Origin of the sequence: Sphingomonas sp., assembly GCF_025362505.1 — a bacterium.
GTDB lineage: Bacteria > Pseudomonadota > Alphaproteobacteria > Sphingomonadales > Sphingomonadaceae > Sphingomicrobium.
In genome coordinates this window covers 1-45,413 of the sequence record NZ_JANYGG010000080.1, presented here as the reverse complement: position 1 = coordinate 45,413, position 45,413 = coordinate 1, and the positions used below count along the sequence as shown (strand labels likewise).

Annotated in this window: 51 protein-coding genes and 4 pseudogenes; 29 read left to right on the top strand and 26 right to left on the bottom strand. The window is 64.4% G+C overall.

From position 1 onward, the window contains the following. Positions 1–154 precede the first annotated feature (154 nt). The 4 genes from Q0R27_RS08195 (at position 155) to Q0R27_RS08180 (ending at position 1,972) form a co-directional block, all read left to right on the top strand. Positions 155–616, top strand: a complete 462-nt coding sequence (locus Q0R27_RS08195) for a hypothetical protein (protein WP_293943215.1) — start codon at positions 155–157, stop codon at positions 614–616. A gap of 29 nt (positions 617–645) precedes the next feature. Next, the gene (locus tag Q0R27_RS08190; protein ID WP_293943213.1) at positions 646–924 is read left to right on the top strand and encodes a hypothetical protein; all 279 of its coding nucleotides are present in this window, start codon (positions 646–648) and stop codon (positions 922–924) included. Between the two features lie 162 nt (positions 925–1,086). Continuing rightward, on the top strand, positions 1,087–1,302 hold the full coding sequence (locus Q0R27_RS08185; RefSeq protein WP_293943211.1) for a hypothetical protein: 216 nt from the start codon (positions 1,087–1,089) through the stop codon (positions 1,300–1,302). 124 nt (positions 1,303–1,426) lie between these two features. Next, entirely contained in the window at positions 1,427–1,972 is a 546-nt protein-coding gene (locus Q0R27_RS08180) for a hypothetical protein (protein WP_293943209.1), read from the top strand. Positions 1,973–2,388: 416 nt separating this feature from the next. On the opposite strand, the pseudogene Q0R27_RS08175 reads toward Q0R27_RS08180, so the two are convergent. From Q0R27_RS08175 to Q0R27_RS08160, 4 genes and pseudogenes are all read right to left on the bottom strand, one after another. Continuing rightward, a pseudogene (locus tag Q0R27_RS08175) lies at positions 2,389–2,481 on the bottom strand (cell wall hydrolase); the annotation flags it as partial. Between the two features lie 157 nt (positions 2,482–2,638). Next, positions 2,639–4,924, bottom strand: coding sequence for a TonB-dependent receptor (locus tag Q0R27_RS08170; RefSeq protein ID WP_293943207.1), 2,286 nt, complete (start codon positions 4,922–4,924; stop codon positions 2,639–2,641). Positions 4,925–5,017: 93 nt separating this feature from the next. Next, positions 5,018–5,860 (bottom strand): hypothetical protein, encoded by an 843-nt coding sequence (locus Q0R27_RS08165; protein WP_293943205.1) that lies wholly within the window; start codon positions 5,858–5,860, stop codon positions 5,018–5,020. Next, positions 5,857–6,810 carry a LysR family transcriptional regulator gene (locus Q0R27_RS08160; protein WP_293943202.1) on the bottom strand — a complete coding sequence of 318 codons (954 nt, stop codon included), beginning with the start codon at positions 6,808–6,810 and terminating at the stop codon, positions 5,857–5,859. Before Q0R27_RS08160 ends, Q0R27_RS08165 begins: the two co-directional genes overlap by 4 nt. Before the next feature lie 118 nt (positions 6,811–6,928). Here Q0R27_RS08160 and Q0R27_RS08155 point away from each other — a divergent pair, with 118 nt between their 5' ends. Genes Q0R27_RS08155 through Q0R27_RS08135 form a run of 5 tightly spaced genes read left to right on the top strand, consistent with a single transcriptional unit; the run spans position 6,929 to position 10,820 of the window. Continuing rightward, on the top strand, positions 6,929–8,125 hold the full coding sequence (locus Q0R27_RS08155) for a class I SAM-dependent methyltransferase (RefSeq protein ID WP_293943200.1): 1,197 nt from the start codon (positions 6,929–6,931) through the stop codon (positions 8,123–8,125). Continuing rightward, positions 8,122–8,436 (top strand): hypothetical protein, encoded by a 315-nt coding sequence (locus tag Q0R27_RS08150; RefSeq protein WP_293943198.1) that lies wholly within the window; start codon positions 8,122–8,124, stop codon positions 8,434–8,436. The genes Q0R27_RS08155 and Q0R27_RS08150 overlap by 4 nt, the downstream gene beginning before the upstream one ends. Positions 8,437–8,489: 53 nt before the next feature. Continuing rightward, the gene (locus tag Q0R27_RS08145) at positions 8,490–9,689 is read left to right on the top strand and encodes an MFS transporter (protein ID WP_293943196.1); all 1,200 of its coding nucleotides are present in this window, start codon (positions 8,490–8,492) and stop codon (positions 9,687–9,689) included. Between the two features lies 1 nt (position 9,690). Beyond that, on the top strand, positions 9,691–9,990 hold the full coding sequence (locus Q0R27_RS08140; RefSeq protein WP_293943194.1) for an REDY-like protein HapK: 300 nt from the start codon (positions 9,691–9,693) through the stop codon (positions 9,988–9,990). Continuing rightward, a complete protein-coding gene (locus Q0R27_RS08135; protein WP_293943192.1) occupies positions 9,987–10,820 on the top strand; it encodes an SDR family NAD(P)-dependent oxidoreductase in 834 nt (277 codons plus the stop codon). Before Q0R27_RS08140 ends, Q0R27_RS08135 begins: the two co-directional genes overlap by 4 nt. Here the strand turns inward: Q0R27_RS08135 and Q0R27_RS08130 are convergent. Next, positions 10,789–12,150 (bottom strand): MmgE/PrpD family protein, encoded by a 1,362-nt coding sequence (locus tag Q0R27_RS08130; protein ID WP_293943190.1) that lies wholly within the window; start codon positions 12,148–12,150, stop codon positions 10,789–10,791. The genes Q0R27_RS08135 and Q0R27_RS08130 overlap by 32 nt on opposite strands. Positions 12,151–12,230: 80 nt before the next feature. Between Q0R27_RS08130 and Q0R27_RS08125 the strand changes: the two genes are divergently transcribed. The 3 genes and pseudogenes from Q0R27_RS08125 to Q0R27_RS08115 all read left to right on the top strand — a co-directional run. Next, positions 12,231–13,622 (top strand): FAD-binding protein, encoded by a 1,392-nt coding sequence (locus tag Q0R27_RS08125; RefSeq protein ID WP_293943188.1) that lies wholly within the window; start codon positions 12,231–12,233, stop codon positions 13,620–13,622. A 52-nt stretch (positions 13,623–13,674) separates the two neighbouring features. Further along, a pseudogene (locus Q0R27_RS08120) lies at positions 13,675–14,031 on the top strand (transposase); the annotation flags it as partial. Further along, a pseudogene (locus Q0R27_RS08115) lies at positions 14,025–14,414 on the top strand (IS3 family transposase); the annotation flags it as partial. The pseudogenes Q0R27_RS08120 and Q0R27_RS08115, both read left to right, overlap by 7 nt. A 103-nt stretch (positions 14,415–14,517) precedes the next feature. Here Q0R27_RS08115 and Q0R27_RS08110 read toward each other — a convergent pair. The 8 genes from Q0R27_RS08110 to Q0R27_RS08075 all read right to left on the bottom strand — a co-directional run bounded on the left by Q0R27_RS08110 (position 14,518) and on the right by Q0R27_RS08075 (position 20,540). After that, positions 14,518–14,718 (bottom strand): hypothetical protein, encoded by a 201-nt coding sequence (locus tag Q0R27_RS08110; protein ID WP_293943186.1) that lies wholly within the window; start codon positions 14,716–14,718, stop codon positions 14,518–14,520. Next, positions 14,715–15,143 (bottom strand): hypothetical protein, encoded by a 429-nt coding sequence (locus tag Q0R27_RS08105; protein WP_293943184.1) that lies wholly within the window; start codon positions 15,141–15,143, stop codon positions 14,715–14,717. The genes Q0R27_RS08110 and Q0R27_RS08105 overlap by 4 nt, the downstream gene beginning before the upstream one ends. Continuing rightward, positions 15,140–15,400: a hypothetical protein gene (locus Q0R27_RS08100; RefSeq protein WP_293943182.1), complete on the bottom strand. Its 261-nt coding sequence runs from the start codon at positions 15,398–15,400 to the stop codon at positions 15,140–15,142. Before Q0R27_RS08100 ends, Q0R27_RS08105 begins: the two co-directional genes overlap by 4 nt. Before the next feature lie 215 nt (positions 15,401–15,615). Next, on the bottom strand, positions 15,616–17,139 hold the full coding sequence (locus Q0R27_RS08095) for a DUF3987 domain-containing protein (protein ID WP_293943180.1): 1,524 nt from the start codon (positions 17,137–17,139) through the stop codon (positions 15,616–15,618). Next, the gene (locus Q0R27_RS08090) at positions 17,129–17,686 is read right to left on the bottom strand and encodes a hypothetical protein (protein WP_293943178.1); all 558 of its coding nucleotides are present in this window, start codon (positions 17,684–17,686) and stop codon (positions 17,129–17,131) included. Before Q0R27_RS08090 ends, Q0R27_RS08095 begins: the two co-directional genes overlap by 11 nt. Then, positions 17,683–18,033, bottom strand: coding sequence for a hypothetical protein (locus Q0R27_RS08085; protein WP_293943176.1), 351 nt, complete (start codon positions 18,031–18,033; stop codon positions 17,683–17,685). Before Q0R27_RS08085 ends, Q0R27_RS08090 begins: the two co-directional genes overlap by 4 nt. Before the next feature lie 501 nt (positions 18,034–18,534). After that, complete coding sequence (locus Q0R27_RS08080; RefSeq protein WP_293943174.1) at positions 18,535–19,197, bottom strand: hypothetical protein; 663 nt, start codon at positions 19,195–19,197, stop codon at positions 18,535–18,537. After that, on the bottom strand, positions 19,194–20,540 hold the full coding sequence (locus Q0R27_RS08075; protein WP_293943171.1) for a site-specific integrase: 1,347 nt from the start codon (positions 20,538–20,540) through the stop codon (positions 19,194–19,196). The genes Q0R27_RS08080 and Q0R27_RS08075 overlap by 4 nt, the downstream gene beginning before the upstream one ends. Positions 20,541–20,771: 231 nt before the next feature. Here Q0R27_RS08075 and folE point away from each other — a divergent pair, with 231 nt between their 5' ends. Continuing rightward, a complete protein-coding gene (gene folE / locus Q0R27_RS08070; protein ID WP_293943169.1) occupies positions 20,772–21,383 on the top strand; it encodes a GTP cyclohydrolase I FolE in 612 nt (203 codons plus the stop codon). Here the strand turns inward: folE and Q0R27_RS08065 are convergent. After that, positions 21,377–22,120, bottom strand: a complete 744-nt coding sequence (locus Q0R27_RS08065; RefSeq protein ID WP_293943167.1) for a hypothetical protein — start codon at positions 22,118–22,120, stop codon at positions 21,377–21,379. The two genes, folE and Q0R27_RS08065, sit on opposite strands and share 7 nt — an antisense overlap. A gap of 4 nt (positions 22,121–22,124) precedes the next feature. Next, positions 22,125–23,336 carry a toxic anion resistance protein gene (locus Q0R27_RS08060; protein ID WP_293943165.1) on the bottom strand — a complete coding sequence of 404 codons (1,212 nt, stop codon included), beginning with the start codon at positions 23,334–23,336 and terminating at the stop codon, positions 22,125–22,127. Positions 23,337–23,550: 214 nt separating this feature from the next. Between Q0R27_RS08060 and Q0R27_RS08055 the strand changes: the two genes are divergently transcribed. The 3 genes from Q0R27_RS08055 to Q0R27_RS08045 are packed head-to-tail and all read left to right on the top strand — an operon-like array spanning position 23,551 to position 25,636. Further along, the gene (locus Q0R27_RS08055) at positions 23,551–24,777 is read left to right on the top strand and encodes a Tad domain-containing protein (protein ID WP_293943163.1); all 1,227 of its coding nucleotides are present in this window, start codon (positions 23,551–23,553) and stop codon (positions 24,775–24,777) included. Beyond that, on the top strand, positions 24,774–25,250 hold the full coding sequence (locus Q0R27_RS08050; protein ID WP_293943161.1) for a TadE/TadG family type IV pilus assembly protein: 477 nt from the start codon (positions 24,774–24,776) through the stop codon (positions 25,248–25,250). Before Q0R27_RS08055 ends, Q0R27_RS08050 begins: the two co-directional genes overlap by 4 nt. After that, entirely contained in the window at positions 25,247–25,636 is a 390-nt protein-coding gene (locus Q0R27_RS08045) for a TadE/TadG family type IV pilus assembly protein (RefSeq protein ID WP_293943159.1), read from the top strand. The genes Q0R27_RS08050 and Q0R27_RS08045 overlap by 4 nt, the downstream gene beginning before the upstream one ends. Here the strand turns inward: Q0R27_RS08045 and Q0R27_RS08040 are convergent. Beyond that, positions 25,633–26,394, bottom strand: a complete 762-nt coding sequence (locus tag Q0R27_RS08040; protein ID WP_293943157.1) for an enoyl-CoA hydratase-related protein — start codon at positions 26,392–26,394, stop codon at positions 25,633–25,635. The two genes, Q0R27_RS08045 and Q0R27_RS08040, sit on opposite strands and share 4 nt — an antisense overlap. An 80-nt stretch (positions 26,395–26,474) precedes the next feature. Between Q0R27_RS08040 and fsa the strand changes: the two genes are divergently transcribed. From fsa to Q0R27_RS08020, 4 genes are all read left to right on the top strand, one after another. Beyond that, on the top strand, positions 26,475–27,128 hold the full coding sequence (gene fsa / locus Q0R27_RS08035) for a fructose-6-phosphate aldolase (protein ID WP_293943155.1): 654 nt from the start codon (positions 26,475–26,477) through the stop codon (positions 27,126–27,128). A 74-nt stretch (positions 27,129–27,202) separates the two neighbouring features. Continuing rightward, positions 27,203–27,763 carry a DUF484 family protein gene (locus tag Q0R27_RS08030; protein WP_293943153.1) on the top strand — a complete coding sequence of 187 codons (561 nt, stop codon included), beginning with the start codon at positions 27,203–27,205 and terminating at the stop codon, positions 27,761–27,763. Continuing rightward, positions 27,748–28,686, top strand: a complete 939-nt coding sequence (locus tag Q0R27_RS08025) for a tyrosine-type recombinase/integrase (protein ID WP_293943151.1) — start codon at positions 27,748–27,750, stop codon at positions 28,684–28,686. Before Q0R27_RS08030 ends, Q0R27_RS08025 begins: the two co-directional genes overlap by 16 nt. After that, positions 28,683–29,054 (top strand): YraN family protein, encoded by a 372-nt coding sequence (locus tag Q0R27_RS08020; protein WP_293943149.1) that lies wholly within the window; start codon positions 28,683–28,685, stop codon positions 29,052–29,054. Before Q0R27_RS08025 ends, Q0R27_RS08020 begins: the two co-directional genes overlap by 4 nt. 159 nt (positions 29,055–29,213) lie before the next feature. On the opposite strand, the gene Q0R27_RS08015 is transcribed toward Q0R27_RS08020, so the two are convergent. From Q0R27_RS08015 to rsmI, 3 genes are read right to left on the bottom strand one after another with little or no spacing between them, the layout of a single operon-like run. After that, complete coding sequence (locus Q0R27_RS08015) at positions 29,214–29,843, bottom strand: DedA family protein (RefSeq protein ID WP_293943147.1); 630 nt, start codon at positions 29,841–29,843, stop codon at positions 29,214–29,216. A 5-nt stretch (positions 29,844–29,848) separates the two neighbouring features. Further along, positions 29,849–30,808: a glutathione synthase gene (gene gshB / locus Q0R27_RS08010; protein WP_293943145.1), complete on the bottom strand. Its 960-nt coding sequence runs from the start codon at positions 30,806–30,808 to the stop codon at positions 29,849–29,851. Between the two features lie 37 nt (positions 30,809–30,845). Further along, entirely contained in the window at positions 30,846–31,685 is an 840-nt protein-coding gene (rsmI, locus tag Q0R27_RS08005; protein ID WP_293943142.1) for a 16S rRNA (cytidine(1402)-2'-O)-methyltransferase, read from the bottom strand. Positions 31,686–31,700: 15 nt separating this feature from the next. Between rsmI and Q0R27_RS08000 the strand changes: the two genes are divergently transcribed. Next, entirely contained in the window at positions 31,701–32,867 is a 1,167-nt protein-coding gene (locus Q0R27_RS08000; protein ID WP_293943140.1) for a penicillin-binding protein activator, read from the top strand. Positions 32,868–32,932: 65 nt separating this feature from the next. Further along, complete coding sequence (locus tag Q0R27_RS07995) at positions 32,933–33,256, top strand: hypothetical protein (RefSeq protein ID WP_293943138.1); 324 nt, start codon at positions 32,933–32,935, stop codon at positions 33,254–33,256. A 16-nt stretch (positions 33,257–33,272) separates the two neighbouring features. On the opposite strand, the gene hemW is transcribed toward Q0R27_RS07995, so the two are convergent. Further along, positions 33,273–34,448 (bottom strand): radical SAM family heme chaperone HemW, encoded by a 1,176-nt coding sequence (hemW, locus tag Q0R27_RS07990; protein ID WP_293943136.1) that lies wholly within the window; start codon positions 34,446–34,448, stop codon positions 33,273–33,275. A gap of 67 nt (positions 34,449–34,515) precedes the next feature. On the opposite strand from hemW, the gene Q0R27_RS07985 reads away from it, so the two are divergent. Further along, positions 34,516–35,028, top strand: coding sequence for a CAP domain-containing protein (locus Q0R27_RS07985; RefSeq protein ID WP_293943134.1), 513 nt, complete (start codon positions 34,516–34,518; stop codon positions 35,026–35,028). Here the strand turns inward: Q0R27_RS07985 and rdgB are convergent. Continuing rightward, complete coding sequence (rdgB, locus tag Q0R27_RS07980; RefSeq protein ID WP_293943132.1) at positions 35,002–35,610, bottom strand: RdgB/HAM1 family non-canonical purine NTP pyrophosphatase; 609 nt, start codon at positions 35,608–35,610, stop codon at positions 35,002–35,004. The two genes, Q0R27_RS07985 and rdgB, sit on opposite strands and share 27 nt — an antisense overlap. Further along, complete coding sequence (gene rph, locus Q0R27_RS07975) at positions 35,607–36,311, bottom strand: ribonuclease PH (RefSeq protein WP_293943130.1); 705 nt, start codon at positions 36,309–36,311, stop codon at positions 35,607–35,609. The genes rdgB and rph overlap by 4 nt, the downstream gene beginning before the upstream one ends. A gap of 141 nt (positions 36,312–36,452) precedes the next feature. Here rph and hrcA point away from each other — a divergent pair, with 141 nt between their 5' ends. Further along, complete coding sequence (gene hrcA, locus Q0R27_RS07970) at positions 36,453–37,487, top strand: heat-inducible transcriptional repressor HrcA (protein ID WP_293943128.1); 1,035 nt, start codon at positions 36,453–36,455, stop codon at positions 37,485–37,487. Then, on the top strand, positions 37,484–38,026 hold the full coding sequence (locus tag Q0R27_RS07965; RefSeq protein WP_293943126.1) for a nucleotide exchange factor GrpE: 543 nt from the start codon (positions 37,484–37,486) through the stop codon (positions 38,024–38,026). The genes hrcA and Q0R27_RS07965 overlap by 4 nt, the downstream gene beginning before the upstream one ends. A 472-nt stretch (positions 38,027–38,498) precedes the next feature. Here the strand turns inward: Q0R27_RS07965 and Q0R27_RS07960 are convergent, their stop codons facing one another. Together Q0R27_RS07960 and Q0R27_RS07955 are read right to left on the bottom strand one after the other, a co-directional pair. Then, on the bottom strand, positions 38,499–39,122 hold the full coding sequence (locus tag Q0R27_RS07960; protein WP_293943124.1) for a hypothetical protein: 624 nt from the start codon (positions 39,120–39,122) through the stop codon (positions 38,499–38,501). Positions 39,123–39,280: 158 nt separating this feature from the next. Then, positions 39,281–40,189, bottom strand: a complete 909-nt coding sequence (locus Q0R27_RS07955; RefSeq protein WP_293943122.1) for an IS1595 family transposase — start codon at positions 40,187–40,189, stop codon at positions 39,281–39,283. A 236-nt stretch (positions 40,190–40,425) separates the two neighbouring features. Here Q0R27_RS07955 and Q0R27_RS07950 point away from each other — a divergent pair, with 236 nt between their 5' ends. The 3 genes from Q0R27_RS07950 (at position 40,426) to Q0R27_RS07940 (ending at position 43,078) form a co-directional block, all read left to right on the top strand. Continuing rightward, positions 40,426–41,043: a LuxR C-terminal-related transcriptional regulator gene (locus Q0R27_RS07950; RefSeq protein ID WP_293943120.1), complete on the top strand. Its 618-nt coding sequence runs from the start codon at positions 40,426–40,428 to the stop codon at positions 41,041–41,043. 227 nt (positions 41,044–41,270) lie between these two features. Beyond that, positions 41,271–42,041: a bacteriorhodopsin-like gene (locus Q0R27_RS07945; protein WP_293943118.1), complete on the top strand. Its 771-nt coding sequence runs from the start codon at positions 41,271–41,273 to the stop codon at positions 42,039–42,041. A 134-nt stretch (positions 42,042–42,175) separates the two neighbouring features. Then, complete coding sequence (locus tag Q0R27_RS07940) at positions 42,176–43,078, top strand: Brp/Blh family beta-carotene 15,15'-dioxygenase (protein ID WP_293943116.1); 903 nt, start codon at positions 42,176–42,178, stop codon at positions 43,076–43,078. Position 43,079: 1 nt separating this feature from the next. Here the strand turns inward: Q0R27_RS07940 and Q0R27_RS07935 are convergent, their stop codons facing one another. Next, positions 43,080–44,612: a hypothetical protein gene (locus tag Q0R27_RS07935; RefSeq protein WP_293943114.1), complete on the bottom strand. Its 1,533-nt coding sequence runs from the start codon at positions 44,610–44,612 to the stop codon at positions 43,080–43,082. An 88-nt stretch (positions 44,613–44,700) separates the two neighbouring features. On the opposite strand from Q0R27_RS07935, the gene Q0R27_RS07930 reads away from it, so the two are divergent. Next, a complete protein-coding gene (locus tag Q0R27_RS07930) occupies positions 44,701–44,853 on the top strand; it encodes a DUF2256 domain-containing protein (protein WP_293943112.1) in 153 nt (50 codons plus the stop codon). 440 nt (positions 44,854–45,293) lie between these two features. Here the strand turns inward: Q0R27_RS07930 and Q0R27_RS07925 are convergent. Beyond that, a pseudogene (locus Q0R27_RS07925) lies at positions 45,294–45,413 on the bottom strand (IS5/IS1182 family transposase); the annotation flags it as partial.

Here is a 45,413-nt window from a genome sequence, read left to right as displayed (position 1 = left end):
ATGGATTTGCGCACGCGGCTTTTGGCCGCGATTGATGCGGGAATGAGTTGCCGGTCGGCGGCGGTTCGGTTTGGCGTGGCCCGCACCGGCAATCGCTAGGGGCCTGCCCACGAGCCGCACGGCTTGGGACAAGTCTTTTGCCAACTGGAGCGCGGTGCAGGGCAAATATGATGCCCTCTGCGATCGCTTCGATACGGCTGAAGAAGCGTATGGCGATGCCAGCGGCCCGAGACCCGGTCGATACTTCGACGATTACAATCTCAACATGTCGATGGAACGGGGCCACGTTGAGGGCGCGCTGGCCATTTACAACACTCGTCAACGCATCACTGGCGGCGTCCAGATCGACGTCAAGCAGATCGGCGACGAGTTCGAGGCATACCGGAGACGCAATGCCGACCTTCGCAAGCACTTCCGTGTCGACGAATATTGGGAGCAGGCGAAGGCTTACCAGCCGACCTATTACGAGGCGCGCGACCGCATCATGATGGTCGCGGCACCGGACGTTGCGGCATTGCTCGTCAAGATCGAGATTGCCGCTGTATCGCTGGACGATGAGCATGCCGACTCGATGCTGGCCGATGCGCGCCGCCTACTCTCGAACGGGAGGGCATAATGGGCGCTCAGCACATAGGCTTCGTCCCGATGCCCGCCGTTGCGCTGATCCTGTCTCGGTTCGATCGGGCGCAGCTTGGCAGCTTCGTCGAGATCGCCATCGAGTTGATGGATGTCGCGCAAGGCGACACCGACCTTGAGCTCGAGATCACCGAACAGGACGACGAGCCGGAGATCGACGACGAGCCCGAACTAGACGACCATGGCGGCGGCAACGTCGAGGACGAAGGCGAGCCCGAAAACGGAATACTGCATCATGCCTACGGGATCGATCAGTCAACTGGACCGTTACCAATTCAGATCCACTGAGCGGCTCCCTCGGCTCTTGGATAACCTAGCCCCGCCCGGCTTCGGCTCGGCGGGGCTTTTTTGCCGAAAAATCTTGCGCGCACGACATTTCTTCAGCCATCCAGTGCGGCGCGTTCAGAGTTGGCGGCCTTCCCAGTCGCCCTGAGCGTCGGAGGGATAATTATGCATTACGCGATCAAGGCGCTGGCACTTGCCACAGTCTGTTTCGGAATGGCCGGCTGCAAAGTGAATAAAACTCAAGAGGGTAAGCTGCCGGACGTGAACGTCACGGCCAAGGGCGGTCAGCTGCCGGAGTACAATGTGCAGGGCCCGAAGGTGGAAGTTGGCTCGAAGAATACGACCGTCGAGGTCCCAACCGTCAAGGTCAAAACGCCCTAGTCCGCTTCAACCGATGCGAGGAGGCCGGCCATTCAGTTGGCCGGCCTTTTCTGTTGGGAATCGGTTCGCTTGCACTGGCCATCCGTCCGTGCTCATCTCGGCATCGATCAGTAAGGGGGAAATGATGAAAGTTCTTGCTCTGCTTTTTGGCACTGTTGCGTCAGCAGCACTGTCGCAGGCCACACCCGCTACCCACGTAGCTGCGCCGATGCCCGTGGCTACTATCGCACCCGCGATTGGCGGTGACACCCTCCGCGCAGGGGCCGAGGTTCAGCTCACGATGGCTGAGGACCTAACTACTCAGCACAAAGATCTGCACGACGGTCAGCGTGTTCGACTTCAGGTCGCCGAAAATGTCACGCTCAACGGACGTGTCGTAATCCCAGCCGGTAGCCCGGCTACGGGCGAACTGACCGACATCCGCAACAAGGGCATGTGGGGCAAGTCAGGGCACATCAACGGCCGAGTGCTTTACACTCGTGTCGGTGACCGTCAAATTCGGTTGTCGGGCACGTTCAACGAACACGGTTCGACTGGAACCGCAGCCGTAGTGGGAGCCGTGTTACTGATCCCCATCGCCGGCTTCTTCATGACGGGGACGAGTGCGAGGATGCCAATCGGCACCCCCGTGAAAGCATTTCTTGATGAGGACCTGAAGCTCGCCAACTAAGTGGGGCTAAGGCCAATTTCCCTTTAGTACGTCCAACGACGTCGTCCGCTCGTTTTTCGGCCGTTATTTAACGGTGCTGAGGTCATCGACCGAGATCCCACAGAGGCACGGCGCCGCGAAGTTCTCGTCGATGATAATACGACCAGCCGCCCGCATCCGGTACGACCGCACATTTCTCGTCCATTGCAAGAAGCCTGCGACCATTGAGCCAGACAGCGAGGCCAATTTCGTACGGATCGCCTTCAGGGTCTCCCGTTGCTCCGAACAAATCGATGACTGACCACGTGGGTGTCATAGCCAGTGCCTTCGCGGCCCATCCGCTTTCGGCCAAGTACGATGCGTCGCTGACAGCAATCGGCCACGCATCTGGCGTCCGGAGTCGAGGGGTGCGCATCTTTTTCAATCGGGCACCCTGCCCGCTCCGGGCGCCGGCTCTGCGATCCATCGCAGGAGAAGGAGAACTGGCAACCGGTGGCTCTGGAGGCGCCCTGGTAAACGACCCCGCAGACCGGGTCGCGGCTGCAAATCCGTTGCGACCAGTCGCTCCGTCGACCATCGCCCAAGTAGAGCGAACTCTCGTGTCACATCGAGATCAGCAATTCGAATTGACCAGTTAAGGTGCGTGGGTCGAGCACCGGAGGGGCAAACGCAAAACTTGGACTCTCATCAGAAGGTAAGGCCAGCCGTGACGCGGACCGTCCGCGGCATGCTGTAGAATTTAAAGACTGGCGGAAAATCGGCAACGACGAAATGCTTATTGAAGCAATTCGCGCATTCCAGCGACGCTTTCCAGCGACCGGCATCGGGGCGAAGCGCGAGGCTTGCACCGACCAGCCACTGCGGCGAGACGAAGTCCTGCGGCACGCTCGCGGTGCCGACCGTCAGCCGCGACTGATAGCTCGCATTCGCCGACGGGCTGAGGACCAGCGCGCCGACATGCGCGTCATAGCTACCGCCGAACGACGCAGTCAGCTTGGGTGCGCGCTGCGGAACGGCGAGGTTGCCCTGCGGGTCGACGATGCCCTGTCCACAACTCGCGGCCGTTCCCGCGCGGCACGAAGCCTGTTGCGCGGAGATGACCGCATTGGGGTTGCGGTATTTTGCGCTCTGCAGACCGAGGTTGGCGAACAGCGAGAGGCCCGTCGTCGGCACCCAGAGCACGTCCGTCTCGAGACCATAATTACGGAAATCCGATCCGTTCTGTGTGACGAAGTTGATCGCCCCGGTGCCGTCGATGAACCCAAGCGGGACCTGGAAACCCTTCACGTCAGTGTAGAACGCGGTGGCGTTGACGCGCACGCTATGGTTCGCGAATTCGCTGCGGAAACCAGCTTCGTACGACCAGACCTTTTCAGGACCGAACTGCTGGAACGTAGCGGCGCTTAGTGCACGCGCATTCCATCCGCCCGAGCGAAAGCCCTTCGTGGCGGACGCGAACAGCATGACGTCCTTCATTGGCTTGTACTGGATCGCCACGCGCGGCGTGACGAGCTTGGTCCGGTTGCTGAGCGGGATGCCGACGGCGAGGATGTCGGCCGAACCGTAGGGCGGCAGGATGCGTGCCGGATTGGCGTTCGCGACGACATCGACGCTCTTCTTCTCGTCGGTATAGCGTGCGCCGACGGTGACACTCAGCAGGTCGGTCACCTGGTAATCGAGCTGGGCATAGACCGCGGGCGCCGTGGTCTTATTGCGCAAGACGCGATCGGCCAGCACGAGCGGCACGCCAAAGGTGCCGAAGTCGAGGGTGAAAACATCGGCGAAATCGGTCGAATTATTCTCACGAATGTAGAAGATGCCGGCGGTGTAGGTGAGACGCCCCACCTTGCCGTTGAGCTTCACTTCCTGGCTGAACTGCTTGAAGTGACCGGCATTGGCGAGCGCGAAGCCGCCTGTTGAATATTTGCCGTCGAACACGTCCGTGAGATAATCCTGCTTGAGATCGCGATAGCCGGTGATGAGCGCCAGTGTCGCCTCGCCGAGCTTGATCTGTATGTTGGACGTGAACGACGCGCTCTTGGTCACGTTTTGGAAATGGAACCCCGCCTTGCGTCCCGCGACCAGCCCCGCCAGTCCAGCGGTCCGTGTGGAAAGGCCGGTGAAGCTGACCAACTCGCCGTTGATCAACGTCGATGGGACGTTGACACTGTTGTCGTGGATATAGTCGCCCGACACGTCCCAGGTGATCGACTCCGTCGGCAAGAAGCGGACCGCGGCGCGCAGGCCATAGCCCTTGTCGCCATTATTGGCTTCGCCGGTCGTGCGGTTGTGAACGAAGCCTTTGGTCGAGATGCCGAAGCCCGAGAATTTGGTGAGGACCGTGCTGCTGACCGGAATGTCGATCGAGGCGCGCCCAGTGTAACCATTGTAGTTTCCGTAGCTCGCTTCGGCATAGCCACCCAGCCGCGTCGACGGCTTCTTGAGGATGACGTTGATCGCGCCGCCCGTTGTGTTGCGCCCGAACAAGGTGCCCTGCGGACCGCGCAGCACTTCGATCCGATCAATGTCGAAGAAAGAGAAGTTGTTCGCGTTCTGACGGCTGATGTAGATATCGTCGACATAGGTGCCGACTGGCGGATCGAAGGTCGCGATCGACTCGGTGTTGCCGAGCCCGCGAATGAAATAAGTGTTGGCCGACCCGATGCCGACGTTTGATGCGCCGACCATGTTGGGGACGAGGCGCGGGATATCGAGTGTTGTGCGGATCTGCTTGGTGGTGAGATCCCGCGGACTAAAAGCGGAGATCGCGATCGGGACGTCCTGCAGGCGTTGCGTGCGGCGTTGCGCGGTGACGACAATGTCCTGGAGCTTGCCATCGGCTCCGGCGACTGGCGGCGAGGTAGCGTCGACCGCAGGCAGCCGAATGACAGTGGCGTCTTGGGCGATCGCCGGGCTAGCAACCAGGGCCGCAATCGCGACGGAAGCGTTCAGGAACGTTCGAGTGCAATTCATTGCCGAGACCCCTTTGCTAAGTCGGAATGCTCCGTTCCTCAGGCATACAAGCTGACAGGGTTCTTTTCGCAGGTCCTACAGTTTTTTGTTGTTCTATCTAACCGGCGGATTTGCAATTATTTCAAACCACTCTCCGGCCGTGCCTGTCATGCGCGACTGCGGGCTGACCCCTAAAAAGCTGACCACGGCGATGCCGCTAGGCATTCCCACTGTTGAGAGGGCGCGGATCGGCGCGTGCGGCGGGAAGGCGTCAATTTCGATCAAGGTCGATTCGCCAAAGGCCACGGTGGCAAGACGGTAACGGTGCGATGTCGGCATATCGAAGGCTGTCGACAGAACTTCGATTCGCGCTTCGAACACGGGCCCGAGCGGATGGCGGGGCGAGGCATAGTGGGTGGCGGCGTCCGCAATGTCGCGCGCGCCCAAAACCATGATAAACAGCGCTCCGACGAAGCTTTCTGCCGCCGGCAAGTCGAACCCCGGGATCGGCGCGCCGACTTCGGTCAGGTAGAGGGTCTCGCCACCAGGTCCGACAACCTGCATCGCCTTGATCTGGTCCGTGAATTCGAAATCGAGCACCGCGGGCGGGCCGATGATCTTGAACGGACAGGCTTCGGCGCCAAGCCGTTCGGCCAATGCATCGACATCCTGGACGATGATCTCGGCCGCGATCCAGCCGAGGCTCGTGAGCGGTTGGTAGCCCGGGTCGGCCTGCCCTTCGACCAGCCTGATGAACCGCGTCTCCCCACTCTCCGGGCAAAGGGTCACGGTGCGCGCCGCGGCAGCACCCGGTGCGCCCCACTGCGCGGCCAACGCGTCGCCGACGACTGCCACTCGTCCCGGGACATAGCCGAGCCAGTCGCGATAGGCGGCGATCGCGGCTTGGAGATCGGGCACCACAATCGTCACGCCGGCGAGTGCTTCGATCCTGCTCATGCGTAAGCCCGCCGAGTCGGCGCCGGATTGATGCCATAGGTGCGCTCCGCCTCGAAGATGATTTCCTCGGTCATACGGTGCGCGGCGGGCGACAACCTTATGTCGCGCCGCGTGATCAGGCACGCATGGCGCAGGATGGTCGTCTCGCTGAGATCGAGCGTGACCAGCCCGCCAAGGTGGATCAGCGGACTGACCATGTCCGGTGACACCGTCAGAATGTAATCATCGTCGAGGCACAGCCATGACCCGACGACGACCGCATCGCTGCGGATGATGCGTTTGGGCGGCGGCAACTTGGCGCGCATGTGAGCGACCTGGATCGCCTCGTAAATGTCGCCGCGAAAGGCAGGCATCATCCAGGTGAAGTCCTGCAAGTCGCGCAACGCAAGTTCGCGCGCACCGGCCAGCGGATGCGACCCGCGCACGACCAGGACGTCGCTGATTTCGAACAAGTGATGGAAATCGAGCAGTTCCGCATGCTCGGGATCATGGCTCGGCCCGCCGACAATGAAGTCGAACTCTCCCGCGATCAACAGGTCGATCATCGATTCAGTATAGCCTTCTGCAATGCGGATCTGCACGTCGGGCTGCTGGCGATGGTACCGCCGGATCGCAGTTGCGACATGGCGCCCGGTCATGGTCTCTCCGATACCGATAGTGATCGATCCGCCACGCGCGTCTCGCAGCAACTCGATTTCGGATATCATCCGCTCGGCGAGCCCGATCTGAGTCCGCGCTCGCGCCAAGAGCAGCCGACCGAAGACCGTCAGGCTCTGCTTGCCGCCGCGCTTGCGATCGAGGAAGCGAACCCCTGCCATCTCCTCCATTCGCGCGATCGAACTGCTGAGCGCCTGCTGGGTCAGGTTGAGCTTTGCGGCGGCCTCGATGAAGCTACCCTGCTCGACCACCGCGACGAAGCGGCGAAGCTGGGTCAGTTCAATGTCGTGCAAGACATATCCAGCATATTTGTTTCTTCCGCGATAGAAGCGAGGTTAGTCTGTTTTTGTCGCTCAAATCCCCGGTCGTCAAGCGGGGCAATCGACGCCAAGTACGGAAAGGAAGTCGCTCATGCTTCACCTCCAACACGCGATGCGCCCACGTCATCAGGCCGGAGATATTGCGCGTGGGCGGTTCGTCTCGGGGTTTCGCTCATTCATCCTCAACGACCTCGCCGGCGACTTGCGCGCCGCCTACGACACGCGCGTCGCGCCGGAGTTCCAAAAGAAACATGGCCGCGCGCCTGCCTCGAGCAGTGAAGTCCACAAGGCAATGCGCGCCGACCCTGCCTTCAAGGTCTACAGTGCTTGCCGCGTCCGCGCGCAGACGATGGTGTGGGACAGCGTCACTCCAGTCGTGAACCGCGAGCGCGCCGCGTTGGAGTACGTCGCGGCGGCCACCGGCGCACTAGACGCGGTTCGGCTCGACCCTGACCTTGTCACCCCGAAGAATGTCGCTGGGCTCGACGTCCACCTGATGCCAGGCGGCTATCTTGCTGCGGATGACTTTCCGCTCGCCGCCGGCGCGGTGTACGACCAGGGCCTGACGGTCTTTTCGATGGGGCTGATGGGCCAGAACCTCGACGACATCGGCCAGTCCATGGCGGCCTATGTACGCGGCGCCTTCCCGGATTTCGCGCCCGCTGCAATCCTTGATGTGGGCTGCACCGTCGGCCACAATACGCTGCCGTGGAAGACGGCCTATCCCGACGCCGATGTCCATGCCACCGACGTTGCCGCATCAGGACTGCTCTACGGTGCAGCGCGCGCCAAGCTGCAGGGCAAGGACGTCGCCTTCCACCAGATGAACGCCGAGGCGCTGGCCTTTCCCGACGCCAACTTCGACCTCGTCTTCACCTCGATGTTCCTCCACGAACTGTCGGCAAAGACCCGCGCGGCCTTCTTCAAGGAAGCGCATCGCCTGCTTCGCCCGGGTGGCCTGCTGCTCAACATGGAGCTTCCGCCGAACAGCCAGGTCGCGCCGTTCGACGGGTTCTACCTCGACTGGGACTGCTTCTATAACGAGGAGCCCTTCTACAAGGGCTTCCGCGACCAGGAACCGCGAGACCTGTGCCGCGCGGGCGGGTTCGCCGAGGCCGACTATCTCCAGTTCGTCGTTCCCAGCATCGGCATCTACGGCGCCGACGCGGTCGCCGCCGCCGCCGCCGCCGCCGCCGCGCGCGGTCCGGGTGCAATCGAGGACGGCAAGACCGGTCGCCTTGCCGAGGGTGTGCAATGGTTCGGCTTTGGAGCGTGGAAAGCGGCATGAGCGAGCCGCCGCGCCCGTCCGAGGAATTGCCGTCGATCTACGGTCCCGACGGGCGGCCCGTATTCTTCAGCGACCCGGCGATGGACCGCTTCGTGCCCGTGGTGCTCAACCTGGCGTCTGAACTGTGGGTTCAAACCGAACTGGTCGCCGACCTGATCAGCCTGATCGAGCGCAAGGGGATCGCCTCCCGCGCCGAGCTCGACGAACTGTCCGGCGACCCCGCGGTCGATGGGGAGCGCGAGGCGGCACTGACCGACTATATCAATCGAGTCCTGACGCCGCTTCGCGAACAGCGGGCGACCCCCGCGTGACCGCTGGCGCGCTGACCGCGGGATCGCCTTCGTCCCCGGCCCGGCGCGCGGCTTTGACCCTTTTCCTGATCGGCCTTGCCGCCTGGACGCTCAGCAATCTCGACCAGTCGCTGTTCGGCTATGCGCTCCCCGGGCTCCTCGGGGAGTTCCAGCGCGGACCCGAAACCGCCGGCATTATCCTGTCACTGTCGTTCGTCGCGGCGGCGGTGGCGGTGGTCCCGGCGGGGCTGGCCGCCGATCGCTATGGGCCACGCCTGATCCTGCCGGTGCTGCTCGGGCTATCGGCGCTGTTCGTCGGACTGATGGGCTTTGCGACCAGCATTGCGATGGTCACGCTGCTGCGCGTGCTTGGCTTCAGTTTCGGGGCAGCGCTATCGCCGGTGATCAACGCAATGGTCCTGACAGCTGCCCCGGCGCGGCTGCGCGGGATGGCGATGGGCGCGCTGCAATGCGGCTATCCGCTGGGGTGGCTGCTCGCTTCGCTGATGGTCGCGCCCTTGCTGGCGTCGAGCGGATGGCGCGCGGCCTGTTTCGCGGCCTTCATCGTCCCGCCGATGGCACTGGTCGTGTGGCTGTTCCTCCGTCGCGTTCCAGATGCCCAACCCGTCGCAGCCGTTTCGCGGACCGCGACGGAGGCCTCCGCATCCGGCGGACTGCGCACGTTGCTCGGGCCTAAGCACCGGCTTCATTTCTGGGCCAGCTTCGTCGTATTCTTCCTGTTTGGCGGCGCCTATGCGGGCTCGGCCTTCTTCTTCCCGACCTTCTTCACTACCGAGCGTGGCTATAGCCAGGCCGACGCGGCGACGCTGGTCGGCCTGTCGAACGGGGTCGCGGTGATCGGCTATCTGTTGGCAGCTGCGCTTGGCGAATATGTCTTCACCCGGCGCAACGTCTTCGCCTTGTGGTGCTTGCTCGGCGCGGCGGCGTTGCTCGCGCTGCTGTGGGTTTCGCACGGCCGCACCAGCGACTTCGCCTGGTTCGCGGTGATGGCAATGTTCTTCTATGGCGCGATGGCGGTGCTGCCCGTGCTAGTCGCCGAGGTCTTTCCGATCGAGCTTCGTGCAACCGCGCTCGGGGCCTGCGCCTCAGCCCCGCTCAGCCTCGGGTTCGCGCTGTTCCCGCTGATCGTCCCGTTCGTGGTCGCGAAAGCCGGCTGGGCGTGGGCATTCAGCGCCGTCGTCACTCCCGCGCTGGTCGGCGCCGCGCTGTTCGCGCTCCTGCTCCCATCGCTTCGCTCTTCGGAGGTTCACTGACATGCGGATCATCGTGCTGTTCAATCTGAAGCCCGGCGTCACGGCCGCCGACTATGAGCAATGGGCGCATGACAGCGACCTGCCGACGGTGCGGGCGCTGCCCTCGATCGCGGGCTTCGACGTGTATCGCTCGACCGGGCTGCTCGGCGGCGGCGACCCGCCCTATGCCTATATCGAGATCATCGACGTCGCCGACATGGACCGCTTTCAGGCAGACGTCGCGACGCCCGAGATGCAGGCCATCGCCGCCGAGTTCGGCAAGATCGCCGACGCGACCTTCGTGACCACCGAAGCACTGTGACCCGCCTCGCCGGCAAGATTGCGGTCGTCACGGGGGCCGGGCGCAGCAGCGGTCTCGGCGCGGCGATCGCGCATCGGCTGGCGCAGGACGGCGCGCACGTCGTCATCTCCGATATCGGTCGCGCCGTCGACGAGCTCACCCCGAGCGCGATGATCGGCGCCGAGGAGGGCATGGCTGAGGTCGTCGCTGCGATCATTGCCGATGGTGGGTCGGCGTCTGCTTACCCATGTGACGTCCGCCAGTGGAAGGAGGTTCAGGCGCTCGCCGCCTTTGCCGCCGACACCCACGGCGGGCTCGACATCTGGGTCAACAATGCCGGCATCGGCTACATCATGAAGCCGTTGCTCGAAGTGTCACCCGAGGAATGGAGCGCGGTGATCGACGTCAATTTGACGGGCAGCTTCCACGGGCTGAAGGCTGCGGCCGCCAAGATGGTCGCGCGCGGGAAGGGCGGCCGGATCATCAACATCGCCAGCCAGGCGGCCAAATCGGGATTTCCCTTCGCACAGGCCTATTGCTCGTCAAAGCACGGCCTCGTCGGGCTCGTCCGCTCGGCGGCGATCGAACTTGGCGCGCACGACATCACCGTCAACAACGTTTGTCCCAACCATGTCACGACCGGGCTTGGCGCGTGGCAGAATGACTATTTCGCGGCCAAGACCGGGCGTTCGCTCGATCAATATCTGGCCGACATGGTCGCCAAGATCCCGATGGGGCGAGCTGGCCTCCCCGAAGATACTGCCAACGCGGTCGCCTTCCTCGCGTCGGAAGAAGCGCGCTATATCACCGGAGAGAGCCTCAACGTTTCGGGCGGCGAAGAACCGCATTGAGGGGGCCTGCGACATCGGCGGTGTCGGGGAGCGCATCGACCAGCGCCGCTAGCGCGTCATGATGATCCTCCATCCCAGCGAACGCGAGGCAGCCGCGTGCCTTGGCGAGATGCTGTTCATAGCTGAGTGGCCAGGCGGGCGAGCCGAGCTGGGCATCGACGACCTCCCGAACCTCACGGCCGTCGATGCAGATCGCCACGGCAGTAGCGGGGACGAAGGCAGCGGGATCGGGATTGTCGTCAACCTCGACGCGCACCTTGGTGGCAATGGCGAGCAGCACCGGATCGGCAAGCTTTTCGGGTGTAAAATCGTCAAGATTCACCGCCCCGTGGGTCACCGTGACCGCCGCCAGCCACGCGAAACACAGCCGCGCGTAAGCGGGGGTCATGTCGGGCATGGCGGGCCGTCCGACCAGCCGCTCGATCAGCGACGGCGCTCGATACGTCAGTGTTTTCAGTTCACTAGCCACAAGCCCCTGTGCGAGAAGACCCTGCACCGCAACGATCCCGCCATGCGAAGCGCGGCCGCTCGGGAAGGGCTTCCAGCTAACTTCGGCGACGCGATACCCGTCCCGCAACCCCGCCCGCAATCGCGCCGGATCATGGCCTTCCTCGAACAGCGAAAGATAGCCGAACGGCCCCTCGATTGCGCTCATCGGCCCCGGGAAGCCGGCGGCAGCAAGGTCGACCGCCTGCACCGCCGACCGCGCCGCCTGCGCAATCTGGAGCGGCAGCGTTGGCTTGCCCTCGACATGCGCCTGCATCGTCCCCGAGGTGAAGGCGAGCGCGATGCCGAGCGCGTTGCGGATCGTCGCCGCGTCGAGCCTGCGCAGCGCGCCGATTGCGGCGACCGAACCAAAAATCCCCGCGGTCGCCGGCCGGAAGAAGCGCAGCGGAGTCGTCGCCGCCAGCCCGAGCGCCACCGCGACCTGGACCCCGACGGTCAGCGCGGTCAGCAACTCTTCGCCGGACCGCTCCTCGCCGCGTCCCAGGTCGCTGAGCAAAGCGGCCAACACCGTCGCCAGTGGATGAACCACCGCCGGCTCATGAACGCAGTCATATTCCTGCGCGTGGATCTGGAATGCGTTGACGAAAGCGGCTTCGGCCGGGGGAAGCCTCTGCTCTCGCCCCAGCACGATACACGCCCCGCCATTCCCGCTCCAGCCTTGCGCGGCGCCCAGCACGCTGTCGGCCAGCGGCGCCTTGGCTCCCGCAATGCCGACACACAGGCTGTCATGGAAGAACAACGCCGCCGATCGTCGCGCGCCTGCGTCGATCGCGGCCCAGCGAAGCGATGCGGCAAAGTCGGCGATATCGTTCGATGCATCCACGGCCGCGCGCTCCTCGATCCTGCCCATCGCTACGCGCGCAATCGCGCCCCACCCAACAATTTCCGCTTGTGGAGCGCCCGATGACCATCCTCTCCGCCGCCAAGTCGACCTTCGGCTATTCGGTCCCAACCCTCGTCGCCGGCGGCGGTGCATGCGGCCTCGTCGCTGCCCTCGCCGCGCACGATGCGGGGCAGGAAGTCGTCGTGATCGAGCGCGACCCGCTGCCGCGCGGAAGCACCAGCATGTCGCTCGGCGCGCTCTGTGCTGCGGGCTCGGCCGATCAGGCGAGGCACGGCGTCGAGGACAATGCCGACATCTTCCTCGCCGACGTCATGGCCAAGACGAAAGGCACCGCCGATCCCGTCGTCGCGCGGGCGGTGGGCGCGATGTCGGGTCCAATGATCGACTGGCTGCGCGAGCGTCACGACGTGCTGATCGCGCTCGACACCAACTGGCCGCCGGCCTTCGGGCATAGCCGGATGCGGATGCACGTCACCCCCGGACGAAGCGGAGCCGACCTGATCGATCAGCTGCTGGCGGCGTGCGACCGGGCAGAAATCCCGATCGTTACCAACGCCCGGCTGACCGGCCTGTTCGCCGATGACCGGACCGTGGCGGGCATTCGCACCGAGCGGCCCGATGGTTCGGTCGAGGACATTGGCTGCGACCGATTGATCCTCGCCACCTGCGGGTTCGGCGGCAATCATGCCATGATCGAGCGCTTCATCCCCGCCATGGCCGAGGCACGCTATTTCGGGTGGGAGGGCAATCAGGGCGACGGCATCCGGCTCGGCGCCGAGCTGGGCGGCGCGCTCGCCGACATGGATGCTTACCAGGGGCTTGGCCTGCTCGCCGATCCCGCGGGAATCGACCTCAACCCGCGCTTCCTGATCGAAGGCGGGATCCAGGTGAACCGCGACGGCTTGCGCTTTTCGAATGAGCTCGACGATGTGTCGGGCCAGGGTGCGCGGGTCATTGCCCAGCCGGGATCGCGCTCGTGGGTGATCTACGACCAGCGCATTCACGCGAACTGCTTCGACCTTCCGCAATATGTCCAGCTGTGTGAGGTCGGCGGGGTGATTCATGCGGAGAGTTTGGCTGAACTCGCAGACCGGGCGGGGATCAACCCCGTCGGTCTCGCGGTGACTCTGGCCTCGATCCCCATCGGCGAGACCGACTCATGGGGTCGTTCCTTCACCGGTCTCGCGCTTGCGCCTCCCTTTTATGCCGCGCGGGTCGCTGGCGCGATCTTCCACACTCAAGGCGGCCTGACGATCGATGCGGCCGCTCGAGTTGTCGATGCGCACGGGCAGCCCTTCCCCAATCTGTTCGCCGGTGGCGGCGCTGCGCGCGGGATCAGCGGTCGTGGAGCATCGGGTTATTTGCCCGGTGCGGGCCTCGCATCTGCAATGACGCTGGGCCATATCGCAGGGAAATTCACTCAGAGCCTGACCGAAAAAGAAGTTGGGTGATATCAGCATGATGTGATTCAATCGGTGTTGCGAGACATCGAAGGAGGATCACATGTGGACTGACACCACCCGGAGGCAGTTTGCCCGAAGCGGCCTGCGTTTGCCAAGCGATTTGACCGACGCGGAATGGGAGGTTTTGGAGCCGCTGTTTCCGGCTCGTTCGCACCGGGGACGGCCGCCGGTGTGGAGCTATCGGCAGATCGTCGAAGCCCTGCTCTATCTGCTGCGCGGCGGGTTGCCGTGGCGGATGCCGCCACCCGATCTTTTCCCGCCGATGACGACGGTGCAGCATTACTTCTACCGCTGGCGCGACATCGGGCTGTGGCGCTCGATCAACCACACGCTGCTGATGGCGGTGCGTGAGGCGGCGGGGCGCGAGGCATCGCCGTCGGCCGGGCTGTTGCCGAGCGCAAAACGATGATCGACCGTGTCCACGCACTGCCGATTGCCCGGCAGGCGCGGGAGCTGGGGATCAGCCGCGGCAGCGTCTATTATCTGCCAAGGCCGGTCTCGGCTTCCGATCTCGCCATCATGCGGCGGATCGACGAGCTGCACATGGACTTTCCGTTCGCAGGCAGCCGGATGTTGCGTGATCTGCTTGCCGCCGAAGGCATCAAGGTCGGCCGCCTGCATGTTGCTACGCTGATGAAGAAGATGGGTGTGGCGGCGATCTACCGGCGGCCGAACACGTCGAAGCCGGAGCCGGGCCACAAGATTTATCCATATCTGCTGCGCAAGCTGGCGGTGACACGGCTCAACCAGGTCTGGGCCACGGACATAACTTATAGCCCCGGCTCGGAATGGCGACTAAACCCTGCACGGGCTCGATCATCCGGGCCACTTGCTCGCTTCACTGATCTCGCGGAGCAGGCGCTCCAATGAGGCAACTTTACAATCAGGCGGACGACGGCAAATCCTTGGGAAATACATCCCAGCTCAACACCATATCATCCTCGCCGATTGGCCCATTGGTTGCCTCGTAAGCAGCGGTAGCCTGAGCAAGGGTCTGACCGGGTTCGATTGCCGAGATCCAGTGCGCGCGACCTATTTTGCGGCTGGACATCTCCATCTGCTTTACACGGTTCAACATGGTCATTTCCGTTCCTCCAGTGCGGCCACTCTTGCGGCCAAGTCTGCGGTTTCTATGATTTGCTTGTGGGCGGTCAGAAGAGCCATTACGCGGCCCGCTTCGTCCGGTGTGCAATCTCCATTTGCAACCGCATCGAGCAATGCTGACGAGGCTGTGACCGTGTCGGCGGCTGTCGCGATGGGTGGCAAGGTGATCGAGATCGGGGCATCTCGGCGAGGCGGCGCCAGCCTGTCGAGACATAGTCGAAGCGCGACCACGTCGCCGGTCAACGCCTTCTCGATTGCGGTCCGGGTCAGTGCTTCGTGCTCGCCTTCGAGCAGCTCCTCGATGGCGCGAGTGACCCGGTGTCGAGTGCCTTTGGCCTTACCCGGATTGCCAGCAGCAAAAGGCTTGCCGCGCGCATTGGCCGCGCTTTTACGCGGGCTGGTCACGCGCCCAACTCCCACAGCAGCTTGGCTCCGACCTGATCGCGTCGATTGAAATAAGCGCGGCCGTTACCGTCCTCGGCAATTGCGAACGTCGAGCAGATCGCCAGAAGCTTGCGGCCACCGAGCCACGCGGCAAGGCCGTCGCTGTAAGGGTCTCCACCGGCGTTACTAACGGCGCCGAATACGTCCAAGTCCGACCAACCAAGCGCCAGAGCCTTCGCCGCCCAGCCGTCATTGGCCAATGAAAGGGCATCGGACACGACGCCGGGCCACGCCTCCGGGCGACGCAACCGGGGAGCCGCCATGGACCTGAGCGTTTTTATCCCTGTGGAGACGGTAGGCGGCAGGCCCCTGACAGAACTGACATTAGGGACAAAACCCCTATGCCCGAGCCCTTCGGACGACCTTTTGTCCCTATTGTCACTATTGTCACAGGTCGGGCCGCCCGCCCCATAGTCTCGCCAACTTCGCGCCATCACGCCCTCCAGACCGCAGGATTGACCGAATAATCACGGGATGGACGACCCGTCGTCGCGCCGGTTCGCCGTGGCTCTGCCCGCAGCCATCCCGCATCGACGAGCGCCTCAATCGCGGGGTCGATGTCGGCGGATTCAGCCAAGCCGGGCAGCCGATCCTTGCGCTGCAGGTTGCGAGTATTGATCGAGACCAGTTTGTGCCGCTTGATATGCCGGGCGAGGGTCGCGGCGTTGCGTTCGACCGGCGGCAGGGCAGCGTCGCCGTAAACCCGCTCGGCCATCGGGATTGCATAGTCGGCCACGAAGTCCGCTGCCGCTTCCAATGTGCTGCGGCTGATCGACTTTGGTTCGGATCCACCCTCCCATGACCAGCGAGCTAGTTCCGATGCAAGCGCCAGGCGCAGGGTCAGGCCCCGAAGCTTGCCAATGAACGACTTGAGAAGCCCGCCAACTTCCTGTTCCTGATCACCGTAGAGACGGCAGCAGCTATCAAACACATCCGCCGCGTCGGGGTCGAGCGGGACCAGCACCGCCCCCGGCTTGCCATCATCCCGCATAGTCCAGTCGAGAGTGTCGAGACGACGCAGGGCACTTTCGATCCCCCGCAAATCGGCCGTTGCCGTAGGGCGGGAAAACGGCGGACGGTTTGGCCAAATGAACAGGAACCGCGCAGCGAGCCCGTCGTCGGTCACCTTGAGAAGACAATCCGACAGCTTGCCCGGCTGAATGCCGCCGATCACGTTGACCCCATTATATGGGATGCGCACGGGCTTCGCGGCGCCCTTGCGATCGACAGTGAACTGGCGACCTCCGAATGATTCCAGCCACTGCGATCGTCCGCCCGGGTTGTACCGATCGAAGCCCGAGAACCATCCGGCCAACTCATCCCGAACCATGAGGACGCCTTGAGGGTTGCCCTCCAGTATCTCACCAAGGCTTTCCGGCGTTGCGTCTTGAACGAAGTGGCGCCGGCGGCGCGGCTCGTCAGGTTCGATGGCGTGGTCAGGCAGTGCTGGCGTTGGCAGGCCATCCTTCGTGGCTGCCTTCACCAAGTCCTGCCAGTTAACCTTTTCGACTTTCGCCCGCTCCGTGTCGGCACGCCACACGTTGATCGCGTCGAGATGATCGTTTGTCTTTTCATCCTCAAGCAGCCGCAAGACATCCACAAACGGATCGAGCGCCGGGCTCTTGTTGTGACTCGGATCGCCGACCAGGCCGAGCCATAGGATCGACGGCTCTTTCCAGGTCGAGCCGGGATATGGGACGCAACGCCGCTTGCTACCGATCAGCGCCGCCGACACCGTGAGCCAACTCAGCGCGACGTAATCGACGGTGGCACCCTTATCCGCCGCCAGTTTGACCAGTTCAGGCCACGCGTTGCCAAACATCGCGGGCGGCAATTCGGGCGGATGACGACGCCCTTCCTCCAGAACGGACATGTCGGGAATCGCCACGAACGGCGGTGTGATGTCGTACACCTCGGCGGCAACGCCGTCGGCAAGCGCGGAATAGTTACGCGGCAAGACGCGTCTCCTTCACGATAATCGGAGGAAGTGGTTGCGGGCGGGTCAGGGCCTGGCGAAGCTGCGCTGCCGACTCCCGCGTCGGGCAAATGATGCGTGGCAAGCTGGCCAGCATCGAAATGTCGGACGCGTCCCAATCAACGATGCACAGCCCGGCAGCGCCATTGCGGAGCCAGTCGAGCGGCGTCAGGGTGAATTCGACCTCATCTTCCCAATGATGGCGTTCCCAGCCCCGTTCGAGCCCAAGAGCGAGACCGAGGCCAGTCCGCAGTCGCCAGTCCGACGGATCTCCCGAACGGAACACGACGAGGTCGACCAAGTCTTCGCCATCCCACACGGGCAGGAGGAGGTGCAGCGGGCCGTCGCCGGGGCGATAAAGCCCGTCACCGACATCCATCGCGTTCACGACGCCCCAGCCCCAACTATCGACGCGCTGAGCCGCCAGCGTTGCCCGAGGCACGCCCAGTGCAATAAGGTGCTTGAAATGGAGCAGCGTTGTCGCGGCACCGGCGACTGCCAACTCCTTGTCGAGATCGGGGCGCATCATGATGGCACCCGCATCTTCGCAGCGGCGCGCCTGGTTTCGGGCAGCGTGTGGTAACGCGGCGGGGACTTCACCGGCACCGACGCCACCAGATCAGCCCAGCTTGCGCCGACCGCTTCGAGCAGCTTCGTTGCCATCATCGCAGCAGCGGCCCGCTCACCATCGTGCGAAGAGCCAAGCATGCCTGCCAGTTTCGACAGCCGGTCCCGGTCGGCGCGGTTGAAGAAGAAAGGGGCGGTCATGAACGCGCCCCCCAAAACATTTCCGCCACGTCCGCTGCCAATGTCGGCGGCAGACCGAAACCACCGATCAGACATTGAATCTGCAGCACCTTTGATGTAGAAGAACAATCGTTGCCTGCCAGCAAACGAATTGAGGGCCGGGCGTCCGCTAGGATTGCCCGGCCTTTTCGCGTCAGCGGACGCGAAACCGATTCGACGGCCATCGGTCACGCGGCGATCTGCGAAGTGCTGGAGCGCACATCTGCGCTGGCCCATGCGTCGAGATCGGCGACCGCGTAGGTAACGATCTTTGGACCCAGCAGTCGGAACTTGGGGCCCGTGCCGTCAACGCGTTTACGTTCGAGAGTAGATTGGCCGATGCCGAGATAGTGCGCGGCTCTAGGAGTGCGGAGGTATCCTTGGGTCATGTTAATTTCCCGTGAGCATCACCGGATAGCGTCCGGTGGCGCATCATCACTGGTGAAGCCCAACGAAGACGGGAGACTAAATGTCAGCATTTTCGACCTACGTCCCACCCGGCATTGTCGGATGGAGGGGGGACTCTGGCAGTTTGAAGTGTCGGACACTCTTCAATAACCGCTATTTTCTGCGCATGGCGGTGTCGGACAATTAGTGGGGCTGGAAGCCTTTTAGGATGAAGCCGATCCGTTCGGCGGCTTCAGGAGACAGCGTTGATTGCCTGGTCGCGGTCCAAGCGTCTTGAATGTCACTGGTAAGGGAGACTCGCTTCGGAGGCTTGTAGTCGCGATTGAAATTCCACCTCTTGGCGAGGCCAACTGCAAACTGCAGATGATCAGAGTATGTGGATAGGTCGACGGCTGTCACCACGGCACTTGCGTGGAGGAGCCCGGCGATCTCATTCGAGAGGTCTTCCTGGTTCAAAAAAATGTAGGCGAACCTACTCTCGGCGTCGAAACGAGAAAGGGGTGAACCGGGATGGAAGCCACACCGATAAAATCGTCTAGCAGCCGGCCGAATATTCCAGATCGGCGGCGAGTAATCGGAGATCTCAACTTCCCCTGAACGTTGGATCGCTGTCCGAATATCCCCGTCACGACATCGACCGGCAATCCACTCCATCGTCTTTTCGAGAAGGGCGCGCGCGGGGACATTGGACCGATAGGTGGTGACCTCACTTCCCGACCAATCATCACCCGCTAATGCCCTGCCTACGTCGTCGAAAGCGTCACCGAGGAAAGTCCAGCCGCCGTTGCCAATCGGCCATTCCGAACGTTCGAGCCAGAAGTCGCGGTCGAGTAATGGCTCGGTCACGAGGCCGATCCGATCATCACTACGTTTGACGGCGTGGAAGTGGCCAACAATGATGTCACATGGCGGCCCCACTTTTCCAGCGCCGCCCGCTTTTCCTTCTCGAATTTGTAAAGCTGATACCGACCGACGATCCCGGCCTTGCTCCCGCTTTGATGGTTGAGGACGGCCTCGATTACTTCAGTCGGGAATTTCAGCCGTTGCAGCCCAGTCGCAGCCGTGCGCCGGAGGTCATGGATGACCCACGGCTCAACCCGCAATGCATCGATCGTATCGGCATCCGCACCGGCATCGACCGCGTCACGGCGCATCAGGTCGAGCATGGAGGCATCGAGCCGGGCCTTAACCCGCGAGAAGCCCGACACGGGCGTCTCACCCGTCGTCGTGAACAACAGTCCAGCCTTGCCGGGCAGGACAGGGACATCATCAACAATCGAAAGGGCAGGGGGACTCAAGGGCACGAGATTCGGCAGCCCGTTTTTCGAGCGCACGCCCGGCAGTACCCATTGTTTACGGACCTTGTCGATCTCGGGCCAAGCCATGCCCGCAACCTCGTCCCGGCGTTGACCGGTCAGGATGAGAAGGCGAACGATCGGTCCGAACGGCCAGCCCAGTCCTCCCGCGCCGAGCCAAGCGTAGCGTAGCTCTACGTCGGAGAGGATGCGTTCGCGCTTACCCGCAGCAGCGGGCGGCTTGATTCCCAGCATGGGCGACGCGGCGGGTCGAAGGTGCCTGCGTTCCTTGTCGCTGGCAAAACCGAATAGAAGACGAAGAACTTTGTACGCCTTCAGGCTTGGCGTGGCGCCCCGCGCGCGAAGCTGGTCGAGCAGTTCGACGATGTCGGCGTCGGTAATTTGAGTGAGTGGACGGTCACCGAACACGGGCTTGAGATCACGGCGCACGATCGCCTCAATCTCGCGCCAGCTCTTCGGTTGTTTTACCTTGGCGTACTGCTCGACAAATCTGTCGGCGAAAACGGAGAACCCCAGGCGCTCATTTACGTGAGCGGCCGCATGGGCACGCTCCTTGTCCAGCCGTTGCTTCTCAACCTGCGCCTTGACGGCGTCGAACGGATCGACCTTGCAGTCGACCTGATGGAGCAGTTCCTTCGCGCGGGTGCGTGCGGTTTCTGCCGTCCAGGGTGAGCCGTGTTTGCCGATCGTAACCCGCCGCGTCGGGGCGCCGCGACCACCGATTCGGTATTGCACGAGGTAGGAACGTGCCCCACGATCGGTGACCATGACCCCGAAGCCCTTTAGGATGTCGTCCCACAGATGAGCGCGCTTACCCATGGAAGGCGGTTCGATGCTTTCAACGGAGGTCTTGGTGATCTTGCCCGTCGCCATGGCCATTCCTTACGAGATAAGCACCGGAATAACACGCCTGCGGCAACGTGTGAAGGCCAATGAGGGCATTAAGCGAAACGAGACACGAACAACTTGGCAACATGATGCCTATTGAGGCCTTGCGATAGCGCTTGGCGATAGGTAGCAGGGACTTCCTAAACCGAAGGTCGGGGGTTCGAGTCTCTCCGGGGCCACCAACATTCACCAACCGCCACCCAAGGAGCCTGTTCGATGACCGCCTCTCCCGACGATGGCGACCTGGTGCGGCCGTCGCCCAAGCTGCCGGTGCCTGACGAAGTCGCCGACGCGGTGCGCACATTGATCCGCTGGGCCGGTGACGATCCCAATCGCGAAGGGCTGCTCGACACCCCCGTGCGGGTCGCGCGCGCGTGGAAGGAATATGCGAGCGGCTATGGCGAGGATCCGGCGGCCTTCCTGTCGCGGACTTTCGAAGAAGTCGGTGGCTATGACGAGATCGTGCTGCTCAAGGACATTCCGTTCCAGTCGCACTGCGAGCATCACATGGCGCCGATCCACGGCAAGGCGGCGATCGCCTATCTGCCGCGCGACCGGGTGGTGGGAATTTCGAAGCTCGCTCGCGTTCTCCACGGCTTCGCCCGGCGGCTGCAGGTCCAGGAACGGCTCACCGCCGAGGTCGCGGACTGTATCTGGGAGCAGCTAAACCCGCACGGCGTCGTGGTGGTGATCGAAGCGAGCCACGCCTGCATGACCTCGCGCGGGGTCAAGACGCCGGGGGTGATGATGATCACCAGCCGGATCATGGGCTGCTTCCGCGACGACAACCGCTCGCGGCGCGAAGCCTTTTCGCTGATGGGTTACTGAGGCGGAGTTCCAGTCGGCGCGTCGCTCTCGCCGTAACGGGCCTTGATGAAACGTCCTTGGGTTTCGAACGCGGCGACGTCGGATTTCGCCAGATTATCGGCGACTTCTTCCAGCTTGCCGCGGCCGGCGGCGAGGCCGTCGACGAGCCGCTGCTCAAGGCTGACCCCCTCGCCATCGGCCTGGTCGCGATAAGCGGCGGGCACGTGGACGTAGCGGTCGATCAGGCCGGGCAGGTGGAGCGACATCAGCCGGCGCGCGTCCTGTGCCGCAGGATCGAGCGACTCGACCCGGGCGAGGGTTTCCTTCAACCGCGGCAGCATCGCGCTGATCTTGTCGACCTCGGTTTGCGCGGGGGCGGGAAGTGCGCGGCGGCTGCGGAACAAATAGCTGTCGAAGCGCTCGACCATCGGCCCGTTGGGGAGGTCGGCGCCGACGTTGGGCGGGGCAATCGCGTCGCGCACCGGCATTGCGATCAACAGCGCGGCGAGGCCTACCGCCAGCGCCACCGCGGCGAGGAAGCCGAACATCCCGATCGGCATGAACAGGCCGACGAAGATGGTCAGGATGCCGACCGCGGCGATCGCGATGCCGACCCGGCCAGCGGTCCGCCCGAAGCCCGCATTGAGTCGCTGGCGTTCTCGCCGCGCGGCGTCTCTCGAAGTTCCATCACGCGCATCGAGCGACTGGGTGACGCGATCGAACCGCGCGATCGCCCGCTCGACCTTGTCGGTGCTCATCGGCTCAACGCGCCTCGATCGGGGTCAGCGGCGACGAACTGCTCTCGAGCCGGCCCTGGTTCACTCCCTCGGCGCGGGCGATATAGCCCTTCGACTTCTCGACCTCCGATCCGAGCGTGACGACGGTCTGCTTCATGTTAGCCAGCGCCTCGACCTTGAACCGGTCGATCTGGTCCATCGTCTCGTAGATGTTCTGGAACGCGCGCTGGAGCGTTTCGAGCGGGATGGTCGACGACGCCGCCTGGCTGTGAATCGCGGCAGTCTGGGTGCGGAGCAGTTCACCCGTGGAGTCGATCATGTTGGCCGTGGTGGTGTTGAGTGCAGTTACCTGCTCGAGCACCAGCCGCTGGTTGGTCATCGCCTGCGCGACCGTCACCGCGGTCCGAAGCGCCGACACCGTCGTCGTCGATGCGCGGTCAACCCCTTTGACAAGCTCGACATTATTCTTTTTGACGAGGTCGAGCGCAAGGTAGCCCTGCACGCTCACCGCCATCTGGGTCAGCAGATCGGTCGTCCGCTGGCGCGTATAGAACAGCGCCGTCTCCCTGATCGCCTTGGCCTTGGCCGGTTCGGTTGCGTCCAGTTCGTCAGCTTTGTCCTCAAGCTGCTTGTCGAGACTTTTGGAGATGTGGATCATCTGCTCGAGCCGATGCATCGTCTTCCACAACGACGCGCGCTCGGTGTCGATCGCGGCATTGTCCATCAGCAGCTCGTCCTTGCCGTTACCGAGGCGGGCGAGGATCGCGCTGATGTGGGTTTGCGAGCTGCGATACTTGTCGAAGTAATTGTTGATGCGGTTGCCGAACGGAATGATGCCGAGGAACTTGCGCCCGGTCATCATCTTGCCGTTCGCCTTGGGGTCGAGTGCTTCGACCGTGCGGCGTAGTTCGGTGAGGTCCGAGCCGATCCCGGTATCGCTGTCGATTGCCTTCACCGGCCGATCGAGGAAACGGTTCGAGGCGCCCGCCGCGTCGGCGATTTCCTTGCGACCCATCGACGTCAATTGGTCGACCTTCTTGCCGAACTCGGGACTGTTGCTGTCGAGCGCGGCGAGTTCGGCGACATAGGTCGCGACCTTGCTGTCGAGCTCGCTCGTCTCCTCGCTCTTGAGCGGAACGAGCCCCGATGCTTCCTGCATCGCCAGCGGCTGCAACGCCGCGGGCGGGTCGAGCTTGAGCTTGGTGGCGGTCGCCGTCGCAGTCGGTTCGCTGGCCATCGTTCTTCCTTCAGTTCGTCGTCGTTTGCCGGCAAGGGTGGACGGCCCACCGCGCCACCGCAAGCGCTTCTCGCTGTATTATAGGTGTAAGACGCTGTCCCGCAAGGGGAAGCCTCAACAATGGTCAGCAGCGTCTTAACCACTCACCTGAACGCTTCGCATACCTTGTCTTGGCTATTGCCTGCCAAGGGCGAACCGACGCCGGGGAAAGTTTATGCTGAAGTTCCTGCGAAAAATCCTGGGCGACAAGCGGGGCAACGCGCTGCTGATGGTGGCCGGCGCGATGCCGATGATCGTCGGCGCGGCGGGTCTCGCCAGCGACACGATTCAGTGGACGCTGTGGAAGCGCCAGCTCCAGCGCGCGGCGGATTCCGCGGCCGTCGCGGGCGTCTATGCCAAGATGGCGGGACAGGACGTCACGACCCAAGTGACGAACGACACCACCAAGAACAACCAGACCGGGATTACGCTGCTCACCGCCCCGGTGATCACCTTTCCGGCCGCCGCCAATGACTGGACGAACCCAGTCGCGGTGCAGCTTCAGGTGCAAAAGACGCTGAGCTTCAGTTCAATGTTCATGTCGACCACCCCGATCATCACCGCCAACGCGACCGCTGCGGCCGTCCAGACCGGCGATTATTGCGTGGTCAGCCTGGAAAGCACGAACACCACCGGCATCACCGCTGGCGGTAACGCCAACGTCGATCTCGGCTGCGGCATGATCACCAATTCGATTTCGATGGATGCGGCGGTCGCGTTCGGCAGCTCGCTTGTCAAGGCGAGCCCAGTGGCGGCTGTCGGTGGGCTCGACAAGACCGACAATTGGGCGACGGGCACAACCCTGTTGCCGTTCACCATCCCGCAGCCCGATCCGTTCGCGTCGGTGCCTGCCCCGACGATCCCGTCGCCGTGCAATAACACAATAAACGATAAGCCCAGCGACAACACGACGGTTACGGCGGGTTGCTACAAGAGCATGACTGTTCAGGGCACCATGCACCTCGGCGATGGCACGTACGTCATCACGGGCGACATCAACATCAACTCTCAGGCCAAGATCGACTGCAATGCCTGCACGATCATCTTGACCAACAACTCGCCGTCGCAGACCGGCATGATCACCGTCAACGGCGGCGCACAGCTCAATCTCAAGGCCCCGCTGACCGGCACCTATGCTGGCCTGATGTTTTATCAGAACCGGGGCGCGACCAGCGGAACGACCAACAAGATCAACGGCAACAGCTCCTCGACCTTCCAGGGCGCGGTCTATTTCCCGAGCCAGAACGTCGAGTTCACCGGGACGTCGGGCGTTACCTACCAGTGCATCGAGCTGGTTGCGCGGCAGGTCTCCTTCTTGGGCAATTCGCAGATCAAGAATAACTGCCCGACCTATCCCGATCCCGACAAGTTCAAGGGACGGCACGTCCGGCTGGTGGCATGATGATGGTTCGTCGCAACCTTCGCCGGCTGGCGCGCGATGCGCGCGGCGCGGTAATCATCGAACTCGCGATCTCGGCGCCGATCATGGCGTTGTTTCTGGTCGGCATGGTCGATCTCGGGCGTGGCTTTTCGACCAAGCTCCAACTCGAGCAAGCCTCGCAAACCGCGATCGAGAAGGTGATGAATGGCCAGGCGAAATCAGGCGATGCGACCATTGCCACCGCGCTTCAGGTCGAAGCGGCGAATATAGCCGTTGTGCCGACCAATCAGGTAACTGTTGATTTCTGGCTTGAATGCGATGGCGCGCGACAGGCCAGTTATACTTCTGTGTGCAGCAGCGCGTTGATTGCCCGTCGTTATATGTCAGTTTCGATTAGCAAGGTGTATACGCCGATGTTCGCGATGAGGTTCGCCGGGGCGAGTTCCGACGGCACCTATACGGTGACCGGCAAGACATCGGTGCGCACCCAATGATCCTCAAGATCAAACGCGACGAGCGCGGGCTCGCGACGATCGAGATGGCGTTCGCGCTGCCGATCCTGCTGCTGTTCATTTACGGCATTTTTCAGGTCGGGATGATCATGGCGGCAAGCGCGGGGATGCAGCATGCACTGGGCGAAGGCGCGCGGCTGGCGACCATCTACCCGACGCCAACCGATACTGCGATCAAGACGCAGATCAATAACAAGTTGTTCGGGGCCTATGTTGGTAAGTTCACGGTCGCTGACCCCGTCGCAGACCCGACCGGCAAGTCGTACAAGGATTTATCGGTGACCTACACTGTCACCCCCAATTACCTGTTCTTCACCGCGCCGGACATCACGTTGGTGCGCAGCAAACGGGTGTATTTGAGCTTCTAGCCGGCGCGCTTGGCGAAGAAGGTGGCGATCGCCTGCTTTACTTCGTCCGAACCCAGCCGCTCGGAGAAATGGCCGTTCTCCACCCCCATCCGCTCGACCACCTCGTCACGGTCGGCGGCGCGCAGGAGCTTCTGGGTCAGGCGCATGGCCTTGGCCGGTTTCGCCAGGAGCGCCGCGACCAGTCGGTCGTAAGCCGCGCTCAATTCGCCTTTCGCGGTTACGTGGCTCGCCAGGCCTAATTGCATCGCTTCGCGGGCCCCGAAGGGTTCGCCCAGCAAAAGGTGCCTCGCAGCCGCGCGACGACCCGCCAGGCGCGGGAGCAGCAGCGAACTCGCCGCTTCCGGCACTAGCCCCAAATCGACGAACGGCATCAGGAAGCGGCAGCCTTCCTCGGCGATCACCAGGTCGCAGTGGAACAGGATCGTCGTGCCAATGCCGATCGCATTGCCGTGGACCGCCGCGACGATCGGGACCTCGTTCGCTGCCAGCGCGCGCAGCAGGCGCCACACGGCAATGTCGTCATCGCTCGCCCGCGCCGGGTCACTGGAGAGGAAGTCGGCGAGATCGTTGCCGGCGGTGAAGTCGACCCCTTCGCCGCGGATCGTGATCAGCCGAAGCTCGGGATCGCTTGACGCCCCCTCGATCGCGTCGGCCAGCGCAGCGTACATCGCGACGGTGATCGCGTTGCGCCGCTCGGGGCGGGCGAGCGTGATCGCCAACACCGCGCCGTCGCGCTCGATCCGCACATGCTCGCTCATCGTTGGTACCTTCGAATCGGATGACGTTCGCCGTCGGCCCCGCTATCGCGATGCAACTCTCGCGCGCCAAGGGGCCAGTCATGAAATTCTTTGCTGACACTGCCGTCATTTCCGAAATCCGCGAGCTTGCCGAAACCGGCCTGCTCGACGGGGTGACGACCAACCCCTCGCTGATCAAGAAGGCCGGGCGCGACTTTATCGAGACGGTGCGCGAGATCGCAACGATCACCACCGGCCCGATCTCGGCCGAGGTCGTCGCGCTCGATCATGACGGGATGATGCGCGAGGCCGAAGTGCTGCGAAAGATCGCTGACAATATCGCGATCAAGGTGCCGCTGACGGTCGACGGGCTCAAGACGTGCAAGGCGCTGACCAGCGACGGCACGATGGTCAATGTGACGCTGTGCTTCTCCGCGGCGCAGGCGCTGATCGCGGCGAAGGCCGGAGCGAGCTTCATCTCGCCGTTCGTCGGCCGGCTCGACGATGTTGGCTTCAACGGCATGGACCTCATCGCCGACATCCGCATGATTTATGACAATTACAACTTCCCGACCGAGATCCTGGTCGCCAGCGTGCGCCACCCGATGCACATTGTCGAAGCCGCCAAGATCGGCGCCGACGTCGCCACCGCGCCGACCAAGATCCTGATGCAGCTGTTCAACCATCCGCAGACCGACAATGGTATCGCGGCGTTCCTCAAGGATTGGGAAGCGACCGGCCAGGCGATCGGTTAAAGCTCTCGCACAACCGAAATTCGGTTTCATCGCAGCCACTGGATATTAACCCGTTCCGGCCTAGGCTTCATCGCATGGGAAGGGTTATTCCATTCGAGGAACGCGCGGTGGCGCAGTTGCGCCAGCGGCTCGGCGCGGCCGAAGAGGCCAATCAGGACCTTATCGCCTTCGCCCGCGGCCATTCGGGTGCCACCGCCTCGATCCATGAAGCGGTGCTGGCGGCGATGGACGCTGACGGGTTCGACGCGCTGCTCCATGTCATCACGCAGGAATGGCCGTTGATCCTTGGCCTCGATGCGGTCGCGCTGGCGCTGATCGTCGGGAACAAGGGATTCCGTGCCGACGTCAACGGGGTGCAATTTGTCGCGCCGCAGATGGTCGCGCGGGCGATGCAGGTGAGCAACGGGGTGACGATGCGCAACGTCGAGCGCGGCCATCCGCTGTTTGGCCCGGCGCTCACCCTGATCCGTTCCGAGGCGCTCATTCGGATCGACGCCGATGCGCCCTTGCCGAGCGGGCTGTTGGTGCTCGGCCAGCGCAGCAGCCAGAAGCTCGATGGCCGCCACGGTTCGGAATTGATGCTGTTCCTCGGGCGAAGCATCGGGTCTATCATGCGACGGTGGCTGATCGACTAGGCAGCGATTTGGGGGAAGCGCATCCCGCCCGCGCGCTCGCGGCGCGGTGGGGCGGACACCTTGCGCATGACCGGCGCCGATCGGTGCATACCGTGCGCGCCTATGTTGCCACCGCCCACCGCTTCATCGAGTTTCTCGGGCGTCATCGCGGCGAGGAGATCGGCCGGTTCGCGATGCTGAAACTGTCGTCGGCGGACTTGCGCGCGTTCCTCGCCGATCGTCGGGCGAGCGGGCTCGGCGCGGCTTCGGCGGCGCGCGAAATGTCAGCGGTGCGCGGGTTCCTCAAATTCGCCGCCGAGGAGCAGGGGATGCAGCCTCAATTGCCACGGACCAGAGCTCCGCGTCGCCCGCGCACCCTCCCGCGCCCGGCGAGCCCGGCGGACGCGATGGGCCTTGCGCAGGACGCCGCCGATGGCGCCAGCGAGCCGTGGGTCGGGCAGCGCGACCTGGCGATCCTGTTGCTGCTCTACGGCTCGGGGTTGCGCGTGTCCGAGGCGCTGTCGCTGACCGCGAGCGCGCTACCGCTTGGACCGGTGATCCGCGTCACCGGCAAGCGCGGCAAGACTCGCGTCGTGCCGGTACTGCCAGCGGTGCGCGAGGCGATCGAAGCCTATGTGACGGCCTGTCCGTGGCCGTTCGCGGCGCATCAGCCGTTGTTCGTCGGGGTGCGCGGTGGGCCGCTCAACTCCGACCTCGTGCGGCGGGCGGTGCGGGCGGCACGAACCCGGCTGGGGCTCGCCGACAGCGTCACCCCGCATGCCCTGCGCCATAGTTTTGCCACCCATCTGCTCGCACGCGGCGCAGACCTTCGTTCGCTTCAGGAACTGCTTGGCCACGCGAGCCTGTCATCGACCCAGATCTATACCGCGGTCGACGCGGCCCATCTGCTTGACGTCTACCGCCACGCGCATCCGCGCGCTTGACGGCGCCAAGGCCCGTTCGCGATCGCGCCGCCGCCGAGCGCGCCGGACGACGGGCCGAGACGATCGCGGCGTGGTGGCTGCGCTTTCATGGGTGGTCGATCCTCGCGATGCGCGCACGGGTACGCGTCGGCGAAATCGACATCGTCGCGCGGCGGAGCCGAATGATCGCGTTCGTCGAGGTCAAGGCGCGATCGACCGACTTTGCCGCCGACCTCGCGCTCGATCCCTATCGGCTGCGGCGTGTGTTCGCCGCGGCCGAGACGCTGTTCCACCGCTATCGCCGGCCCGGCGACGACATGCGGGTCGACGCGATCTTCATCGTGCCGGGCAAGTGGCCGCGGCACCTCGTCAACCTGTGGCGTGATTAGCCTGGTCGGAGGAGGGGGATGCCGCCGCAGCTGGCGACCAGTGGGCATGAGCAACCCGCTGCGACGGCGAGCAAGCGATGCGGGACAGAGCATTAAGCGACTTATAAATAACCGTATTGGATGATGCGGTCGGTTTCGATGTGGCTCGAAAGAAAGCTCTTATTCGTCCATATCGGCGGCGCTTTTGGCCCTCTTCGATCGGCGGTGATCCCACAACCGCCACGCATAGATGCTGATCAGCGCGATGATCACCGCGCTCGACAGCGGTGCGATGACCTGATCGATGTCGTGATAGTGTTGGCCAAGCTTGTACCCCGCGCCGGCCAGGAACGCGGTCCACAGCGCGGTGCCGATGGTCGAGGCGACGATGAAATTGCGAAACCGCATCGCCAGCAGCCCGGCCGGGATCGACACCAGGCTGCGGATGGTCGGGATAACCCGCCCGATCAGGACGAACAGTGGGCCGTGGATCCCGAACCAGCGCTGGCTGCGCTCGACTTCGGGCCAGCTGATCGTCAGCCACTGGCCCCAGCGGTCGATGATCGGATGAAGCCGCTGAATGCCGAGCGCGCGCGCGGCGAGATACCAGAAGATATTGCCGAGCATCGCGCCGGTGGTGCCGCTCGCGATCACCTGCCACAGCACCAACTTGCCTCGCGCGGCGGCGACGCCCGCAATCGGCATGATCACTTCGGACGGGATCGGCGGAAAAATCGTCTCGAGGAACATTAGGAAACCGACGCCGAGAATGCCGGCCTGCTCGATCACGCGGATGACCCAGTCGGACATGGTGATCAGATCGCTCGTGGCGCCGACAACCGGGCCTCGATCGCATTCCAGATCATGGCGGGCGTGTCGCTGCCGTTGAACTTGTCGATCGACACGATCCCGGTTGGCGAGGTGACGTTGATCTCGGTTAGGTGGCCGCCGATCACGTCGATACCGACGAAGATCAGCCCGCGGCGCTTGAGCTCGGGACCGAGCGCGGCGCAGATTTCGCGTTCGCGTGTCGTCAGGTCGGTCACCTCGGCGGTCCCTCCGGCGGCAAGGTTTGAGCGGATTTCGCCCTTGCCCGGACGGCGGTTGATCGCGCCCGCAACCTCGCCATCGACCAGCACGATGCGCTTGTCGCCATCGGCCACGGCGGGGAGGAAGGCCTGGGCGATATAGGGTTCGCGCCATACCGCGCCGAACAGCTCGGCCAGCGCGGCGAGGTTGCTCCCGTCGCGGCCGATCCGGAACACCGCTGCGCCGGCGTTGCCGTGGAGCGGCTTCATCACGATCTCGCCATGCTTCGCGTGGAACGTGCGCAGTTCGACAAGCGAGCGGGTGACGAGCGTCGGCGGCATGAAGCGCGCGAAATTGAGCACGAACAGTTTCTCGGGCGCGTCGCGGACCGAACGGGGGTCGTTGACGACCAGCGTCTCGCTCGCGATCCGCTCGAGCAGATAGGTCGCGGTGATATAGCCGATGTCGAACGGCGGGTCCTGGCGCATCAGGATGACGTCGACGTCGTCGGCGAGGTCGAGCGTGACCGGGTCCCCGGCGGCGAAGTGATCTCCCTCGACCTGCCGTACCTTTACCGGTCGGGCGTTCGCGCGAACGCGACCGTCCTCATAGCCCAGATCTTCGGCGAGATAATGAAACAGCCGGTGCCCGCGTGATTGCGCCGCGATCATCAGGGCAAAGCTCGAATCGCCGGCGATGCCGATTGATTCGAGTGGATCCATCTGGACGGCGACGCGCAAGGACATGGCTGCGCGCCTAGGCGAGGGCGGGCTTGCGGGCAAGTTATCCGGCGGCGCGCTCCAGCGCCCGGGCGTAGGCACGCTTGCGCGGGATGCCGAGCGCGGCGGCGACTTCCGCGGCGGCGCGCGAGGGCGACAGGCGGGCGAGTGCCTCGTCGAGCGCGCGGTCGAGGTCGTCGTCGCTCGCCTCGGCGCGCTCCGCTGGCGGGCCGACGACGATGACGATTTCGCCGCGTGGCGGGGTGTCGGCATAGCGCGCGGCGAGCTCGGACAGCGTGCCGGTGACGGTCTCCTCGTGAAGCTTGCTGATCTCGCGCACCACCGCCGCGTCGCGTGTTCCGAGCCCCTTTGCCAAGGCGGCGAGACTTTCGCCCAGACGCGGGCCGCTTTCGTAGAGGATGAGGCTTGCCCGCACCGCCGCGACTTCGGCTATCTTGTCGGCGCGGGCCTTCGCCTTGGCGGGGAGGAAGCCGAGGAACAGGAAGCGGTCGGTCGGCAGCCCGGCGAGGGTCAGCGCCGCCACCGCCGCGCACGGGCCGGGGACGGTATGGACCGCGTGCCCGGCGGCGCGCGCGGCGCGGACCAGCTTGTAGCCGGGGTCGGAAATCAACGGCGTCCCGGCATCGCTGATCAGCGCGATCGCCTTCGTGCCAAGCTCGGCGAGGATGCGATCGCGCAATCCCTCGTCGCTATGGTCGTGATAGGCGGTCATCGGCGCGGTCGCCCCGGCGTGGGCGAGCAACTTGGCGCTTACTCTCTTGTCCTCGGCGAGGATCCGCCCCGCCCCGCGCAGCGTCGCGATCGCCCGGGCGGACAAATCACCCAAGTTGCCGATTGGCGTGGCCACGATATAGAGGCCTGGGGCAAGGGGATCGTTGTTCATCGTGAAGGCCAAGACATGACACCAGTTGCCTACCAGCCGCAAGCGCGTCGCACTTTCCTGATTGCCGCTGCCCTGTCCGGCCTGACGCTTGCGCTCTCCGCCTGTCAGACCGGCGGCGGGCGCGGTCCGATTGTCGGCCCGGTCGAGCCACCGAAACCGAACGGATTCGTTTTGAGCGAGCAGCGCAACCGGGTCGCGGTGATTGTCCCGCTGGCCGGCGCCGACGCGGCGGTCGGCCAGTCGATCGCCAACGCCGCCAACCTTGCGTTGTTGGACAGCGGCGACCGGACGCTGCGCCTGACGATCTATAACAGCGCCGGTGCGGGCGGAGCCGAAGCGGCGGCTAACAAGGCGGTCGCCGAGGGCAATGGCCTGATCCTCGGCCCATTGCTGGCCGACGAAGTTCGCGCCGCCGCGCCCGCCGCGCGCCGCGCCGATGTCCCGCTGATCGCCTTCTCGAACGACGAGGGGGTGGCCGGGAACGGCGTCTACATTCTCGGCTTCACACCGAACCAGTCGATCGAGCGGGTCGTCGAACTGGCCAAGCAAAAGGGAGCGACACGTTTCGCCGCGCTCGTGCCAACAGGCATCTACGGACAGCGCGCCGCGCAAGCTATGCTGGAGACGGTGCGCGATACTGGAGGGCGCCTGGTCGCGATCGAGACCTTCAACCGCACCGCCAACGCGGTCCGCGCCGCTGCCGCCTCGCTCAACGCCAAGGGCGGGGCCGACGCGGTGTTGATCGCCGATGCCGGGCGCATCGCCGCGGTCGCCGCGCCAGCGCTGAAGGTTGGGCCGCGGCTGCTCGGCACCGAGCTGTGGGCCCGCGACCGCACGCTCGGTGCGACGCCGGCATTGCGCGGCGCGTGGTATGCAGCGGCGCCCGATGCGCGGTTCAACCAGCTGGTTACCCGCTATCGCGCGCGCTACGGCACCGAGCCGAGCCGGATCGCGAGCCTCGGTTACGACGCGGTGCTGCTGGCGGTGCGCAGCAGCCGGAGCTGGCCGATCGGGGCGCGCTTCCCCGCCGGATCGCTCCGCGATCGCGACGGATTTGCCGGCGTCGACGGGATTTTCCGCTTCGACAAGCGCGGCGTCGCGATCCGCGCGCTCGAGGTCCGCCAGGTGACCGCCGCCGGCACGACGACGGTGTCACCCGCTGCTAAAAGCTTCGGCGACTAAGCCCCTATCGCCACTGTCAAAAAAGAGTCATTCTGCCCGTTGCAACAGATGCGTGGAGAGGCAGGATGTTCGCACTGATGATCGCGCTCGCTCTGGCCGGTGGCAATCCGACCGACAATAGCGCGCGGGCGCACATGACAGCATGTTTCAAGGGGTCGATCGAGAAGGCCGACGCGGCCAAGATCACGCCCGACAGTTTCGCCGGTTTCGCCAAACAAAGCTGCGCCGGGGAAATTACGAGTTTCCGGTCGGAAGTCATCGCCTATGACGTCAAGGTCGGCTGGGCGCGCAAGAAGGCCGAGCTCGACGCCGACGAGCAGGTCGGGGACTATCTCGCCGACTGGGTCGACCGCTATCGCGAAAAGGGCAGCATCACCGCGACAAAATAGGGTTTGTTCGGGCTAACTAGGCGGCGATTTCGGCGAGGATGGAATCGAGCAGCAGGCGCCCGGCGGGGGTTGTCGCGAGGCGGGGGCCGGTTCGTTCGAGCAGGCCATGAGCGGCGAGCCGGTCTACCACGGCATCATCGACGAGCCGGTCGACACCGACCCGGGCCGCCAGCGCCTGCGGGTCGATCCCCTCGGCCAGCCGTAGCCCCATCACCAGCGCTTCGCGCGCCGCCTCGACCGGCGTCAGCACTTCCTCTTCGACCAGCCCGTGACCGTTGCGCGCCATGCCGGCGAGGAAATTCTCGGGTTTGCGGTGACGCACGGTGCGCTGGCCGAGGCGGCGGCCATGCGCGCCGGGACCAACCCCGGCATAATCGCCGTAGCGCCAGTAGGTCAGGTTGTGGCGGCTCTCCGCGCCGGGCCGGGCGTGGTTGGAAATTTCGTAGGCGGGGATGCCGGCGGCGCCAGCGCGCTCCTGCGTCAATTCGAACAGGGTGGCGGCGGTGTCGAGATCGAGCGGGGTGAACTCGCGCCGCGCGACCATCGAGGCGAAGCGCGTTCCGGGCTCGATCGTCAACTGGTAAAGCGAGAGATGCTCGGTGCCAAGCGACAGCGCGCGGTCGAGGCTTGCGGCCCAGCGCGCCTCGTCGTCACCGGGCAGGGCGTAGATGAGATCGAAGCTGACCCGCTCGACCGCTGATTGCGCGGCCTCGAGCGCGCGAAGCCCCTCGCTGGCCGAATGGGCGCGGCCGAGGAAGGCGAGCGATTCATCGTCGAAGCTCTGCAGCCCGAGGCTGATGCGGTTGACCCCGGCGCCCGCCAAGTCGGCGAAGCGCGCGGCCTCGGCGCTGTTGGGGTTGGCCTCGAGCGTAATCTCGATGTCGTCGCTCGCCGGCCACGCCCGCCGCGCCGCCTCGATCACCGCCGCGACCGTGGCGGGGTCCATCAGCGACGGGGTGCCGCCACCGAAGAAGATCGAACTGAGTTGCCGTCCCGGGAGCAATGCCGCCTCATGCGCGAGGTCGGCGAGTAATGCGCCACGCCACTCGGCCTGATCGACACCGTCGCGGACATGGCTGTTGAAATCGCAGTAAGGACATTTCGAGACGCAGAACGGCCAGTGGACGTAGAGCGCCAACTCCTTGCCGGGCAGGAATTTGTTTACCAATGTGTCGGACAAGTGGGGGGCCATGCTGACCAAAATCCTTAGTTTGCTTCTGCTGCTAGCGCCATGCGCGGGCTCGGCGGCGTTGCGGCCGATGCCCAGTTCCAACTGGCCCAAACCGGCCGATCGTGGCGATGCTCTTTTGCGGGCGACCGCCCTGCGCCTCCACAATGACGCGCGGCGGGCGTTCGGGACGACGCCGATGAGCTGGAATGCGCAGCTGGCGGGTGCGGCGCGCGGCTATGCCGAGCGGATGGCCGCGACCGGAACCTACGAACATGATTCGACCCCGGGCCGCCGCAAGCTGATGGGCGAAAACCTGTGGCGCGGGTCGCGCGGCCTCTTCTCCTATGACGTGATGGTCGGCGTGATGATCGAGGAAGCCCGGCTGTTCCATCGTGGCGTTTTTCCAGACGTCAGCAAGACCGGGCAGTGGCACGATGTCGCCCATTATACGCAGATCGTGTGGCCGACGACGACCGAGGTCGGCTGCGCCCTCGCCTCGAACGCGACCACCGATTATTTCGTCTGCCGCTATGCCCCGACCGGCAATAAGGACGGCACCACGCTCGACCCGTCGCTACACCTGGCCGAGCGCGGCAACTAGCTTGGCGAACGCGTCGGCGCGGTGGCTGATGCGGTGCTTCTCGGCCTGGTCGATCTCGCCGAAGCTCTGGTCCATCCCGGCCTTTACGAACATCGGGTCGTAGCCGAAGCCCCTGTCGCCGCGTGGTGGCCAGACGAGTGTGCCGTCGCAACGTCCTTCGAAACTTTCAATCGCGCCGTCGGGCCAGGCGAGCGACAAGGCGCAGACGAAGTGTGCGTCATGCCCCGCGTCGGGACCGGCCAATTCGACCTCGCGCCATACACGCTCCATTGCCCGGCCGAAGTCGCGTGACCCATCACCGTCTTCTGCCCAGCGGGCGGAGTAAATACCCGGGCTGCCGTGGAGCGCATCCACGCTGAGCCCGCTGTCATCGGCGAGCGCGGGGAGGCCGCTCAGGTCCGCGGCCTGGCGCGCCTTCAGCTCGGCATTGTCGACGAACGTCACCCCGGTTTCCTCGGGCTCGGGGAGGTCGAGCTCCTCGGCGCCGACGCACCTGATACCGAGCGGGGCGAGCATCGCGCGGATCTCGCGCAGCTTGCCCGGATTATGCGTGGCGATGACGATCTTGGCGGGTTTCCTCACCGGCCGACCGCTTTCAGCTGGCCGGCGAAAATGTCGGCGCAACCGATGCGCGCGAGGCGAAGGAGGCGAAGCAACTGCTCCTCGTCGAAGGTCGCGCCTTCGGCCGAAATCTGCGCCTCGACGATCGCGCCGTCGCCGGTGAGGACGAAATTGCCGTCGGAGCCCGCCGAGCTGTCTTCGATATAGTCGAGGTCGAGCACCGCGCCGCCGTCGTGGATCCCGCACGAGACGGCGGCGACCTGGGTGCGGATCGGGTCCGTCGCCAGCTTGAGCGTATCGACCGCCAGCCTGAGCGCGACCCACGCGCCGGAGATCGAGGCGGTGCGGGTGCCGCCGTCGGCCTGGATCACGTCGCAATCGATCAGGATCTGGCGCTCGCCGAGCAGGCCCATGTCGACCACGGCGCGCAAGCTGCGCCCGATCAGCCGCTGGATCTCCTGCGTGCGGCCCGATTGCTTGCCCTTGGCAGCCTCGCGCTGGCCGCGGGTGTGGGTGGCGCGCGGCAGCATGCCATACTCGGCGGTGACCCAGCCCTGACCCTTGCCGCGCAGGAACGGCGGGACCTTTTCGTCGACCGACGCGGTGACGAGCACGCGGGTGTCGCCAAAGCTGACGAGGCAGCTTCCCTCGGCATGCTTGGTAAAGCCGGGTTCGAAGCTGAGCGAACGCATCTGGTCGGGGGCGCGGCCGGATGGGCGCATGGTCTTGTCTCCTGAAGGTTGGCGATCCCCTAGCCCGAGCGATCCACGCCCGCCACCCCGTCTTTGCGAGCGGAGCGAAGCAATCCAGCTTGACGAAAGACTGGATTGCTTCGTCACTTCGTTCCTCGCAAAGACGGTGGCATGGACGAAGCAATCGGCGATCTTTCCTCCCGGATGCGGGACATCTTCCGGCTGGTGGTCGAGGCGTACATCGAGCGCGGAGTGCCGATCGGGTCGAAGATGCTCGCCGGGAGCGTCAGCCTGTCGCCCGCCTCGATCCGCGGGGTGATGCAGGAACTCGAGGAGCGCGGGCTGCTGACCCATCCGCACACCTCCGCCGGGCGGATCCCGACCGAGAGCGGATTGCGGCTGTTCGTCGACGGGATCATGCAGGCGTCGGTGCCAGGGGAGCGCGAGCGGGCGGCGATCGAGGCGCAGCTGCGCGACCGGCCGATCGAACAGGCGCTGGATGCCGCGACGAGCATGCTGTCGGGGCTTTCAGCCTGCGCCGGGGTGATACTCGCGCCCAAACAGGAACAGCGGCTCCGGCAGCTCAGCTTCGTTCCGCTCGACCGGACGCGGGCGCTGGCGGTGCTGGTCGGGATCGACGGGAGCGTCGAGAACCGGGTCGTGCCGCTCAGCCCCGGAACCAATGCCGCGCAGCTCGTTGAGGTCGGCAATTTCGTCAGCGCGCGGCTGTCGGGGCTGACGCTCGGCGAGGCGGTTGCCCGCCTGCGCACCGAGGTCGCCGAGCGGCGCCAGGCGATCGACTCCGCCGCCGCCGAACTGGTCGCCGCGGGCCTCGCCGCATGGTCGATCGACCTCGACCAGCGCCCGCTGCTGATCGTGCGCGGCCAGGCCAATTTGATCGACGCCGCCGCCGCCGCCGACCTCGACCACGTCCGCCGCCTGCTCGAGGAGCTCGAGGACCGGCAGGAAATCGCGCGGGTGCTCGAAGGCGCGCGCAGCGCCGAGGGCTGCCGCATCTTCATCGGCTCGGAGCACCGGATGTTCGCGCTGTCGGGCTCGTCGGTGATCGCCGCGCCGTGGCGAGGGAGCGAAGGGCAGGTGGTCGGCGTTGTAGGGGTCATCGGCCCGACGCGGTTGAACTATGCCCGGGTGGTCCCCATGGTGGATTTCACCGCCCAGGCGCTAACCAGAATGATGGAATCATGACCGAACAAAATCTCCACGACGACGCCGAAGAGATCCGCCGCGAAACCGCTGCCGAAGCGCCAGAGCTGGCCGAGCATGACCGGGTCGGCGAGCTCGAACAACAGCTCGAAGAGGCCAAGGCCGCCGCGCTTTACGCCGCCGCCGAGGCGCAGAATGTCCGCCGCCGGCTCGAGGCCGAGAAGGTCCAGGCATCGGCTTATGCCGTCACCGGGTTCGCCCGCGACATGCTGAGCGTGAAGGATAATCTCGACCGCGCACTGGCCGCGGTGACCGAGGAACTGCGCGCCGATGCGACCGCAGCCAACTTCCTCGCCGGGATCGAGGCGACCGCGCGCGAGCTCGAGACGATCTTCGCGCGCAACGGGGTGACCCGCGTCGCCGCCAAGGGGCTGCCGCTCGACCCGAACCGGCACCAGGCGATGATCGAGATGCCGAGCGGCGAGGAGCCGGGCACGATCGTCGAGGAAATGCAGCCGGGGTACATGCTCAAGGAGCGCCTGCTGCGCCCGGCGTTAGTCGCGGTGGCCAAGGCTCCATAGTCGCCTTCGCGGGTGACGGTGGCCAAGGCTCCATAGTCGCCTTCGCGGGTGGCGGTGGCTCCGTAGTCGCCTTTGCGGGGCGGGGTTCCGCTTGCCCGGGCCGGCGCGAATGTTTCCAATGTTCGCGGTGACGTGGGGGTGAGTCGGCATCGCGACGACCACTCGGCCGCAGCCTGTCCGGCGCGAATGTTCCCAATGTTCGCGGTGACGTCGGGTGCGAACGACGCCCCCGAGCGGTCCGCGCGGTGAAAGCCTGGCGCGGGGGCGAGTCGCAAAGACGAGTCGGTCAGATTCATGTGGCGACATATAGGCAGTTATATACTAGACGTACCAACGATCGAGTCGTATAATGAAAGAGACAGACCGGCGCAGTTCCAGAGAGGTTAGCATCACGCCCGAGATGATCGAGGCGGGGGCCGCTCAAGTCATTGTCAATGAGGGAACCGACGACGGCGAAATCGCGCGCGACGTTCTAGTCGCGGCCCTTGAGGCTGGCGGGTATTGTATTAAGGAAGTGGGAGAGGCCGCTTAGCGCGTTGCTTCTGGATTGATATTCTTCGAGCGCTATGCGCTGCTTCATAATGGTTATGTCTTTTTCAAACTTCCTCGTTCCGACCCTAATCAGTTCACAAGTAAGTTCGTAACAGGCGTGTTCGAAATATCGGCGCGGCGGTGACACCTTCTCGTGATGAGCGTCCTTGTTCTCGAAACTCTTGAGTTTAATGCACATCTTGGCGATTGATTCAGTTTCGAATTCAAGACTCAAGATTGCATGGGCGAACTCATTTCGGATCTGTCTAACCGCGTGGAGCGCTGATGCTATTTTGGCATCAAATAGGCCCATCGCCTTTGCCGCCACGATTTGGGCATAAAAGGATTTGAACGGGCCACGTTCGTCATCGAATAGCTTTGCGGCATCGCTCGCATCTTCCAGGCAGGTGATGAGCGCCCCAACCAAAGTGTTTTCGACAAGGGCGCAGCCCATAATCGCCGCGACCCTATCGGAACCGTCGGCAATTTCTGATAAAGCTACACCCAGCTCCTCATCAGTAAGGTCGCGCCGCGATGAAGCCTTCTTCTTTAGACCCCCGCCCAATCCAATCCTCCCCGCAATCTGATTGCTTAGACGATCTGCTTCGCCGCGCGCTTACGACTCCCCCGATCAGCAATGAGGATATACTCAAGCGATCGAAAGAGTCTCACTTAAAATAGGGTTTGCGTCGTTCGCCATACTGGCGAGGCGGTTCGTATAGATCAGGCAGCGACCGAACGAGGTTGCCGGTACAAGAGGCGTTTCCCGCGTGCGCCTTTCAGTGCCTCTTCAGTGCGCTCCGCATCGGATATTTTGCGGGTGTTGTAACGGAAATCAAACTCCGCCGTGTAGCGGTGCAAGTGAACGGCGCTCATGTGGTGATAGGTGCCGATCACGCCGCGCTTGAAGATGCTGAAAAAGTTCTCGGCGGTGTTCGAGTGCTTGTTGCCGTCCACATACTGGCGGATGGCGTGTATAGTCGTGCCGTGTGAGACGAACTCCCGACCGACCTCACGATAGGCGTTAGCGGCATCGGTCATCAGGTGAGACGAACGATCGACATTGGTTGCGAGAACCGAGCGCAGCGTATTGCCGTGGACATTGGCGACATGGAACGAGCGAGCCTCACCGCCGCGCTCTATAAGTGTCATTACGATCTTCTTCGGAGCAACCTTGCCAGATGCGCGGTTGCGCTTCTTGCCGCCAACAAATGTCTCGTCGGCTTCCACGGTCACGCCAGCGCCGCCCATCGGTCCAACGTAGTTGTTCGACATGGCTTCACGGATGCGATGCTCCATGAACCAAGCCGACTTGTAGGTGATGCCAAGAGCGCGGTGCAGCTCGTGTGCGCTGAAACCCTTCTTGCCGCCGCTCAGAAGCCGAAACGCCATCAGCCACTTGTTCAGTGGAATTTTGCTGTCCTCGAAGATAGTCCCGACAGTAACCGTGAAAGGTTTAGCGCACTCGTTGCACTTGTAGACGCCGGGGCGCGTGGACTTGCCCGCGAGCTTCGTGATGCGGTCGCCAGTGCGGCAGCGAGGGCAGACGGGACCATCTGGCCAATGCAGCGCCTCAAGGTGCTCACGAGCCTTATTGGCGTCCTGATAGATGGGGTCGGTTATGCTGGTCATCGGTTTGGTTCCTGTCTGTCCTGAAACAGTAGGGCCTCACCGTTAGTACGTCAAGTATATAATTGCCGACATATAGCCTATATGGTTCGCTGTAGGAAAGCGTTTGGTGATTATCCCCTTGCGACATTCGAAGCTGTGATGGACGGTGGCGTGATTGAAGCCGCGCGTTCGATGGAAGCGTAGTGCTTTCATCTCGACCGATCAGGCTCTAGATCAGCAGCGGAGGATGCTGATCGATGGTACAGGGGAGCGGGGAGTCGTGCCATGCGCTGATCGCGGCGATTGCGGTCAGCCCGATCGCGTCGGTAATCAGCAATCCGCGCCTGCCGCAGAACCCGATCATCGCTGCCAATGCCGCGTTCTGCGCGCTGACCGGTTACGCGCAGGATGAAATCCTCGGGCGCAATTGCCGCTTCCTCGCCGGGCCCGACACCGAGCCGTGGCTGACCGAGCGGATCAGCGACGGGATCCGGCGCAAGCGACCGGTGCTGGTCGAAATCCTCAACTACAAGCGCGATGGCGAACCGTTTCGTAACGCGGTGCTGGTCGCGCCGGTGTTCGACGAGATGGGCGAGCTCGAATATTGCATGGGCTCGCAGGTCGAGCTCGATCCCGAGGCGGTCGGGCCGTCGTCCAATCGCCATCATGACGCAGTCGAATTGGTACGCAGCCTGTCGCCGCGCCAGGAGCAGGTGCTGCGCGAGATCGCCAACGGCTTTCGCAGCAAGCAGATCGCGTACCGGCTGTCGCTGAGCGAGAAGACGGTCAAGATGCACCGAGCGCTGCTGCTCGGGAAGATGCACACGTCGAACATCGCCGACGCCATCCGAATTGCGGTCGAAGCGCGGCTATAGGTCGAGGCCTGGCGATACGGCCTAAATGCCGTATGGGTGAGCCCCGGCCATCGGTTCATGAGAGGCGGGTCGCACGGGGGTGGGGGCTCGATAACCTGTTCTCGCCAACGCCATCGTGCGGCAACCGAGCCGATCCTGTTGCCTTGACGCCGCTCCGTTCCGGCCGATTGCAGCCGAACCGGCGTTGATCGTGCGGCGCCCCAGCGTTCGCCAGCAAGGAAGTCATGATGCAGGAACTTACCGCCGACCAGTTCTCTCTGGTATATAACGCTTTTTCGTTCACCCTGGCGGCGATGGCCGCGACGACGCTGTTCCTGTGGATCAGCCGGTCGCAGGTCAGCAGCGCCTACAAGACAGCGATCACCATCTCGGGGCTCGTCACCGCGATCGCCGCCTATCACTATTTCCGCATTTTCGAGAGCTGGAACGCCGCTTACACGGTGAATGCCGGGGTCGTCACGGTCACCGGGGTCGGCTTCGTCGATGCCTATCGCTATGTTGACTGGCTGCTGACCGTTCCGCTGCTGCTGATCGAGCTCGTGCTGGTGATGCGCCTGACCAAGGAAGAGACGATGTCGCGCTCGTTGAAGCTCGGCTCTGCCGCCGCGCTGATGATCGTGCTCGGCTATCCGGGTGAGATCGCCACCAACAACGCGACACGCGCGCTGTGGGGCACGCTGTCGGCTATCCCGTTCACCTACATCATGTGGTCGTTGTTCGCCGGCCTGAGCAAGTCGATCGAGAGCCAGCCCGATAACGTCCGCAACCTCGTCAAGCAGGCGCGGTTGCTGACGTTCGCTTCGTGGGGCTTCTACCCGATCGTCTACATGATCCCCTACACTTCGCTGTCGGGCGCGACGACCGAGGTTGCGGTGCAGCTCGGCTACACGCTGGCCGACATTATCGCCAAGGCGGGCGTCGGAATCCTCATCTACAACATCGCGGTCCGCAAGTCCGCGGCTGAGGCCGACGGGGTTTCGACACCCTACGCGGCATGATTGCCATCCCGGATCGTGATCCCGCGATCCGGGGTTCTGAACACGCTGCGCCGGTCGGAGGGAAAACCCCTTCGGCCGGCGTTGCCGTGAATGGGGCCGTGAATGAGGCCGTGAATGAGGCCGTGAATGAGGCCGTGAATGAGGCCGTGATTGGGGGCGAGGTGCGGATCGGGGCGCTGCACATCGGCGCGACGGCAGTGGCATTGGTCGCCGCCGCTTTGGGAACGGACTTCGACAGCGGCGCGGCGACGATGCTGTCGTGCACGGCGATCCTGCTGCTGGGGCTGCCGCATGGCGCGCTTGACATGGTCGGGCTGCTAGGGGCGCGATCGAGGACGCGCGCGATCGCTTCGTACCTTGCGCTGGCCGGGGCGATGGCGGCCTTGTGGTGGGTCATGCCCGGCGCCGCGCTGCTGCTGTTTTTCGCGGTCGCGATCGGGCATTTCGGCGAGGATTGGCCGGGCCCGGGGCTGATCGCGCACGGCGGCGCGCTGGCGCTGCTCGCGGCGCCGCTGCTGTTCCACCGAGCCAAGATCGACGCGCTGTTCGCGATCATCGCCGGGCCGGGCGCGATCCCGCCGCTGGCCAATTCACTGCTGCTGGTCGCGCCGGTGGCGATCGCGGCGGGGCTGACCGGTTGCGCGCTGCTGTGGAGCGCGGGGCGGCGGATGCTGGCGGCGTCGAGCGCGGCGGCGCTGGCCGGGATGGTGCTGCTCCCGCCGCTCGTCGGGTTCGCGCTGAGCTTCGGCTTGTTCCATTCCCCGCGCCAGTTCGCGCGCGGGCTGGCCGAGCTTGGCGGGAAAGCAGGCCCAGGCGGGCGGGCGTGGCGGTTTCCCGTAACAGCGGCGAGCGCCGCGTCGCTGCTGCTGGTCCTCGTGATCGCCTGGCTCGGCGCGCCGGAGGTGTCGGTGCCGGCGCTGTCGGCGGGAGTGCTGCGCGGGACGTTCGTCGTGCTGTCGGTGCTGACGGTGCCGCATATGATGATGCCGCTGGTGCTGCGGATGGCGGGACGCAACGTGGCGGAGCGGGGCGCCTAGCCTAGCTGCCGTCGGGATCGCCCGCTGGATCGCCCGCTGGCTCGCCCCCCGCTTCCTCGCCCCCCGCTTCCTCGCCAAAGCCAAAGAAAAAGTCCCTCAGCCCGGCGTCGTGGCCGCGCCTCCCGGCGATTTCGGCTTCGTCCTCGGCGGCCCATTCGGCCTTCACCGCGGCATAGGCGGCGGTTTCCCCGGAATTTAGGCTGCGATTATAGTCGGGGTCGCCCCATGCGCCGTCCTGCCAGCCGGTGAAGCCCGCGGGCGGGGCGAAGTCGGTGTAGGTGTCGCCATTGTCGTCGGTCCACACCCGCTCGCTGAGGTCGGTCGACTCGTCATCGTCGTCGGAGTTTTGCCCGTCTTCGCCAAAGCTGCCGTCGCGGATGGCCTTCATGCGGCGGAGCAGCTCGCTGGTGGGGAGTTTGGTGATGTCGGCTTCGTCGCTGTTTGGACAGTGTGGACGCACTGGCGAGTTTTTCGCGGGCGCGGTTTCGGGCGCGGTTTCGGGCGCGGGATCGGGCGCGGGATCGGGCGGGGGCGGCGGGGCGATCATCGCCATCGCGGCGGCATGATCGCCGGTTCCGACGGCGACCAGATAGGCTTCCCAATTGGCCTGGATGCCGAAGGTGCAGGCGCCCGCTGCCTCGGCGCGGTCGCAGCGCCGGTCGAGGCGGTTGAGCACCGCGATCGACAGGCGGCTGTCGAACCGGTGGCGGGTGACGGTCGATCCGTCGGCGCGGGTGACGGTGTCGGTGATCCCGTCGATCGCCTGTTCGGCCAGCCGGTCGGCGAGCGGGGCGCGGGCGAGCGCGGCGGCGGCATCCCAGCCAGCGGCGAAGACCGGATCGCGGTTGCGCAGCGCATAGGCGCCCGAGCGAACCAGCCCGGTTGCATCGCACGCTTCGGCGACCTTGCCCGATTCGGCGAGGATCGAGAGGAACAGGCGGCGCGAAAAGCCGGTCCAGCCGGTCGCGTCGTCGGTATCGCGAAGCGCCTCGAGCTCGGCCATGTGGAAGGCGATCTGTTCGGTCCGGTTGAGCGGGTCGCGATTGCCCTGCGACGCATCGAACGCGGCCTCGACCGCAGGGTGGCGCTGGGGGTGGGTGCAGGCGTGTTCGGTTTGCGACGAGACCGGTTCGCCGTCGGGCGCGGCGGCGCGGCGGGCGGCGATCTTCGTGACCGCGCGCTCGAAGTCGGCGGCGGCCGACAGGCTGGACGATGCGCCGCGTTCGCGGTTGAGGCGACGGCGTTCCTTGTCGAGCGTCGAGCCGGGCGGGACCCAGGCGGGAGTGACCGGGTCCGTGATCGGCGCGGCGAGGGGGTGCGGGGTGGTAGTTTTTGGGGGCGTTTTAGCGGGGGAGCGCTTGGCCTTGCGCCTGGCGGCGGCGGCGGCGCGTCGGGTCGCGTTCGAGGCGAGCGGCGCGGTTGCGGGGAGGGGCGCGGTTGTGGCGAGAGGCGCGGTTGTGGGGAGGGGCGCGGTTGCAGGAAGAGGCTGGGCCCCCGGCGAAGTGGGGCGTGACCCCGGTGTTTTCTTTTTCATCCGTGATTATGAACCAGAAAGGCTAACTGTAGGACAGCGTTATTTGTGCTGGTCGGGGAAATAATGTCCCGGTCGCAAGGAAGTGCCGATGCCGAGGATGGTCCGGAAGGGCGACCTGCCGACAAAGACCTGCGCCGCCTGCGGCCTGCCGTTCACTTGGCGCAAGAAATGGGCGCAAGACTGGGAGGCGGTGAAGTTTTGCTCGGACCGGTGTCGTGGGAAGGGGGCGCGTCAGGATTGATCGGGGTTTTCGGCATGATGTTAGCCCCTCTCCCCCTTGCGGGAGAGGGAGGGGCCCGCCGCGAAGCGGTGGGAGGGTGAGGGGACTGTGGTGCGATCGGGCAATGCCCATGTGTCGAGCCCTTCTTCGTCAGACAGATCAGCAGGAATGGAAGAAAGACTCCGGCACCAGGCCAGCCCCCGTTGGCACCACCGTCCCCTCACCCTGGCTCGGCTTCGCCGAGTCCTCCCTCTCCCGCAGAGGGGAGAGGGGCTGGCACGCGGCATGATGGTTCGCCCGGCGCTGGCGGCGCGACCCCGCTCCGCGCGCTGGTCCCCCGCCTCAACTGCGTGCGCTGCAGGGCCGAAGGGGGTGGGGTAGTGGTTGGCCTTCACATCTTCAGAGGGAATCAGCGATCTAACTTAACTGATTGACTTACGGCTAGGGTCAGGACTCGTTGATCAGAGCCAGAAGATGACGGTGGCGGCGAGGGCGATGGCGGAGAGGAAGACGGTCGGGCATCGATCGTAGCGAGTGGCGACGCGGCGCCAGTCCTTGAGGCGGCCGAACATGATCTCGAT

Excerpts from the sequence above, each read along its gene's own strand:
- Q0R27_RS08150 (WP_293943198.1), top strand. The coding sequence starts at position 8,122 with ATGAGCGAGCCGCCGCGCCCGTCCGAGGAATTGCCGTCGATCTACGGT.
- Q0R27_RS08165 (WP_293943205.1), bottom strand. The coding sequence starts at position 5,860 with ATGAGCAGGATCGAAGCACTCGCCGGCGTGACGATTGTGGTGCCCGAT.
- Q0R27_RS08170 (WP_293943207.1), bottom strand. The coding sequence starts at position 4,924 with ATGAATTGCACTCGAACGTTCCTGAACGCTTCCGTCGCGATTGCGGCC.
- Q0R27_RS08030 (WP_293943153.1), top strand. The coding sequence starts at position 27,203 with ATGGGAAGGGTTATTCCATTCGAGGAACGCGCGGTGGCGCAGTTGCGC.
- hrcA (WP_293943128.1), top strand. The coding sequence starts at position 36,453 with ATGGACGAAGCAATCGGCGATCTTTCCTCCCGGATGCGGGACATCTTC.
- Q0R27_RS08185 (WP_293943211.1), top strand. The coding sequence starts at position 1,087 with ATGCATTACGCGATCAAGGCGCTGGCACTTGCCACAGTCTGTTTCGGA.
- Q0R27_RS08040 (WP_293943157.1), bottom strand. The coding sequence starts at position 26,394 with ATGAGCGAGCATGTGCGGATCGAGCGCGACGGCGCGGTGTTGGCGATC.
- Q0R27_RS08125 (WP_293943188.1), top strand. The coding sequence starts at position 12,231 with ATGACCATCCTCTCCGCCGCCAAGTCGACCTTCGGCTATTCGGTCCCA.
- Q0R27_RS08015 (WP_293943147.1), bottom strand. The coding sequence starts at position 29,843 with ATGTCCGACTGGGTCATCCGCGTGATCGAGCAGGCCGGCATTCTCGGC.
- Q0R27_RS07945 (WP_293943118.1), top strand. The coding sequence starts at position 41,271 with ATGCAGGAACTTACCGCCGACCAGTTCTCTCTGGTATATAACGCTTTT.
- Q0R27_RS08190 (WP_293943213.1), top strand. The coding sequence starts at position 646 with ATGCCCGCCGTTGCGCTGATCCTGTCTCGGTTCGATCGGGCGCAGCTT.
- Q0R27_RS08055 (WP_293943163.1), top strand. The coding sequence starts at position 23,551 with ATGCTGAAGTTCCTGCGAAAAATCCTGGGCGACAAGCGGGGCAACGCG.
- rph (WP_293943130.1), bottom strand. The coding sequence starts at position 36,311 with ATGCGCCCATCCGGCCGCGCCCCCGACCAGATGCGTTCGCTCAGCTTC.
- Q0R27_RS08065 (WP_293943167.1), bottom strand. The coding sequence starts at position 22,120 with ATGAGCACCGACAAGGTCGAGCGGGCGATCGCGCGGTTCGATCGCGTC.
- Q0R27_RS08090 (WP_293943178.1), bottom strand. The coding sequence starts at position 17,686 with ATGATGCGCCCCGATCTCGACAAGGAGTTGGCAGTCGCCGGTGCCGCG.
- Q0R27_RS07995 (WP_293943138.1), top strand. The coding sequence starts at position 32,933 with ATGTTCGCACTGATGATCGCGCTCGCTCTGGCCGGTGGCAATCCGACC.
- Q0R27_RS08000 (WP_293943140.1), top strand. The coding sequence starts at position 31,701 with ATGACACCAGTTGCCTACCAGCCGCAAGCGCGTCGCACTTTCCTGATT.
- Q0R27_RS07955 (WP_293943122.1), bottom strand. The coding sequence starts at position 40,189 with ATGACCAGCATAACCGACCCCATCTATCAGGACGCCAATAAGGCTCGT.
- Q0R27_RS08155 (WP_293943200.1), top strand. The coding sequence starts at position 6,929 with ATGCTTCACCTCCAACACGCGATGCGCCCACGTCATCAGGCCGGAGAT.
- Q0R27_RS07985 (WP_293943134.1), top strand. The coding sequence starts at position 34,516 with ATGCCCAGTTCCAACTGGCCCAAACCGGCCGATCGTGGCGATGCTCTT.
- Q0R27_RS08050 (WP_293943161.1), top strand. The coding sequence starts at position 24,774 with ATGATGATGGTTCGTCGCAACCTTCGCCGGCTGGCGCGCGATGCGCGC.
- Q0R27_RS07950 (WP_293943120.1), top strand. The coding sequence starts at position 40,426 with ATGGTACAGGGGAGCGGGGAGTCGTGCCATGCGCTGATCGCGGCGATT.
- folE (WP_293943169.1), top strand. The coding sequence starts at position 20,772 with ATGACCGCCTCTCCCGACGATGGCGACCTGGTGCGGCCGTCGCCCAAG.
- gshB (WP_293943145.1), bottom strand. The coding sequence starts at position 30,808 with ATGTCCTTGCGCGTCGCCGTCCAGATGGATCCACTCGAATCAATCGGC.
- rsmI (WP_293943142.1), bottom strand. The coding sequence starts at position 31,685 with ATGAACAACGATCCCCTTGCCCCAGGCCTCTATATCGTGGCCACGCCA.
- Q0R27_RS08045 (WP_293943159.1), top strand. The coding sequence starts at position 25,247 with ATGATCCTCAAGATCAAACGCGACGAGCGCGGGCTCGCGACGATCGAG.
- Q0R27_RS08140 (WP_293943194.1), top strand. The coding sequence starts at position 9,691 with ATGCGGATCATCGTGCTGTTCAATCTGAAGCCCGGCGTCACGGCCGCC.
- Q0R27_RS07965 (WP_293943126.1), top strand. The coding sequence starts at position 37,484 with ATGACCGAACAAAATCTCCACGACGACGCCGAAGAGATCCGCCGCGAA.
- fsa (WP_293943155.1), top strand. The coding sequence starts at position 26,475 with ATGAAATTCTTTGCTGACACTGCCGTCATTTCCGAAATCCGCGAGCTT.
- Q0R27_RS07935 (WP_293943114.1), bottom strand. The coding sequence starts at position 44,612 with ATGAAAAAGAAAACACCGGGGTCACGCCCCACTTCGCCGGGGGCCCAG.
- Q0R27_RS08060 (WP_293943165.1), bottom strand. The coding sequence starts at position 23,336 with ATGGCCAGCGAACCGACTGCGACGGCGACCGCCACCAAGCTCAAGCTC.
- Q0R27_RS08075 (WP_293943171.1), bottom strand. The coding sequence starts at position 20,540 with ATGGCGACGGGCAAGATCACCAAGACCTCCGTTGAAAGCATCGAACCG.
- hemW (WP_293943136.1), bottom strand. The coding sequence starts at position 34,448 with ATGGCCCCCCACTTGTCCGACACATTGGTAAACAAATTCCTGCCCGGC.
- Q0R27_RS08110 (WP_293943186.1), bottom strand. The coding sequence starts at position 14,718 with ATGACCATGTTGAACCGTGTAAAGCAGATGGAGATGTCCAGCCGCAAA.
- Q0R27_RS08180 (WP_293943209.1), top strand. The coding sequence starts at position 1,427 with ATGAAAGTTCTTGCTCTGCTTTTTGGCACTGTTGCGTCAGCAGCACTG.
- Q0R27_RS07930 (WP_293943112.1), top strand. The coding sequence starts at position 44,701 with ATGCCGAGGATGGTCCGGAAGGGCGACCTGCCGACAAAGACCTGCGCC.